The 56,096-nt window shown below is 72.5% G+C and carries 51 protein-coding genes (1 of these 51 running past the window's edge); 21 read left to right on the forward strand and 30 right to left on the reverse strand.

The features are described from left to right. Window positions 1–16 precede the first annotated feature (16 nt). The 5 genes from AAH991_RS04510 to AAH991_RS04530 all read right to left on the reverse strand — a co-directional run bounded on the left by AAH991_RS04510 (window position 17) and on the right by AAH991_RS04530 (window position 3,672). A complete protein-coding gene (locus tag AAH991_RS04510) occupies window positions 17–1,261 on the reverse strand; it encodes an AAA family ATPase (protein ID WP_346224458.1) in 1,245 nt (414 codons plus the stop codon). A 21-nt stretch (window positions 1,262–1,282) separates the two neighbouring features. After that, window positions 1,283–1,777 (reverse strand): MSMEG_6728 family protein, encoded by a 495-nt coding sequence (locus AAH991_RS04515; protein WP_346224459.1) that lies wholly within the window; start codon window positions 1,775–1,777, stop codon window positions 1,283–1,285. 71 nt (window positions 1,778–1,848) lie between these two features. Then, window positions 1,849–2,934, reverse strand: a complete 1,086-nt coding sequence (locus AAH991_RS04520) for a Zn-dependent alcohol dehydrogenase (protein WP_346224460.1) — start codon at window positions 2,932–2,934, stop codon at window positions 1,849–1,851. A 40-nt stretch (window positions 2,935–2,974) separates the two neighbouring features. After that, window positions 2,975–3,169, reverse strand: coding sequence for a ferredoxin (locus tag AAH991_RS04525; protein WP_346224461.1), 195 nt, complete (start codon window positions 3,167–3,169; stop codon window positions 2,975–2,977). Window positions 3,170–3,207: 38 nt separating this feature from the next. Then, entirely contained in the window at window positions 3,208–3,672 is a 465-nt protein-coding gene (locus tag AAH991_RS04530; protein ID WP_346224462.1) for a pyridoxamine 5'-phosphate oxidase family protein, read from the reverse strand. Between the two features lie 82 nt (window positions 3,673–3,754). Between AAH991_RS04530 and AAH991_RS04535 the strand changes: the two genes are divergently transcribed. Continuing rightward, entirely contained in the window at window positions 3,755–4,384 is a 630-nt protein-coding gene (locus AAH991_RS04535) for a class I SAM-dependent methyltransferase (protein WP_346224463.1), read from the forward strand. A 22-nt stretch (window positions 4,385–4,406) separates the two neighbouring features. On the opposite strand, the gene AAH991_RS04540 is transcribed toward AAH991_RS04535, so the two are convergent. After that, the gene (locus AAH991_RS04540) at window positions 4,407–4,814 is read right to left on the reverse strand and encodes a RidA family protein (protein ID WP_346224464.1); all 408 of its coding nucleotides are present in this window, start codon (window positions 4,812–4,814) and stop codon (window positions 4,407–4,409) included. Between the two features lie 99 nt (window positions 4,815–4,913). Here AAH991_RS04540 and AAH991_RS04545 point away from each other — a divergent pair, with 99 nt between their 5' ends. Further along, window positions 4,914–5,294 carry a winged helix-turn-helix transcriptional regulator gene (locus tag AAH991_RS04545; RefSeq protein WP_346224465.1) on the forward strand — a complete coding sequence of 127 codons (381 nt, stop codon included), beginning with the start codon at window positions 4,914–4,916 and terminating at the stop codon, window positions 5,292–5,294. 21 nt (window positions 5,295–5,315) lie between these two features. Here the strand turns inward: AAH991_RS04545 and AAH991_RS04550 are convergent, their stop codons facing one another. The 3 genes from AAH991_RS04550 to AAH991_RS04560 are packed head-to-tail and all read right to left on the reverse strand — an operon-like array spanning window position 5,316 to window position 8,360. After that, complete coding sequence (locus AAH991_RS04550) at window positions 5,316–6,377, reverse strand: prenyltransferase (protein ID WP_346224466.1); 1,062 nt, start codon at window positions 6,375–6,377, stop codon at window positions 5,316–5,318. Then, a complete protein-coding gene (locus tag AAH991_RS04555; RefSeq protein ID WP_346224467.1) occupies window positions 6,374–7,087 on the reverse strand; it encodes a class I SAM-dependent methyltransferase in 714 nt (237 codons plus the stop codon). Before AAH991_RS04555 ends, AAH991_RS04550 begins: the two co-directional genes overlap by 4 nt. Window positions 7,088–7,118: 31 nt before the next feature. Beyond that, window positions 7,119–8,360 carry a glycosyltransferase family 4 protein gene (locus AAH991_RS04560; protein WP_346224468.1) on the reverse strand — a complete coding sequence of 414 codons (1,242 nt, stop codon included), beginning with the start codon at window positions 8,358–8,360 and terminating at the stop codon, window positions 7,119–7,121. A 255-nt stretch (window positions 8,361–8,615) separates the two neighbouring features. On the opposite strand from AAH991_RS04560, the gene AAH991_RS04565 reads away from it, so the two are divergent. Next, a complete protein-coding gene (locus AAH991_RS04565; RefSeq protein WP_346224469.1) occupies window positions 8,616–9,641 on the forward strand; it encodes a GDP-mannose 4,6-dehydratase in 1,026 nt (341 codons plus the stop codon). A 216-nt stretch (window positions 9,642–9,857) separates the two neighbouring features. Here AAH991_RS04565 and AAH991_RS04570 read toward each other — a convergent pair whose 3' ends face one another. The 3 genes from AAH991_RS04570 to AAH991_RS04580 form a co-directional block, all read right to left on the reverse strand. Then, window positions 9,858–10,829 carry a type IV toxin-antitoxin system AbiEi family antitoxin gene (locus tag AAH991_RS04570; protein ID WP_346224470.1) on the reverse strand — a complete coding sequence of 324 codons (972 nt, stop codon included), beginning with the start codon at window positions 10,827–10,829 and terminating at the stop codon, window positions 9,858–9,860. Window positions 10,830–11,135: 306 nt separating this feature from the next. Then, a complete protein-coding gene (locus AAH991_RS04575) occupies window positions 11,136–12,338 on the reverse strand; it encodes a cytochrome P450 (protein ID WP_346224471.1) in 1,203 nt (400 codons plus the stop codon). Between the two features lie 173 nt (window positions 12,339–12,511). Beyond that, window positions 12,512–15,340, reverse strand: a complete 2,829-nt coding sequence (locus AAH991_RS04580; RefSeq protein ID WP_346224472.1) for an ATP-binding protein — start codon at window positions 15,338–15,340, stop codon at window positions 12,512–12,514. 429 nt (window positions 15,341–15,769) lie between these two features. On the opposite strand from AAH991_RS04580, the gene AAH991_RS04585 reads away from it, so the two are divergent. From AAH991_RS04585 to AAH991_RS04605, 5 genes are read left to right on the forward strand one after another with little or no spacing between them, the layout of a single operon-like run. Continuing rightward, complete coding sequence (locus AAH991_RS04585; RefSeq protein WP_346224473.1) at window positions 15,770–18,025, forward strand: TOMM precursor leader peptide-binding protein; 2,256 nt, start codon at window positions 15,770–15,772, stop codon at window positions 18,023–18,025. A gap of 16 nt (window positions 18,026–18,041) precedes the next feature. Beyond that, on the forward strand, window positions 18,042–19,571 hold the full coding sequence (locus AAH991_RS04590) for a SagB/ThcOx family dehydrogenase (protein ID WP_346224474.1): 1,530 nt from the start codon (window positions 18,042–18,044) through the stop codon (window positions 19,569–19,571). Further along, complete coding sequence (locus AAH991_RS04595; protein ID WP_346224475.1) at window positions 19,568–20,380, forward strand: biotin/lipoyl-containing protein; 813 nt, start codon at window positions 19,568–19,570, stop codon at window positions 20,378–20,380. Before AAH991_RS04590 ends, AAH991_RS04595 begins: the two co-directional genes overlap by 4 nt. A gap of 11 nt (window positions 20,381–20,391) precedes the next feature. After that, window positions 20,392–22,644, forward strand: coding sequence for an NHLP family bacteriocin export ABC transporter peptidase/permease/ATPase subunit (locus AAH991_RS04600; protein WP_346224476.1), 2,253 nt, complete (start codon window positions 20,392–20,394; stop codon window positions 22,642–22,644). Continuing rightward, window positions 22,641–25,616, forward strand: a complete 2,976-nt coding sequence (locus AAH991_RS04605) for an NHLP bacteriocin export ABC transporter permease/ATPase subunit (RefSeq protein WP_346224477.1) — start codon at window positions 22,641–22,643, stop codon at window positions 25,614–25,616. The genes AAH991_RS04600 and AAH991_RS04605 overlap by 4 nt, the downstream gene beginning before the upstream one ends. Window positions 25,617–25,727: 111 nt before the next feature. On the opposite strand, the gene AAH991_RS04610 is transcribed toward AAH991_RS04605, so the two are convergent. The 3 genes from AAH991_RS04610 to AAH991_RS04620 are packed head-to-tail and all read right to left on the reverse strand — an operon-like array spanning window position 25,728 to window position 27,999. Next, window positions 25,728–25,913, reverse strand: coding sequence for a hypothetical protein (locus AAH991_RS04610; RefSeq protein ID WP_346224478.1), 186 nt, complete (start codon window positions 25,911–25,913; stop codon window positions 25,728–25,730). Beyond that, on the reverse strand, window positions 25,910–26,752 hold the full coding sequence (locus tag AAH991_RS04615) for a class I SAM-dependent methyltransferase (protein WP_346224479.1): 843 nt from the start codon (window positions 26,750–26,752) through the stop codon (window positions 25,910–25,912). The genes AAH991_RS04610 and AAH991_RS04615 overlap by 4 nt, the downstream gene beginning before the upstream one ends. Then, window positions 26,749–27,999 (reverse strand): cytochrome P450, encoded by a 1,251-nt coding sequence (locus tag AAH991_RS04620; RefSeq protein WP_346224480.1) that lies wholly within the window; start codon window positions 27,997–27,999, stop codon window positions 26,749–26,751. The genes AAH991_RS04615 and AAH991_RS04620 overlap by 4 nt, the downstream gene beginning before the upstream one ends. A 299-nt stretch (window positions 28,000–28,298) precedes the next feature. Here AAH991_RS04620 and AAH991_RS04625 point away from each other — a divergent pair, with 299 nt between their 5' ends. From AAH991_RS04625 to AAH991_RS04635, 3 genes are read left to right on the forward strand one after another with little or no spacing between them, the layout of a single operon-like run. Further along, complete coding sequence (locus tag AAH991_RS04625) at window positions 28,299–28,691, forward strand: hypothetical protein (protein WP_346224481.1); 393 nt, start codon at window positions 28,299–28,301, stop codon at window positions 28,689–28,691. Between the two features lie 28 nt (window positions 28,692–28,719). Then, window positions 28,720–29,664 (forward strand): ABC transporter ATP-binding protein, encoded by a 945-nt coding sequence (locus AAH991_RS04630; protein ID WP_346224482.1) that lies wholly within the window; start codon window positions 28,720–28,722, stop codon window positions 29,662–29,664. Then, the gene (locus AAH991_RS04635) at window positions 29,664–30,521 is read left to right on the forward strand and encodes an ABC transporter permease (protein ID WP_346224483.1); all 858 of its coding nucleotides are present in this window, start codon (window positions 29,664–29,666) and stop codon (window positions 30,519–30,521) included. The genes AAH991_RS04630 and AAH991_RS04635 overlap by 1 nt, the downstream gene beginning before the upstream one ends. A 12-nt stretch (window positions 30,522–30,533) precedes the next feature. Here the strand turns inward: AAH991_RS04635 and AAH991_RS04640 are convergent, their stop codons facing one another. Further along, window positions 30,534–31,697 (reverse strand): cytochrome P450, encoded by a 1,164-nt coding sequence (locus tag AAH991_RS04640; RefSeq protein WP_346224484.1) that lies wholly within the window; start codon window positions 31,695–31,697, stop codon window positions 30,534–30,536. A 75-nt stretch (window positions 31,698–31,772) separates the two neighbouring features. Here AAH991_RS04640 and AAH991_RS04645 point away from each other — a divergent pair, with 75 nt between their 5' ends. The 4 genes from AAH991_RS04645 to AAH991_RS04660 are packed head-to-tail and all read left to right on the forward strand — an operon-like array spanning window position 31,773 to window position 35,425. Then, window positions 31,773–33,011, forward strand: a complete 1,239-nt coding sequence (locus AAH991_RS04645; protein WP_346224485.1) for a flavin monoamine oxidase family protein — start codon at window positions 31,773–31,775, stop codon at window positions 33,009–33,011. Next, on the forward strand, window positions 33,008–33,937 hold the full coding sequence (locus AAH991_RS04650; protein WP_346224486.1) for a Rieske 2Fe-2S domain-containing protein: 930 nt from the start codon (window positions 33,008–33,010) through the stop codon (window positions 33,935–33,937). Before AAH991_RS04645 ends, AAH991_RS04650 begins: the two co-directional genes overlap by 4 nt. Next, window positions 33,937–34,722, forward strand: a complete 786-nt coding sequence (locus tag AAH991_RS04655; RefSeq protein ID WP_346224487.1) for an alpha/beta fold hydrolase — start codon at window positions 33,937–33,939, stop codon at window positions 34,720–34,722. Before AAH991_RS04650 ends, AAH991_RS04655 begins: the two co-directional genes overlap by 1 nt. Then, window positions 34,709–35,425, forward strand: a complete 717-nt coding sequence (locus AAH991_RS04660) for a VOC family protein (protein ID WP_346224488.1) — start codon at window positions 34,709–34,711, stop codon at window positions 35,423–35,425. Before AAH991_RS04655 ends, AAH991_RS04660 begins: the two co-directional genes overlap by 14 nt. Here the strand turns inward: AAH991_RS04660 and AAH991_RS04665 are convergent. The 3 genes from AAH991_RS04665 to AAH991_RS04675 all read right to left on the reverse strand — a co-directional run bounded on the left by AAH991_RS04665 (window position 35,422) and on the right by AAH991_RS04675 (window position 37,404). Beyond that, window positions 35,422–35,592: a hypothetical protein gene (locus AAH991_RS04665; RefSeq protein ID WP_346224490.1), complete on the reverse strand. Its 171-nt coding sequence runs from the start codon at window positions 35,590–35,592 to the stop codon at window positions 35,422–35,424. The two genes, AAH991_RS04660 and AAH991_RS04665, sit on opposite strands and share 4 nt — an antisense overlap. A 126-nt stretch (window positions 35,593–35,718) precedes the next feature. Then, window positions 35,719–36,618 (reverse strand): hypothetical protein, encoded by a 900-nt coding sequence (locus AAH991_RS04670; RefSeq protein ID WP_346224491.1) that lies wholly within the window; start codon window positions 36,616–36,618, stop codon window positions 35,719–35,721. A gap of 129 nt (window positions 36,619–36,747) precedes the next feature. Beyond that, a complete protein-coding gene (locus AAH991_RS04675) occupies window positions 36,748–37,404 on the reverse strand; it encodes a TetR family transcriptional regulator (protein WP_346224492.1) in 657 nt (218 codons plus the stop codon). A gap of 209 nt (window positions 37,405–37,613) precedes the next feature. On the opposite strand from AAH991_RS04675, the gene AAH991_RS04680 reads away from it, so the two are divergent. Further along, the gene (locus tag AAH991_RS04680) at window positions 37,614–38,702 is read left to right on the forward strand and encodes an acyl-CoA dehydrogenase family protein (protein WP_346224493.1); all 1,089 of its coding nucleotides are present in this window, start codon (window positions 37,614–37,616) and stop codon (window positions 38,700–38,702) included. After that, entirely contained in the window at window positions 38,702–39,874 is a 1,173-nt protein-coding gene (locus tag AAH991_RS04685) for an acyl-CoA dehydrogenase family protein (RefSeq protein ID WP_346224494.1), read from the forward strand. The genes AAH991_RS04680 and AAH991_RS04685 overlap by 1 nt, the downstream gene beginning before the upstream one ends. 27 nt (window positions 39,875–39,901) lie before the next feature. Here the strand turns inward: AAH991_RS04685 and AAH991_RS04690 are convergent, their stop codons facing one another. Beyond that, entirely contained in the window at window positions 39,902–41,977 is a 2,076-nt protein-coding gene (locus AAH991_RS04690) for an RNA polymerase sigma factor (RefSeq protein WP_346224495.1), read from the reverse strand. 283 nt (window positions 41,978–42,260) lie between these two features. On the opposite strand from AAH991_RS04690, the gene AAH991_RS04695 reads away from it, so the two are divergent. The 4 genes from AAH991_RS04695 to AAH991_RS04710 are packed head-to-tail and all read left to right on the forward strand — an operon-like array spanning window position 42,261 to window position 45,612. After that, window positions 42,261–43,322 (forward strand): ABC transporter ATP-binding protein, encoded by a 1,062-nt coding sequence (locus tag AAH991_RS04695; RefSeq protein ID WP_346224496.1) that lies wholly within the window; start codon window positions 42,261–42,263, stop codon window positions 43,320–43,322. After that, window positions 43,319–43,993, forward strand: a complete 675-nt coding sequence (locus tag AAH991_RS04700; RefSeq protein ID WP_346224497.1) for an ABC transporter permease — start codon at window positions 43,319–43,321, stop codon at window positions 43,991–43,993. The genes AAH991_RS04695 and AAH991_RS04700 overlap by 4 nt, the downstream gene beginning before the upstream one ends. Next, complete coding sequence (locus AAH991_RS04705) at window positions 43,990–44,652, forward strand: ABC transporter permease (RefSeq protein ID WP_346224498.1); 663 nt, start codon at window positions 43,990–43,992, stop codon at window positions 44,650–44,652. The genes AAH991_RS04700 and AAH991_RS04705 overlap by 4 nt, the downstream gene beginning before the upstream one ends. A gap of 39 nt (window positions 44,653–44,691) precedes the next feature. Beyond that, a complete protein-coding gene (locus AAH991_RS04710) occupies window positions 44,692–45,612 on the forward strand; it encodes an ABC transporter substrate-binding protein (RefSeq protein WP_346224499.1) in 921 nt (306 codons plus the stop codon). 47 nt (window positions 45,613–45,659) lie between these two features. On the opposite strand, the gene AAH991_RS04715 is transcribed toward AAH991_RS04710, so the two are convergent. The 10 genes from AAH991_RS04715 to iolB form a co-directional block, all read right to left on the reverse strand. Next, window positions 45,660–46,796, reverse strand: a complete 1,137-nt coding sequence (locus tag AAH991_RS04715) for an SGNH/GDSL hydrolase family protein (RefSeq protein WP_346224500.1) — start codon at window positions 46,794–46,796, stop codon at window positions 45,660–45,662. Window positions 46,797–47,133: 337 nt separating this feature from the next. Continuing rightward, window positions 47,134–47,907, reverse strand: a complete 774-nt coding sequence (locus AAH991_RS04720) for a Cof-type HAD-IIB family hydrolase (RefSeq protein WP_346224501.1) — start codon at window positions 47,905–47,907, stop codon at window positions 47,134–47,136. Continuing rightward, a complete protein-coding gene (locus tag AAH991_RS04725) occupies window positions 47,904–48,728 on the reverse strand; it encodes an inositol monophosphatase family protein (protein WP_346224502.1) in 825 nt (274 codons plus the stop codon). The genes AAH991_RS04720 and AAH991_RS04725 overlap by 4 nt, the downstream gene beginning before the upstream one ends. Further along, the gene (locus AAH991_RS04730; protein WP_346224503.1) at window positions 48,719–49,483 is read right to left on the reverse strand and encodes an HAD family hydrolase; all 765 of its coding nucleotides are present in this window, start codon (window positions 49,481–49,483) and stop codon (window positions 48,719–48,721) included. Before AAH991_RS04730 ends, AAH991_RS04725 begins: the two co-directional genes overlap by 10 nt. After that, complete coding sequence (locus AAH991_RS04735; protein WP_346224504.1) at window positions 49,480–50,577, reverse strand: ABC transporter ATP-binding protein; 1,098 nt, start codon at window positions 50,575–50,577, stop codon at window positions 49,480–49,482. The genes AAH991_RS04730 and AAH991_RS04735 overlap by 4 nt, the downstream gene beginning before the upstream one ends. After that, window positions 50,578–52,404 carry an ABC transporter permease gene (locus AAH991_RS04740; RefSeq protein WP_346224505.1) on the reverse strand — a complete coding sequence of 609 codons (1,827 nt, stop codon included), beginning with the start codon at window positions 52,402–52,404 and terminating at the stop codon, window positions 50,578–50,580. It abuts the gene before it with no gap. Window positions 52,405–52,544: 140 nt separating this feature from the next. After that, window positions 52,545–53,204 carry a DUF47 domain-containing protein gene (locus tag AAH991_RS04745; protein WP_346224506.1) on the reverse strand — a complete coding sequence of 220 codons (660 nt, stop codon included), beginning with the start codon at window positions 53,202–53,204 and terminating at the stop codon, window positions 52,545–52,547. Continuing rightward, complete coding sequence (locus tag AAH991_RS04750) at window positions 53,201–54,181, reverse strand: inorganic phosphate transporter (protein ID WP_346224507.1); 981 nt, start codon at window positions 54,179–54,181, stop codon at window positions 53,201–53,203. The genes AAH991_RS04745 and AAH991_RS04750 overlap by 4 nt, the downstream gene beginning before the upstream one ends. After that, a complete protein-coding gene (gene iolD, locus AAH991_RS04755; RefSeq protein WP_346224508.1) occupies window positions 54,181–56,043 on the reverse strand; it encodes a 3D-(3,5/4)-trihydroxycyclohexane-1,2-dione acylhydrolase (decyclizing) in 1,863 nt (620 codons plus the stop codon). The genes AAH991_RS04750 and iolD overlap by 1 nt, the downstream gene beginning before the upstream one ends. Further along, window positions 56,040–56,096, reverse strand: the final stretch of a protein-coding gene (gene iolB, locus AAH991_RS04760; protein WP_346224509.1) for a 5-deoxy-glucuronate isomerase. It continues 756 nt past the right edge of the window; the window shows 57 of its 813 coding nt (coding positions 757–813); its start codon lies off the right edge, out of view — the gene reads right to left on this strand; its stop codon occupies window positions 56,040–56,042. The genes iolD and iolB overlap by 4 nt, the downstream gene beginning before the upstream one ends.

A 56,096-nucleotide genomic window follows, 5' to 3' on the forward strand; every position in this document is an offset into this window, starting at 1 on the left:
AGGCATGCCCTCACCCTCACGCCGCCATCACGTCGTCGGCGTTCCACGCGAGGCCGACGCCCTCCACGTCGGGCCGGATTCCGGACAGTGACACCACCGCGAGGCCGCCCGTCTCCGGGTCGAAGCCCGGCACCTGAGCGGCGTCGCGGCGCAACGCGGCCAGATCGTGTCCGTCGAACGGCGTGCCGAGCCACTTGACGGAGCCCGCGAACAGCACCCGCCGCGCCACCGGCGCCCGGTCCGCGCCGACCAGATCCACCTCCGGAGAGAACCGGCGGTTCCACCAGCCGCCGACGGCCTCCGCGTCCGGCCAGGGCAGTTCTCCCGCCGTGGCGGCCATGTCCAGGGCCTGTCTGATCACCGGTTCGACGGCCCGGCCGCGCAGACTCGCCCAGCGTCGCCGTACGAGCCGGAAGGCGAGGTCGGGGCGTCCGCGGCGGGAATGTTCGGCCGCGGCGCGCAGGACGCCCAGGTACATCCGCAGGTTGTGGTCCCGTATGCGGTACAGCGCCGGCTTGCCGGGCTGGACGGACAGCGGTTCGTCCATCGCCAGGACGCGCTTTTCGCCGGTGAGCCTGCGCAGGAGGGGGGAGAGCGACCCGGACTGCAGCGGGCCCTCGCGTCCGCCCGCCGTCGCGGCGATGGCGGCGTGGGTCCTGTCGCCGCCGCCGACCGCTTCCAGCACCCGGCGGGCCTGATCGGGCGAGGGGAACTCGGCGAGCAGGACGGATTCGGGCACGCCGAAGAGGGCGGACGCGGGGTCCTCGCACTCCTGCCGGATGAACTCCATCGGGGGAGTGCCGTGCGGCCAGGCGCGCAGGACCCCGGGCAGCCCTCCGCTGGCGAGGTACGCCTCGACGGCGTCACCTCCGGTCAGCCCGAGCGCCCCGGCGGTCTCCGCAGGATCGAGCGGGTCGAGCGCCATGGTGTCGGCGCGCCCGTAGAAGGGCCGGTCGTAGGCGGTCAGCCGCTCCATCGTGTGAAGGTCGCTGCCGAGGAGAAGCAGGAAAACGGGCTTGGTGGACAGGAACCTGTCCCAGGCTTTCTGCAGCGCGCCGTCGAACAGGTCGTCCTGTTCCGTCAGCCAGGGCATCTCGTCGACGACGACGATCGAGGGGGTCGCCGGGATCGCCGCGTGCAGCACGCGAAACGCCTCCGGCCAGCTTCCACTGGTGACGCCGACGACCTGCTCGGGATCGGCGGGCAGGCACGATTCCCTGAGTTCCGCGCAGAACTCCGCGACCGCCTCGACCGGCGGCAATCTACAGGTTCGCCGGGAACGCTAGGAGGTGCGGCGGGGCGGGAGCAGGGCGTTGACGCGGTCGGAGTCGGGCCAGACGTAGGGAAGGTCGTCGGGGTCGCCGGGGAACTTCGGGCCGTAGAAGTCCGGATCCTTGCGCAGCAGGGCAGATCGGTGACTGAGGTGGAGGGCGGGGTCGCCGAGCCATGGCGGCAGTTCGCCCGCCTCCGCGAGGGCCGCCTGGGTGCGGGGTGCCTCGATGCCCCGGCACTCGAGCAGCTCCCTGCTCATCGTCCCGGCGCAGGTGTCGGCGCGGCCCAGGTCACACCAGGCCGCGACGATCTCCAGGCCGTAGCGGACCAGGGCCTCCTCGTAGCCGGCCCACATGTGCGCCACCGGATGGTGCCGCCAGCCGTACCCCGGGATGGTCAGCGTACGCAGGACCTGCAGGGCCTCGACCCGCTGCTTGCCGAGGCGGAGCGGGTCGAGGACGCGGGCGGTGGCCGCGAAGTCCGGGTACGGCAGGAACGTCTGCATGACGCCGGTCTGGCTACCCGGGTCCGCCGGAGATATCCCCGCAGGCAGGGAGATCTCCGGCGAAGGAGGGATCAGTCGAACAGCACGATCTGCCGCAGCACCTCGCCACCGCGCAGGGCGGCGACGGCCTCGTTCAGGTCGCCGATCCTGATCCGGGAGCTGATCATGCTCTCCAGGTCGAGCTTGCCCGCCTTGTAGAGGTTCACGAAGCGCGGGAAGTCCCGGCGGACGTCGGCGTCGCCGTACAGCGAGCTGAGGATGTTCTTGCCCTCGAACAGCAGGGAGAAGGCGGTCAGCGGCACCTGGTCGTCCATGGCGCCCGCGCCGACGACGATGACGTCGCCGCCGCGCCGCGTCGCCTGCCAGGCCGTCATGATGGCGGCCGACTTGCCGACCACTTCGAAGCCGTGGTCGAAGCCCTGGCCGCCGGTCAGTGTGCTGATGGCGTCCATGAGCTGGTCGGGGGTGCAGGCGTGGGTGGCGCCCACCTTCTTCGCGAGCGCGTGCTTGGACTCCAGCGGGTCGATCGCGAGGATCGTGGTCGCGCCGGAGATGCGGGCGCCCTGGATCACCGACAGGCCGACGCCGCCGCAGCCGACGACCGCCACGGTCGCGCCGGGGCGCACCTTCGCGGTGTTGAGCACCGCGCCGACGCCCGTCGTGATGCCGCAGCCGATCAGCGCCGCCGCCTCGTACGGCACGTCCGAGTCCACCTTGATCGCGCCCTGCCAGGGCACGATGATCTCCTCGGCCCAGGTGCCGCACCCGGCCATGCCGAACGCCGGGGTCTCGCCGCCGAACCGGAAGCGGGGCTCGGCGAAGCTCTTCATCATGTACGTCATGCAGAGGTTCGGCTGGCCGACGGTGCAGCTCGGGCAGTCGCCGCAGGCGGGCGTCCAGTTGATGATGACGTGGTCGCCCGGCTGCACGGTGGTGACGCCGTCGCCCACCTCGACGACCTCGCCCGCACCCTCGTGGCCGGGAATGATCGGGAGCGGCTGCGGGAGCACCCCGGTGAGCACCGAGAGATCGGAGTGGCAGACACCGGTGGCCCTGACCCGCACCCGGACGTCACCCGGGCCCACCGGCGTCAGCGTGAAGTCGTCTCTGATGTCGAGCTTTTCGTCGCCGACCGCGTGCAGAAGCGCGCCGCGCATGGGGACCTCCTGGTCTTTCCGGGGGTGGAGTGCCGCGCGGTCAGTCGTCGTCGAGCGACAGCGCGGCCTTGGGACAGGACCGGACCGCGTGGCGGACCCGGTCGAGCAGTTCGGCGGGCGGCTCGGGCATCAGCACGTGGAGGTTGTCGTCGTCGTCGACCTCGAAGACCTCCGGCGCCAGGCCCATGCAGACGGCGTTGGCCTCGCACACGTCGTAATCGACCTTGATCTTCATGGCGCGTTCTCCTCCTGTGCGTCACGTCGCGCTGGAGTTCACACGTTATCGCCGAGCTTGCGGTGGTCCCAGGAGACGACGCGAACCGGCTTGACCACGTAGGCCACACGCTTGCGCGCGGTGTGCTCGACGTACTCCCGCATCCCGGGATCGTCGACGGGCCCTCCGGCCATGCGCCCGACGATGCCCAGCCCGGCCTCCAGGACGGCCGCGGGGTCGTCGACCAGCCGCGCCTTGCCGTAGACGAGCACGCCGCGCAGCTGCGCGTAGTCGTCCCCGGTCTCGATCAGGCAGCTCACCCGCGGGTCCCGCGCGATGTTGCGGGCCTTCTGCGACTTGGCGTACGTCCAGAACGTGACATCGCCGTCGTCGAGCCCGTAGAACATCGTGACCAGATGAGGCGTGCCGTCGGGGTTGACGGTGGCGAGCTGGAGCTTGCCGGCGGCCCGCAGGAGCTCGGCGATCTCTTCTTCGCTCATCGCGATGCGCGCACGCTGATTCACGAAGCAAAGTAGAACACGTTGCATCAGGGCGGACAAGGGGCTGTCCGAACATCATTCGGGTCGCCCGGGTAGGGTGCGGCTCATGCTGACTCCGATGCCCGACGACCTGCGCCGCGCCGCCGAGGAGGCGCGCGGTTTCATGCCGCCCGCCGAGGGCGAGGCGCTGTACGAGACCGCCTGCGCGTACGGCTCCCGCGGCCCGATCTGCGAGATCGGTACGTACTGCGGCAAGTCGGCGATCTACCTGGGCGCCGGGGCACGGCGGGCGGGCACGGTGGTCTTCACCGTGGACCACCACAGGGGATCGGAGGAGATCCAGCCGGGCTGGCCGCACCACGATCCCGAGCTGGTGGACCCGAGGACCGGGCGGATGGACTCGCTGCCGTTCTTCCGCGACACGATCGCCGCCGCCGGCCTGGAGGACGAGGTGATCGCGGTCGTGGGCGCCTCGGCGACGGTCGCCCGGCACTGGTCGACCCCGCTGGCCGTGCTGTTCATCGACGGCGCCCACTCGGAGGAGCCGGTGACGGCCGACTACGAGGGATGGGCGCCGCACGTGATGCGGGGCGGCGCGCTGGTCTTCCACGACATCTATCCCGACCCGGCCGAAGGCGGGCAGGCGCCGTACCGGGTCTACCTGCGCGCGCTGGAGTCGGGCGCCTTCCGCGAGGTGCGCGTGACCGGCTCCCTGCGCGTGCTGGAACGCCTCTGACGGCGTACGCGGCCGGGCGCGCTCACTCGATGACCGCGACGGCCTCGACCTCGACCAGATGCTCGGGTACGTCCAGCGCCGCGACGCCCAGCAGCGTGCCGGGCGGCACCGGGGTGACCCCCAGCTTTGCGGAGGCCCGGGCGACCCCCTCCAGGAACAGCGGCATCTTGGCGGGAGTCCAGTCGACGACGTAGACGGTCAGTTTCGCCACGTCGGCGAAGGAAGCGCCGGCCCCGGCCAGAGCGGTGGCGACGTTCAGATAACACTGCTCGACCTGTGCGGCGAGGTCGCCTTCGCCGATCGTCACCCCGTCGGCGTCCCAGGCGACCTGTCCGGCGACGAAGACCAGCTTCGACCCGGTCGCGACCGACACCTGCCGGTAGGCGTCGATCTCCGGCAGCCCTGCGGGGTTCAGCAGAGTGAGGGCCATGCTGCCCACCTCCTCGTTAGTCTCTTGTGGTTACTCAGGAACTGTAGGAGAGTGACCGCTGACAAGGAAGAACGCACTTTTCAGTGACAGGGGAACCTCATGGTGACCAAGCAGTTCAGCGGCTCGCCGGAGGATGCGGACCTCACGCGCGCGGACTCTCTGGCGCGGGAGATCTTCTCGGACATCGCCAACAAGTGGGCGTTGCTGATCATCGAGTCCATCGGTGATCGCACCCGGCGCTTCAGCGAGTTGCGCGACGAGATCGAGGGCATCAGCCACAAGATGCTCACCCAGAATCTGCGCATGCTGGAGCGCAACGGCCTGGTCGAGCGGACCGTGCACCCCACCGTGCCGCCGCGGGTCGACTACACCCTCACCGAGCCGGGCCGGGCGCTGCGACCGGTCGTCGACGGGATGTGCGACTGGACCCACCGGTACCTCGGTGACATCGAGGCATCCCGCGGCCGCTTCGACGGCTGAAAGCCGGGCGCGGCCGGCCGGTCAGGCGCGGGCGCGCTCGCAGCCGCACTCGCCGGTGCTGCGGGCCTGCCGGCCGCCGGCGTCGCGGAAGATCCCCGAGCCGGGGGTCGCGCGGGCGAGGGCGTCCGCGGCGAGGACCACCGCGGCGGCCGTGTAGCCCGACCGCTCGTTGGGGAAGTGCCGCTCGTTCACGAACTGCCAGCCGGTCCAGTAGGAACCGTCCGCGTGGCGCAGGTGCTGCATGTCGGCGAACACCGCCAGTGCGCGCTCCCGTAGCCCGGCGGCGTCGAGCGCGAGCACCAGTTCGCACGACTCCGCGCCGGTCACCCAGGGCTGGTCGGAGACGCAGCGCGCGCCGAGGCCGGGCACGACGAAGGTGTCCCACCCCAGGTCGAGGCGCCGGACCGCCGCCGTACCGCGTACGGCGCCGCCGAGCACGGGGTAGTACCAGTCCATCGAGAACCGGCTCTTGTCGGCGAACGCCTCCGGGTGGCCGGCGATCACGTGGCCGAGCTGGTCGGCGGCGAGCTCCCAGTCGGGCTGCGGGTCGCCCAGCCGCTCGGCGAGCAGCGCCCCGCACCGCAGGCCCTGGTGAATCGACGAGGACCCGGTGAGCAGGGCGTACTCCGCCGGGCGGCCCTCGGCGTCGCGCTGCCACAGCACCTCGCCGCGCGCGGTCTGCAGGCCGATCACGAAGTCGAGGGCCCGGGTCACCACCGGCCACATCGACCGGGCGAAGTCCTCGTCGCCGGTCACCAGCAGGTCGTGCCAGACCCCCACCGCGATGTACGCCGCGTGGTTGGACTCCCCGGCCGCCTCGGCGGGCTCGCCGTCGCGCACCTTCATCGGCCAGGAGCCGTCCGGGCGCTGGTGCCGCACGAGCCAGTCGTAGCCCTTGCGGGCTTCGGGGCGTAACCCGGCGACGGTCAGCGCCATCAGGCACTCGATGTGGTTCCACGCGTCGATGTGGCCCTCGGGCCAGGGCACGCCGCCCTGGTCGTCCTGGATGGCGGCGATGCTCTCGGCCGTACGGACGACCTGCTCGGCGGTGATGATCCCCGGAACGTCCGGCACCCGCCTCATGCCGGCTTCCGGACGTAGACCACCACGCTCTTGCCGATCAGGGGGTTGAGCACGGCCTCGGCCAGCCGGGTGGCGAGGGGGCGCTTCATGATGTCCCAGACGAGAAGCTCGTGGTAGGCCTTGGCCAGCGGGTGCTCGTCGTCGTTCACGCCGACGGCGCACTTGATCCACCAGTACGGCGAGTGCAGGCCGTGGGCGTAGTGGTGGCCGCCGACCTCGAGCCCGGAGGCCTTCAGCTTGGCCTGGAGCTCCGCCAACGTATAAATCCGGATATGTCCGCCAGGGGCCGTGTGGTAGTCCTCCGACAGGGCCCAGCAGATCCTCTCGGGCAGGAAGCTCGGCACCGTGATCGCGGCCCGGCCGCCCGGCTTCAGCACGCGGACGATCTCGCGCATCGCGGCCATGTCGTCGGGGATGTGCTCCAGCACCTCGGCGGCGATGACGCGGTCGAACGACGCGTCGGGGAACGGCATGTCGAGGGCGTCGCCGACCACGGTGTCGCCGGTCGCGCCCGCCGGCACCTCGCCCTCCTTGTCCATGGCCGCGAACATGGCCGCCACGCTCTCCATCTCGGCGGCGTCCATGTCGAAGGCGACCACGTCGGCGCCCCGGCGCAGCACCTCGAAGGCGTGCCGGCCACCACCGGCCCCGAGGTCGAGGACACGGTCGCCAGGTCCGACGGGCAGCCGGTTGAAGTCGACGGTCAGCACTCGCTGCCTGCCTTTCGTAAGTTCTGGGGAGTCACCGCGAGGGGGTGTGGGCGGCGATGGCCTCGTGGTAGGCCTCGACCGTGCGGCGGGCGACCACCGGCCACGCGTAGCGCTCCATGACGCGCTCGTAGCCGCGCCGGCCGAACTCGGCGCGCTCCTCGGGGGAGTCGAGCAGGCGGCGCAGCACGGCGGACAGCTCCTCGGGGTCGCCCGGCGTCACCTGCACGGCCGCGTCGCCGACCACCTCGGGCAGGGCGCCCGTACGCGAGGCGACCAGCGGCGTGCCGCACGCCATGTGCTCGACGGCCGGCAGCGAGAACCCCTCGTACAGCGAGGGGACCACCGCGACCTCGGAGGTGGCGATCAGCTCGGCCAGCTCCTCGTCGGGGATGCCGTGCACGAACCGCACGCGGTCGTGCAGCGACAGCTCGTTGACAAGCTGTTCGGTCGGTCCGCCCGGCGTCGGCCTGCTGACCACGGTGAGGTTCACGTCCCGCTCGGTGGCGAGCTTGGCGACCGCCCGCAGCAGGGTCGCCACGCCCTTCATGGGCGAGTCGGCGCTCGCGACGGCGACGATCGAGTTGTTTCGCTTGGGCAGTTCCGGCCGGGGGTGGAAGAACCGCGTGTCGACGCCGAGCGGGATCAGCCGCATGTTGGACTGCGGCACGTTGAAGTCGCGGTGGATGTCGGCGAGCGACGACTCGCTGACGGTCAGGATCGGGCTGAGCCGGGGCGCCACGATGCTCTGCATGCGCACGAAGCCGTACCAGCGGCGCATCGACAGCCGCTTCCAGCCCTTGGCGGCCTTCAGCTCGATCCGCCGGTCCACGCTGATCGGGTGGTGGATCGTGCCGACCACGGGGAGCAGCTTCTTGATGCCGAGCAGGCCGTAGCCCAGCGTCTGGTTGTCCTGGACGACGTCGAAGTCGCCCCGCCGCCTCTTCAGCTCGCGGTAGGCCCGCAGGCTGAACGTCAGCGGCTCGGGGAAGCCGGCCGTCCACATCGTGGCGACCTCGAGCGCGTCGATCCAGTCGCGGTATTCGTCGAGCTTCGGCGTGCGGAACGGGTCCTCGTCGCGGTAGAGGTCCAGGCTCGGCACCTTGTTGAGGATCACGCCGTCGTCCAGCTCCGGGTACGGCTGGCCCGAGAAGACCTCGACGTGGTGGCCCAGAGCGACGAGCTCGCGGCTGATGTGGCGCAGGTACACCCCCTGGCCGCCACAGGTGGGCTTGCTGCGGTAGGACAGCAGCGCGACTCGCAGCCTCTCCGCCAAGAGGCACCCCTTTCCAGCCGGTTTCCCGCCGTGCCCCCGTGGGGCTGCTGCCAGGAACACTACCATTTGACCTTAGATGGGGTAGGTGAGGTGGAAAGGGTCCTCGATCGACTTTCACCCCACCCGACCTGGGGTGTTAGCTTACTCGAACGAGATTCGGTGTAACACGTTCTAGTAGTGCATATGTAGGCACGGCCAGGCAGGGCGGTACATTCGCCTCTCATAGGCCAAGTTGGGCGCTACGAGGAGGATCCGTTGGCCAGGCGTGCGCTGATCACCGGCATCACCGGTCAGGACGGCTCCTATCTCGCGGAACACCTGCTGAGCGAGGGATACGAGGTCTGGGGCCTGGTCCGGGGGCAGGCCAACCCCCGCGTCCCGCGGGTGCGCCGGCTCCTGCAGGACGTGCGGCTGGTCCGCGGCGACCTGCTCGACCAGGGGTCGCTGATCTCTGCCGTGGAGAAGGTGCAGCCGGACGAGGTCTACAACCTGGGCGCCATCTCGTTCGTGCCGATGTCCTGGGAGCAGGCCGAGCTGACCGGCGAGGTGACCGGCATGGGCGTGCTGCGCGTGCTCGAGGCCATCCGCGTCTGCTCGGGGATCACCGCCTCGCGGGGCTCGGCGGCCGGGCAGATCCGCTTCTACCAGGCGTCGTCCTCGGAGATGTTCGGCCAGGTCAGGGAGACGCCGCAGACCGAGCGCACCCCCTTCCACCCCAGGTCGCCGTACGGGGTGGCCAAGGCGTACGGCCACTTCCTCACGCAGAACTACCGCGAGTCGTACGGGATGTTCGCGGTGTCGGGGATCCTGTTCAACCACGAGTCGCCCCGGCGCGGGGCCGAGTTCGTCACCCGCAAGGTCTCGCTCGGCGTCGCGCGGATCAAGCTCGGCATGGCCGCGGAACTGCGCCTGGGCAACCTGGAGGCGCGCCGCGACTGGGGCTTCGCCGGCGACTTCGTCCGCGCCATGCACATGATGCTGTCGGCGGCCGAGCCCGAGGACTACGTCATCGGCACCGGACGCACTCACTCGGTGCGCGAGCTGGTCGAGGCGGCGTTCGCCGCCGCCGATCTGGACTGGGAGCGGTACGTCGTCTGTGACGCGGCCCTGCATCGCCCGGCGGAGGTCGACCTGCTGTGCGCGGACCCGAAGAAGGCCCGCACGCAGCTCGGCTGGGAGCCGACGGTGTCGTTCGAGGAGCTCGTGGGGATGATGGTCGAGGCCGACCTGCGCCTGCTCGCCGACGGCGGCGACCCCGAGCAGGACTCCTCCTGGCCCTGACCCCCACCCCCGGGCCGTGATCTTGTAGTTTGTCGCACGCGGACGGGCTGACCTGGGCGTTCACCTTTCGTGATCATGTAATTTTCTGTGCGCTGTGCGGCCTGACCTGCACCGATGGCGATCGTGATCATGCACTGGTGGTGGGCATGGCTGTCCCCGCGCACGGTCCGGCCGTACGCGGAGACCGGCTCTCAGGTCACACGGGGATCAAGCGCCCTATGCCGCGTACCGCCGATAGCGCGCCTCCGGGCTGCCGAGCAGGCGAAGCTGACGCTGCAGGCGTACCGACTCTTCCGGAGTGGGCCGCCATCCGCTCTCCCACAGCCGCTCGGCCGCACGCTCGAGGAAGGTCGCGGGGCTGCCGAACAGCTCGTCCTTCCGGACGATCACCAGCCGCCACCCCAGGCGACGGATCTCCGCTCGTCTCCACTCGTCATGCGCCCTGTCCTGGGCGCGGCTGTGGTGGTCGTGGCCGTCGTACTCGATGCCAACCCGGTATCGCTCGATGCCCATGTCCAGATAAGCCACCCGTTTTCCCGGCAGCTCGACACGGACCTGAGAACGCGGCCGGGGCAGTCCGGCGTCGACGACGAGAACCCTGACCCAGCTCTCCGGCGGGCTCTGCGCACCCGCGTCGCCGAGGGCGATGACCTCACGCAGGCGTTTCGCGTTCCGCCGGCCGGCGAGCTCCGCCGCTCGCCCGCGCAGCCGCTCCTCGGCAATCCCGCGCGCGAGAAACTGATCGAGCGCCGCGACGGCCTCCAGCCGCGGCAGCCATCGGGCGCAGTCGAGCGCCGTACGCTCCTGAGTCGTCACCGTGACTCCGCCGACCGAGGTCACGTCGCCGGGAGGCAGCCGATCGCTCTGGCGTCCGACGACGTACGCTCTTCGCGGCGGCGTGCGGCCGCCTCTCGGTACGACGACCTCGACAGGCCACTCGTCCTGCCGTTTCCCGGGAGAGAGCACGTCGAGCCCCCATAGCCAGGCGGCCGTCCTGCGACAGGCGACGACGTCCCGGGACGTGATGCCAAGCGCGTGTGCGCGTACGGCGAGGGCGCGTGGGTCGGGGCCGGCGTAAAGACCGCCACGGGTGACCCGCCAGAACCTGCCGGTGGACACCAGCCGCGACAGATCGCTGCGGCTCAGGCCGTACGCGGAGGCGAGCGGGGACGAAAGATACTTCTCCATGGCTCAGATCGTGCGGCATCGCGTCGGCTCTCCTTCGCCCGTACGCCGCGTCCTGTGGATAACCCGGTGCATGATCCCGTACGGGATCGGCGCAGGTTACGGCAGGTGCAGGGAGCAACGTGCAAGATCATGGCGGCGGGAGGCGCAGGTCGGCGCGGTCGCGTGCGACAAAGTGCAAGATCACGAAGGGTGAAGTGGCACGTCAGAGGGCCCTTGTGCGGCAAACTGCAAGATCATGGCCGGTGAGGGTGCTGCTCACCGGCCATCTTTGCGACTTATTGCATGATCACGCGGGGGGGAGGGGGGTCAGGGGGTGAGGGCGACGGGCAGGGTCTTGATGCCGTTGATGAAGTAGGACCTCAGCCGCTTGGCCTCGCCGGTCTGCCGGATGCCGGGCAGGCGCTGGGCCAGCACCTCGAACAGCACCCGAAGCTCCAGCTTGGCCAGGTGGTTGCCGAGGCAGAAGTGCGCCCCGCCGCCGCCGAAGCCGATCTGGGGGTTGGGGTCGCGGCCGATGTCGAACTCGCCGGGCCGCTCGAACACCTCGGCGTCCCGGTTGGCCGACGCGTAGAAGACCACCACCTTGTCGCCCTCGGCGATCTTCCGGCCGCGGATCTCGGTGTCCGCGGTGGCCGTACGCCGGAACAGGTTGACCGGGGACACCCAGCGGACGATCTCGTCGGCGGCCGTCCTGGCGAGGGAGGGGTCGTCCACCAGGCGCTGCCACTGATCCGGGTGCTCGAAGAGGGTCAGCATGCCGCCGGAGGCCGCGTTCCTGGTGGTCTCGTTGCCCGCCACGATGAGCAGCAGGACGAACAGGTCGAACTCGTCCTCGGTCAGCGTCTGCCCGTCCTCGTCCGGCTGCAGCAGCCGGGTGACGATGTCGTCGCGGGGTTCCTGCCTGCGGGCCTCGGCCAGAGTGTGGGCGTAGGAGTAGACATCGAGGGCGGCGGCCTGCCCCTCCTCCGGGCTGGTGGCGTAGTCGGGGTCGTCGCTGCCGATCATGCGGTTGGACCACTCGAAGATCTTGTCCCGGTCCTCGACCGGCGCGCCGAGCAGCTCGCAGATCACGTACAGCGGGAGCGGCGCGGCGATGTCCCGCACGAAGTCGACCTCGGGCTTGCCCTGGACCTCGTCCATCAGCGCGTGGCAGATGTCGCGGATGTGATCCTCCAGCCGCCCGATCTGGCGCGGGGTGAAACCGCGGTTGACCAGTGAGCGGCGCCGGGTGTGGTCGGGCGGGTCCTGGTTGAGCATCATCAGGCGCTGGAGCTCGCGTTGCTCCTCGGGCATCTCGTCGAACAGGGCCAGCTTGCGGGCCGAGGAGAACAGATCGGAGTGGCGGGAGACGTGGACGACGTCCGCATGCTTGGTGATCGCCCAGAATCCGGGCCAGTCGTCCTGCCCCTCGTGCCAGTGGACGGGCGCGTTGTCCCTGAGCCAGTGGAGCTGTTCGTGCGGCACCCCGCTGTGCGCGTAACGGTCCTTGTCGACGAGGTTGATTTCCATGGCTCCACCTAATCGGGTTCGGCTGCCCTTGGTAAGAGGGATGATCGCCCTGTCGGCGCGGTACATGTGGTCGGCGCTCGCTCGATCCGACACCGATCTGAAACGTGTTCTATTACGCGCGCGACGGCCCGTCAAGCGACCCCGAGGTGACCGGCCGCTACCGCTCCGCCGTCCTATTCCTCCCGGCCGGGCAGGCGGCCGGTGCCGGTGGGGCGTTCGCGCAGCCGTTTGATGGTCTCCGCCAGCTCGGCCCGCGTGTGGATGCCCAGCTTGCGGTAGATGCGGGCGAGGTGGGTGTCCACGGTCCGCTTGCTGATGGACAGCTCCGTGGCGACCTGGAGGTTGCTCATGCCGCGCAGGACCAGGTCGGTGACCCGTATCTCCCCGGCGGTCAGGGGCGAGGGGCCACCGGGATGCCCGACGCGGGGCCGTCCGCCGGCCCCGGCGAGGTTGCGTTCGGCGAGCGCGGCGAGTCGCACGGCGCCGCGGCCGTCGGCGAGCGCGTAGGCCTCGCTGAGCGTGTCGTGGGCCCGGCGCGCATCTCCGGCGGCCTGCAGGGCGATGCCCATGCGCACCATCGCGCGCAGGCGCTCCACGCCGCCCTCGGGCCCGTCGAGCACGGTCAGCGCCTCGGTGAGCAGGTCGAGGCGGCGATCGCCCTCGGCGGTCGTGCTCATGGTGCTCAGCGCGCGGCCGATGCCGTAGGGGACGCCCCAGGCCCGGGCCAGCTCCAACTCCTCCTCGGCCAGGCGGCGGGCCGTCACGCGCTGGCCGAGCCGCATGTAGGCCAGCGCCGCCTGGCCGCGCCAGCCCCCGCAGGCGGGATTGACCACTCCGGCCGACAGCAGTTGCCGCCCTGCCTCCAGCAGGGCCCGCAGCCCTTCGCGTACGTCGCCCCTGGCGATCGAGACCCGGCCCTGGGCCTCCAGCAGTGCTCCGTGCAGGAAGGGGTGCACCGGCTCGCGCGCGGCGACCTCGTCGAACAGCGCGTGCGCGACGTCGAGTTCGTCGCGTTCGAGGAGCACGCGGGCCGCACAGGACACGGCGGCGGCGTGCAGTCCGAGAGCGTGCGACCCCCGGGCGAAGAGGATGGCCTCCCGCGCGTGCGCCAGCGACGCGCGCAGCTCCCCTCTCCGGTAGGCGACGTCCGACAGCAGCGTGACGGCGAGGGCCTGCCCGGTCATCGACGCGTGCGCCCGCGCGTCGGCGGCCACCTGCTCCGACCAGTACGCCGCCTCGTCCAGGCGGCCCGCCCAGAGCAGTGCGATGACCAGCGTCGGCGGGATCGGCCCGCCCCCGTCGAGGCAGCGCCGGGCCAGGGCCAGTGTGCGCTCGCGGTGCTTTCCCCTGGCCGCGCCGGACAGTGCGGCGGTGGCGAGGTAGTCCTGCGCTCCGGCGCTGGTGCCGGCGCCGAGGTGCCGCATCGCCGCGCGTGAGCCGTACGACTGGCCGGTGAGCAGTGCCTGCGAGCTGAGCCTCAGCAGCACCTCGCGGCGGTCGGGGAGCCGGCCGTCCGGGTCGTCGTCGAGGCCGCGGGCGATGTCGCAGAAGGCCGACGCGGCCTCCGGAGAGTTGAGCGTGAGCAGGGTGGTGGCGAAGGGCGCCAGGGACTCGGCCCGCTCGCCGTCGTCGGCGAGCGCGGTCACGGTGCGGAAGTGCCGGAGGCAGGCCGGGATGTCGAGGTGCACCTCCACGGCGCCCAGCTCGGCGGTCACCTGGAGGACGGTCCGGCCCTTGGCCGTGGCGAGTGCCCGGTGGAGGTAGCGGGTCGCGTCCTCCCAGGCGTTCTCGGAGACCGCCTCCCGCGCGGCCTCGCGCAGCACCGACACGGCCCACGGGTCGCCGGTGGGACTGGCCGACAGCAGGTGCCGCGCCGACCGTTGGGGCGGCGAGCCGAGGCGGTGCAGCAGCGAGGCCGCCCGCCGGTGCAACTCGTCGCGCGCGCGGGGATCCATCCGCGCGAGGATCGTCGACTGGACGAGGTCGTGTGTGAACCGCTGCGGCGGGCTGCCCTCCAGCAGGCCCGCCCCCGCGAGCGCCTGTCCCGCCTCCTCGGCCGCGACCGCGCCGTACCCGGCCAGCATCGCCGCCGTCTCCAGCCCGGCGTACGGCGCGATGACGGCCAGGCTCTGCAGGAGGGTGAGGAGGGATGGATACCTGCCGCCGAGCCATTCGAGGACGGTCTCCGACAGCGCGATCGCGCCGATGCGCTGCACCCTGGGCAGCTCCGAGCGTTCCGGCAGGACGTCGGCGGCGGCCAGCCGTGCCGCGGTCTCCAGCAGGAGCAGCGGGTTGCCCTTGGTGAGGCGGTGACAGGCGCTCACGATCTCGTCGTCCACGGGAGCGCCGAGCGCCGACCCGACGAGCGTGGCGGCGCAGTTGCGGCACAGCGCGGAGGGCCTCAGCGACCGCGCGTACGGCAGCGTCAGGATGTCGCGGATCGTCTCGCCGGCGTCGCGGTCGTTCGCGTCGCAGGTCAGGATCATCGCGATGGGCAGGCCGTCGAGCCGCCTGGCGATGTAGGAGCACCACTGCGCCGACTGAGGGTCGGCATGGTTGAGGTCGTCGACCGCGATGATGAGCGGCTGCCCCGCGGTCAGCGAGCGGGTGGCCCGGTAGAGATCGTCGAGCAGCGTGGCGGGCACGCCCGGTGCGCTCCCGTCGTACGGCACGGCCGTCATCGCCGGCGCGTGCACACCTCCGTCGAGGACGGCGGCGGGGGCGCCGAGATCGGCCCGTCCCGAGCCGCTCATCATCGGGTCGAACAACTGACGGACGATGCCGAACGCGAAGGAGCTCTCGTCGGCGTGACCCCGGGCGCTGAGGACCACCCCACCCGGCCTGCGTGCGAGCGCCGCGTGCAGCAGCCGGGTCTTCCCGATTCCCCGGGTGCCCTGAATCACCAGTACGGCCGGCCGCCCAGCGGAGAGCCCGGCCAGTACGTCGTCGACGACCTCTAGCTCCTTGTCACGGTGCAGTAGTACCGGCCGCCCTGAGGCCATCCCTACCCCCGGACCACATGCTTATTTTTCTCGACACACGGATCATGCCGGACAGGGTCGGCCTTCTGTCAATACGTGAAATCCGGCGGAGTAAACACACTATCGCCGACAAGTAGGGTTGATTTCCGTCATGATTTCCGGTCCGATGACTGGGGTGAATCGCCGTTCGTCGCCGGAACGCGTACGCCGACGGGGATTCGGGTGTCCGAATCTCCGCGACGGGCCGGCGGCCGATGTCGTCGGGGCCCGTGGGGCATACGTATTCCGCCGCGCGGCCGGTGCTACGCATCGTCGTACGCACCGGTCCGGATTTCGAGGTGTGCGGGCGATGCGTACGTATATATCCGTATGGCGATTACGTCTTTACTTCTTCCCGAATTCAATGGAATTCTCCGCTCATCGGCTAATCGCCCAGTGAATGGCGGGGGCATGGAACGGCCACGGCTCAAGGCGCACTTCAGCACCGAAGTCCTCGACGACGCGAAAGTCTTCCTTCTGGCGGAAGGCCAGCACTATCTCGTACGGGGCGCGGGCTCGGGCCGCGTCCTTCCCTATCTCGACGGCCGGCACACGGTGATGGACATCGTCCAGGCACTGGCCGGCGAACTGTCACCGGCCCAGGCGGTCCTCGCGATCCGGCGCTACGAGGCCGCCGGCCACCTGGTCGAGGGCCGGCCGGGCCTGACCGATCCGGTGCTCGCCTTCTGGGACGCGCAGGGCATCGACCCCGCGGCCGTCGTCACGGCCCTGGAGCAGACCTCCTTCCGCGTGTTCGCGGGCACGGGCGTCGACCCCGGACCGGTCGAGGCGCTGCTGCGTGAGCACGGGCTGCGCACGGACCCGCACGGCGACGGCATGGTCGTGGCGGTGGTCGACGACTACCTGGACCCGGGCCTGGAGGAGCTCAACGCCGAGTGCCTGGCGGCCGGGCGGCCCTGGGTGCTGGTCAGGCCGGCCGGCACCGTGGCCTGGCTCGGGCCGCTGTTCCGGCCGGGGGACACGGGCTGCTGGGCCTGCATGTCCCAGCGGCTCGCGGGCAACCGGCAGGTCGAGCGTTACCTGGCGGGCAAGCGGGGCGACGGGCGGCCGGGCCATCCGGTGCGCGAGGCCCTGCCCGGCGGCGTGGCCGCCGTGGGCGGGCTGCTCGCGGCCGAGCTCGTGCGGACCGTCGCCACCGGCGGACCCTCGACGCTGCAGGGCACGATGATCACGGTCGACCTGCGCACGCTCACCACCGCCGAGCACCAGCTGATCCGGCTGCCGCAGTGCCCGGTGTGCGGCGACCCCGCGCTGATCGGCGAGCGCGAGCCGAAGGTGGCGCTGGCCTCGCGGAGCGCCCGGCACGTTACCGACGGCGGCTACCGCGTCGAGCAGCCCTCGGCGACGTACGCCCGGCTCGAGCGGCACATCAGCCCCTATCTCGGCGCGGTCACCCGCCTGCGCCCGTGGGCCGACGAGGACAACGGCGTGACCTACAGCTTCACCGCGGGTCACAACTTCGCGATGCTCGGCGACAACATGGACCTGCTGCGCCGTAACCTGCGCGGGCAGAGCGGCGGCAAGGGCCGGACCGAGATCCAGGCCAAGGTCAGCGCGCTGTGCGAGGCGATCGAGCGCTACTCGGGCGTGTGGCGGGGCGAGGAGCCGGTGCTCAAGGCGGCCTACGCCGACATCGGAGACGGCCTCGCGGTCCACCCGGACGACCTGCTGCTGTTCTCGGACAAGCAGTACGGCGACCGGTCCGCCTGGAACAGCGACCCCTCGCACCGGCTGCACCTGGTGCCCGAGCGGTTCCGCACCGACCTGCCGCTGGACTGGTCGCGGGCCTGGTCGCTGACCGCCGACGAGGAGCGGCTGATCCCCGCCGGATACGCCTGGTACGGCCACCCCGACCTGGAACGCCACTTCTACTGCGTCGGCGACTCCAACGGCAGCGCCTCGGGCAACACCCTGGAGGAGGCGATCCTGCAGGGGTTCTGCGAGGTGGTGGAGCGGGACGCGGTCGCGCTGTGGTGGTACAACCGGGCCCGCAGGCCCGCCTTCGACCTCGACTCGCTCAACGAGCCGTACGTCGACACGTTGCGCGAGTTCTACGTCGGCATGGGCCGCAGCCTGTGGCTGCTCGACCTGACCACCGACCTCGGCGTGCCGGCCTTCGCCGGCGTCTCCCACCGGCTCGACCACCCGGTGCAGGACGTCATCGTGGGGTTCGGCGCCCACCTCGATCCCCGGATCGCCGCGCTGCGGACGCTGACCGAGGTCAACCAGTTCCTCCCCTCCGTACGCCGCAGGGACGAGAACGGCGAGACGATCTATCACGACGACGACATCGCCACGCTCCGCTGGTGGAAGGAGACCACCATCGAGAGCGACCCCTGGTTGCTGCCCGACCCCGAGCAGCGCCCCCGCACACTCGCGGACCACGTGGTGCCGCGGGACGCCGACCTCGCGGCCGACGTCGAGACCTGCGTCTCCCGCGCCGCCGCCTGCGGGCTGGAGATGATCGTGCTCGACCAGACCCGGCCGGACCTGGAGCTCAACGTGGCCCGGGTGCTGGTTCCCGGGATGCGCCACTTCTGGCGCCGGCTCGGCCCGGGCCGCCTGTACGACGTCCCGGTGGCCCTCGGCTGGCGGACGCAGCCGGCCACGGAGGAGGAACTCAACCCCACCAGCGTCTTCTTCTGACCCGATAGGGGGAGCGATGCACACCGTTCGGGTGCGGCTGCGCCGCGACGCCGGCCTGTCAGAACCGGGGGGGACGCCGGGGGCGGTCACCCTGGCCACGCCGTTCGGCCCGGCCGCGCTGCGGGGCCTGCCCGCGGGCGCGGTCGCCGCGCTGCGCGCGCTCGCGGACGGCGGCGCGAGCGAGGAGGAGCTGGCCGGGATCGTCACCGGGCACGACGGCGAGGGCGGGCTGCTGCGCTGGCACCTGCTGCTGCGCAAGCTGTCGGCCGGGGCGCTGCTGGAACGGGCCGTCCTCCTGGTGCCGCCCGGCGGGAAGGTGGTGCCGTCCGGCGGGGAGATGGTGCCGTCCGGCGGGGAGATGGTGCCGTCCGGCGATGAGCCGGTGGCCGTGCTGCGCCCCTACGGCGGAGGTCCCCTGCGCCCGGCCGCGCCGCTCGCCGCGGACGCCCGTGTGCGCCTGTCGAGGTTCGCCGTCGCGGCGCCGGAGGACGGCAGGCTCGTGGTGCGCGCACCCCGCAGTCCCCTCGGGGTCGAGCTCGCCCCGGCCGCCGCCCCGCTGCTCGGCCTGCTCGCGGACTGGACGACCCCGGCCGCGCTCGCCTGCCCAGGCCTGCCGGCCGAGACCACGGCGGCGGTCCTCGGACTGTTCGCCGATGCCGGGCTGCTGGTGCGGCCGACGCCGGAGGGGGAGGACCCCGAGCGCGGCGCCGCGCCGCTCGCCCAATGGTCGCCGGCCGACCTGTGGCTGCACACCCGCACCCGGGAACCACGCACGACCGGGCGTTACGGCGGCACCTATCCCCTGAAGGGCGTGTGGGATCCGCTGCCGGTGACGCCGCCCGCCTTCCCCGGTCCCCGGATCGCGCTGGAGCCTCCGGACCTGGACGCGATCGCGAAGACCGAGCCCGGTCTCACCGAGGTGCTGGAGGGCCGCCGCTCGATCCGCGAGCACGACGCCGCCGCCCCGATCACCCGGGACCGCCTGGGCGAGCTGCTCTACCGGACGATGCGCCAGCGGCGCACGTTCACCGGTGAGGACGGCCAGGAGCTGGCCGACCGGCCCTATCCGTCCGGAGGCGCCGTCCACGAGCTGGAGGTCTACCCCCTCGTCGTCTCCTGCGAGGGCCTGGAGCCCGGCCTGTGGCACTACGCCGCCGACGCGCACGCGCTGGAACGGGTGGCCGATCCCGGCCCGGCGACCCGGACCCTGCTCGACCGGGCCAGGTCGGCGGCCATGATGACCGAGGACCCGCAGATCCTGCTGATCATCACCGCCCGCTTCGGCCGGGTGATGTGGAAGTACGAGACCATCGCGTACTCGCTGATCCTCAAGCACGTCGGCGTGCTGTACCAGACCTTCTACCTGGTGGCCACGGCCATGGGCCTGGCGGTCTGCGGGCTCGGCGGCGGGGACGCGGCGGAGTTCGCCGCGGCCGGCGGCCTCGACCCGCACGCGGAGGGCAGCGTGGGCGAGCTCGTGCTCGGCAGCAGGCCGGGTGCCGCGGCGGGGACGCCGCCGGAGTGGCCGACGGGGGTGCCGTCGTGAAGTTCCGGTACAAGGCCCTGCAGCGCATGCGGGAGCCGGACGAGCTCGACTCCCCGACCCTGCTCGCCTCTCCGCGCGGCTGGATCGCCACGTTCGTCGTGCTGATCGTGGTCGTCGCCGCGGGGGCGTGGTCGTTCGTCGGCCGGTTGCCGGTCACCGTCACCGCCAAGGGGCTGCTGACCCGTCCGGCGGGCACCGCGGAGCTGCAGAGCCCCTACACCGGCACCGTGCGGACCATGATGGTGAGCCCCGGCCTGCGGGTGGTGCGCGGTCAGGCGGTCGCGGAGGTCCTGCGGGCCGACGGCACCGTGCGCACCGTGAGCAGCCCGTTCACCGGGGAGGTCGTCACCACGTCGGCGAGGGCGGGCGCGATGGTCCGCGAGGGCGACGGGCTGCTCGCGATGGAGCGGACCGACGATCCCCACGACCGCATGGTCGCGATGCTGTTCGTGCCCGGCGACCACGCGCTCGGCATCGCCCCCGGCCGTACGGTCGACCTCGCGGTCGCCGACGCCCCGCCCGGCGTGTTCGGGCTGCTGCGCGGCACGGTGACCTCGATCAGCCCCTATCCGCTGATGGCGGAGGGCGTCGCCGGCCTGGTCGGCGGGGACCTCGCGGCCCGCGGCTACGTCACCGCGCAGCCGCCCCGCCTGGTGATCGTCGACCTCCTCCCCGACGCGGCGACCCCCTCCGGCTACTCCTGGACGACCGAGACCGGTCCCCCGGCGAAGCTGCGGTCGCAGGTCACGGTGACGGGCACGGTCACGCTCAGCAGCCAGACCCCCTTCAACCTGCTCCTCGGACGCTGAGAAGGAGACGGATGAGCCAGGTCACGGCGCCCCGCGCCGACGCCCAGCCGCCCCGGGCCCCGCGCGGGCGCGCTCATCCCCGGAAGGGCGGCCGGCGCGGGAGCACGCCGACCGTCATCCAGATGGAGGCCGTCGAGTGCGGGGCGGCCGCCCTCGCCATGGTCCTCGGCCACTACGGCAAGTTCGTGCCGTTGGAGGAGCTGCGGGCCGCCTGCGCGGTGTCCCGCGACGGCGCGAAGGCGTCCAGTGTGATCGCCGCCGCCCGCAAGTACGGGCTGGAGGCCAAGGGCTTCCAGATGGAGCTGGACGACCTGCGTGACGTCGTGAAACCGGCGATCATCTTCTGGGCGTTCCAGCACTTCATGGTCGTCGAGGGCATCCGTACCCGCTTCGGCAGGCAGGCGGTGGCGGTCAACGACCCCGCGAGCGGTCCCCGCCTGCTCGACTGGGACGAGTTCGACTCGGGCTTCACCGGCATCGTGCTGACCTTCGAGCCCGGGCCCGGGTTCCGGCCCGGCGGCCGCCCCACCCGGGTGGCCGAGGCGCTGCTGTCGCGTCGCCTGCCCTCCGGCCGGGCGCTGCCGCTGGTGCTGCTGGCGAGCCTGCTGCTGGTCGTGCCCGGGATCATCACGCCGGCGTTCAGCCGGGTGTTCATCGACCACATCCTCACCGGCCGCAGTCCCGGCTTCATCCTGCCGCTGCTGCTGGCGATGTCGATGACCGCCCTGGCGATGTTCGTGCTGACCTCGGTCCAGCGGCACTACCTGCTGCGCATGGAGATACGGATGGGGCTGGTCAGCTCCGCCCGTTTCTTCCGGCATCTGCTGCGCCTGCCGGTGGAGTTCTTCCTGCAACGCAGGCCCGCCGAGGTCGCCAGGCGGGTGTCGGCCAACGACACGGTCGCCGAGATCCTGTCCAGGGATCTGGCGGTCACCGTCGTCAACCTCGTCCTGGTGCTCTTCTACGCGGTCGTCCTGATCCGGTACGACCTGCTGCTCGGCCTCATCGGCGTGGGCATGGCGCTGCTCAACATCGTGGTCCTGCGGCAGGTGTCGAGGGCGAGGACCGACGCGGTGGCCGCCCTGCGGGCCGACCTCGGCAACCTCACCTCGGCCACCTTCAACACGCTGCAACTCGTGGAGACCGTCAAGGCCACCGGCGCCGAGCCCGGCGCGTTCCAGAGATGGGCGGGGTTCCTGGCCAAGGCCGTGACCGCCCGGCAGCGGCTGGGCGTGCCCAGCGCGGTCATCACGGTCGTGCCACCGCTGCTCGCCGGGGTCAACAGCGGGCTCATCCTGCTCGTCGGCGGTCTGCGGGTGGTGGACGGGGCGGTCAGCGTCGGCCTGCTGGTGGCCTTCCAGAGCCTGCTCGGCTCGCTGTCGCGGCCGGTCACCCAGCTCACCAACCTCGGCGGGCGCCTCCAGGACATCTCGGCCGACATCACGCGCCTGTACGACGTGGAACGCCACCCCCGCTCGCCCGTCTTCGACCGCGAGGACAGACCCCTGGGCAGCCGCCTCGACGGGTCGATCACCTTCGAGGAGGTGACGTTCGGCTACAACCCGCTGGCCAAGCCGGTGATCAAGCAGGTGTCGTTCGCGGTGGTGCCCGGCCGCCGGGTGGCGATCGTGGGGAGCTCGGGGAGCGGCAAGTCGACGATCGGCAAGCTCGCGGCGGGGCTGTACGGGCCGGCGTCGGGCCGGGTGCTGCTCGACGGGCGCGACCGCCAGGAGATCTCGCGGACCGAGCTGGCGGCCTCGATCGCGTACGTGGACCAGGACATCTCGCTGTTCGAGGGCACGGTGCGCGACAACCTCACGCTGTGGAGCGACGACGTCTCCGACGAGGTCGTCACCGCCGCGCTGCACGACGCGGCGATCTTCGACGTCATCTCCGCACGCCCCGGCGGGCTCAACAGCCGGGTGCGCGAGGGCGGGCGCAACTTCAGCGGCGGCCAGCGTCAGCGGATGGAGCTGGCCAGGGCGCTGGCCGCGCAGCCGACCCTGCTCGTCCTCGACGAGGCCACCAGCGCGCTGGACCCGGAGACCGAGCGGGTGATCGCCGACAACCTGCGCCGCCGGGGATGCGCCTGCCTGATCATCGCTCATCGGTTGTCGACCGTACGGGACGCCGACGAGATCCTCGTGCTGCACGAGGGCGAGGTGGTGGAGCGCGGCACACACGAGGACCTGGTGCGTCTCGGCGGGCACTACGCGCGGTTGATCGAGAACGCCCGGGCGGGCGGCGAGGGAGCGGACCAATGAGCGTCTCGACCGTGGCGGAGTCCCCGGCGTTCTCGGCGTTCTTCACCGACGCGGCCACGCCCGTCGACTACTCGGCCGACCGGCTGCTCGTGCTCGCCGACCTGCGCGAGGTGCTGCTGGTCGAGCGCGGCGCGGTCGACCTGTTCGCCGTACGCCTGGAGAACGGCAGGCCGGTCGGCAGGTGGAACTACCTGTGCCGGGTGCGGCAGGGCTCGTTGATGCTCGGCTCGCCCCGGGGACCCAGGCACAGCATCGTCGGGCGGCCGGTGCTCGGCACCCGCGTGTCGCGCCTGCCGCTGGCCCGGCTGGAGGGCCTGTCGGCCCGGCGCGTCCACGGCCCGTCCCAGTCGGGCAAGGTGGTCCGCGCCCTGTCCACCCGCGACTACGGCCTGGCGGTGCGCGAGTTCGTGCGGGGCCTGGATGCCGGGCTGGTGGCGCTCGCCGCGTCGATGCGCGACACGTTGCCGCCGCGCGACTTCGTCCCGCTGGTGCCGCACGAGCCCGTCGTCGTCCGCGAGGGCGAGGCCGTCCGTTCGGTCGACGGCGTCCAGTGGATCACCGTCGAGGACGGCGTGGTCGAGATGCCCGAGGGCGTCGCCGGCCAGCTCAGCGCGGGCGCCGAGGTCTGCGTCACCGAGCGGGACTGGCTGATGGCGCTCGGCCCGGCCCGGCTGCGCGCCCGGTCGACCCTCGACCTGCTCGGCGAGGGCGCGCTGTGGCACCGGTGGGTCGAGCACACCACCCGCTTCCTCTACATGATCGACCGGCGGGTCGAACGCCGGAACTCCGCCGAGCTGAAGGCGCTGACGAGCCGGGCCGAGCGCGGCGGGGACGTGCTGCGATCCACCGCCCGCGGCTTCGACACGCTGGTGCGCGACACCGAGGCGCGGGTCCGCCTCGCCGACGTGGCGGGGGATTCGCCCGCACTGGCCGCCGCGCGCCTGGTGGCCTCGCACGCCGGGTTCTCGGTGACGGCGCCCCCGCAGGGAGGGGCGCACGGCGGCCGGATCGACCCGCTTCAGGCCATCGCGCTCGCCTCCGGCGTGCGCACCCGCAGGATCCGGCTGGACGACCGCTGGTGGCGGCGGGACATCGGGCCGATGGTGGGCTACCGCGCCTCAGACGGGGCGCCGCTGGCGCTGCTGCCCATCGGGTCGCGCTACGTCATGGCCGCGCCGGGGGAGGATCGCGTCACCCCGGTCACGGCGGCGGTGTCCGGCACCCTGACCCGGCACGCCGACGTGCTGTACGAGCCGCTGCCGCCCACCGTCACCGGGGTGGGCGGGCTGCTGCGGTTCGGGCTCGCCAAGAACCGCAAGGACCTGTGGACGCTGCTCAGCCTGGGCACGCTGGTCGCCATCATCGGCCTGCTGGTGCCCGCCATGACCGGCCTCGTGCTCGGCACGTACGTGGCCAGGGCCGAGCGCGAGATGATCGTGCAGGGCGCGCTGCTGGTGATCGCGGGCTCGCTCGTGGCGGCCTCGCTGTCGGTGGTGCAGAACTTCGCCGCGCTGCGCATCGAGGGCAGGTCGTCGGCCCGCCTGCAGGCGGGCGCGTGGATGCGGCTGCTGTCGCTGCCGGCGACGTTCTTCACCAACTTCTCCACCGCCGAGCTGGGCACCACGGTCCTCGGCGTCAGCGCGGTGCAGGAGACGCTGTCCGGCGTCATGACGACGGCGGCCCTCGGCCTGTTCGCGGGCCTGGCCAACCTCGTGCTCGTGTACTTCTACGACGTGGGGCTGGCGCTGATCGCGACGGCGCTCGTGCTGGCCGGAGTGCTCGTGTGCGCGGTCGCCGGTGGTCTCGAGGTGCGCCTGCAGCGCAGGCTCTACACCCACGAGCAGCGGCTGTCGTCACGGGTCTTCCAGCTTCTGACGGCGGTGCCGAAGCTGCGGGTGGCGGCGGCCGAGGACCGGGCCTTCGGGGTCTGGTCGTCGGAGTTCCTCAGAGCGCGCAGCGTCGGCGTGTCCGCCCGCCGGGTGCAGAACTTCGTCACGACCTTCAACGCCGGTTTCCCGCTGGTCGCCTCGGTCGTCGTCTTCGCCGTGGTGGCCGGGCCGATGCTCGGGCAGGTGCCGGTTCCCGCGTTCCTGGCGTTCTTCGCCGCGTTCAACCTGCTGCTGGCCTCGGTGCTGCAGTTCACCGGCGCGGCGATCACCGCGATGAACGTGGTGCCCATGCTGGAGCGGCTGCGGCCGATCCTGGCGGCCGAGCCGGAGGAGCACACGGGCAAGGCCGATCCGGGCGAGTTGTCGGGCCGGATCGAGCTGTCGCGGGTGTCGTTCCGGTACGGCGAGGACGGGCCGCTCGTCCTGGACGAGGTGGACGTGTCGATCGAGCCCGGTGAGTTCGTCGCGATCGTCGGCCCGACCGGCAGCGGCAAGTCGACGATCCTGCGGCTGCTGCTGGGCTTCGAGTCGCCGAGCTCCGGGACGGTGCTGTACGACGGCCAGGACCTGCACGAGCTGGACATCGGCGCGGTGCGCCGCCAGTGCGGGGTGGTCCTGCAGAACAGCGCGCTGCTGGCCGGCGACATCAAGACCAACATCATCGGCAGCACCGACCACACGATCGACGACGCGTGGGACGCCGCCGGCATGGCGGGCATCGCCGACGACATCGCGAGCATGCCGATGGGCATGCACACGGTGTTGTCGGAGGGCACGAACACGCTGTCGGGCGGGCAGAGGCAGCGCATCATGATCGCGCGTGCGCTCGTCTCGCACCCCCGCATCGTGCTGTTCGACGAGGCGACCAGCGCGCTGGACAACCCCACCCAGAAGGTGGTCACGGAGAGCACCCGCCAGCTCAACGCCACCCGGATCGTGATCGCCCACCGGCTCTCGACGATCAGGGACGCCGACAGGATCGTGGTGCTCGACCGCGGGCGCGTCGTCCAGCAGGGCAGGTACGACGAGCTGCTGGAGGACGCCGGCGGGTTGTTCGCCCGGCTGGCCCGCCGGCAGATCTGACGATCGCCAGACGTGCGCGCCGCCGGCGGACCCGAGGTCCGCCGGCGGTGTCCGTGTGTCCAGAAGCGGGGCCCAGAAGCGGGGCCCAGTAGCGAGGCTCAGTAGCGAGGCTCAGTAGCGGGGCTTGCGGCTCATCGCGATGGCGACGACGAGGAACACCACGCCGAGCCCGCCGTACACGAAGGCGTGGGTGGTGGCGGGCGGCTTCACGCTGGCGTTGGCGACGGCCAGCCCGAGGCCCACGAGGGCGCTGATGTAGCAGAAGATCGCCAGGAAGATCTTCCAGAAGGGGCTCATGACGTACTCCGTTCGGATTCGGCCGGACCACCCGGTGCGGTTCCGGCGACGACGAGGCCGAGCAGCATGACCCAGGCGTCGGGGTCGGCGCGGAAACGCCGCCACCGGTCGGCCGCCAGGGCGAGCTCGGGCAGGGACAGGGCCCCGGAGGCGACCAGCGGCGCCAGCCGTTCCGGCCCCATGTGGGGGGCGAACGCCTCGGTGGGGCGGTCGTCGTTGGTGGTGGCGAACGGCCGCAGCACCACCTCGCGGAAGCCCGCGCGGCGCAGGATCCGGGTGAGCTTGCGGCCGATCAGCCGGTCGCCTCCGGCCTGGCGCTGCGCCCCGGCCATGCGGCCGTGGACGCCGGCCAGTTCCGGGTACATCGGGTCGGCCAGGCCCCACAGCATGCTGTCCACCTCGATCACGACCAGCCGCCCGCCCGGCCGCAGCACCCGCAGGGCCTCGGCCACCACCGCCGCGGGGTCGGCCACGTGCTGCAGGACGTACCGCAGCAGGACGGTGCCCACGACGCCGTCCGCCAGCGGCAGCCGTACGGCGTCGCAGCCCATCAGGGGGACCCGGGCGTCCGCCGCGTGCGCCAGCAGCGCGGTGTCGATGTCGGCGGCCACGATGGGCAGGTCCGGCAGCGCGGCCCGCAGCCGCCGCGTGATCGCGCCGGAGCCCGCCCCCAGCTCCAGCAGCGGCGCCGGGACGCCGACGTCGCGCAGGACCCGCAGCTCCTCGTCGAAGGAGAGCTCCGCCTGGGCCTCCAGCCGCGCCAGCTCGCCGGACAGGCCCCCGGCGGTCGTCGTGGCCGGGTCGTAGGAGCCGGCGCTCACCCCGCTCGCCCCGCTCATCTGGGCCTCGGAACCATCAGCATGCCGTGCCGGGGGCGCAGCGTGACGAGGGCCTCGGGCTCGACGGGGAAGCCGGGGACGAGCTCCGGGCGCACGTCGCGCAGCAGTACGGCGAGCACGAGAGTGGCCTCGACCATCGCGAAGTGGCGGCCCACGCACACCCGGGGGCCGCCGCCGAAGGGGAGGTACTGGTGCCCCGCGTGGGTGTGCTCGGCCGTGAACCGGTCCGGTGCGTACGTCTCCGGGTCGTGCCAGTACCGCGGATCCCGATGGAGTACGTACGGGCTGACGCACACGAGAGTGCCGGGCGGTATCGGGTAGCCGCCGACGACGTCGGCCTCGACCGAGCGCCGGGAGATGAGCCACACGGGCGGGTACAACCGCATGGCCTCCTTGATCGCCCGCTGGCAGGCCCCCAGCCGGGGCAGGTCGGCCGCGGTGGCGGTCCGGTCCTCGCCCAGCACCTCGTCCACCTCCCCGCGCACCGCCCGCGCGGCGTCGGGATGACGGTCGAGGAGATAGAGCGTCCAGGTCAGCGCCTTGGCCGTGGTCTCGTGCCCGGCCATGACGATCGTCAGCACCTGGTCGCGCAGGTCGGTCGCGGTCATCGCGTGCCCCGAGGCCAGCATCGCGCCGAGCAGGTCGTCGCCTTCCTGGCCGGTGGCCCGCCGGGCGGCCACGATCGCCCGCGTGACACCGTCGAGGAACGCCTTCGCCCGGCGGAACCCCTCCCTGCCGCCGCCCTCGGACGCGGGGTCGAAGTGGCCGATGAAGCGGTTGACCTCGTCCACCGCCCGTCCGAAGCCGTCCCCGACGCCCGCGATGTCGGCGCCGAGCATGGCCCGTGCGAGGACGGTGAGCGTGAGGGCGGTCAGGTCGTGGTCGACCCGGACCGCCGTGCCCTCCTCGCCGGCCCGTCGCCACCGCTCGGTCAGGGCGGCCGCGGCGTCGGTCATGATCTGGTCGAACCGCTCGACCTCGGTCGGGCGGAAGGCCGGGGCGATCATCTTGCGCTGCCGGGCCCACTCCTCGCCGCCGCTGGTCAGCAGGCCGTTGCCGAGCAGAGGACGCAGCATGTCGTCGTCGGGCGTGCGGTCCTTGGTGTAGTTGGCGCCGTTGTCCTTCAGCACGTGCCGGGCCAGGTCGGGCCGATGCAGCATGTAGACCGGCCCGGTCTCCGTCTCGTGCCTGGTCACGTCGCCGTAGGCGGCCATCTCGGTGACGAAGCGCAGCGGGGCCTCCCGCATCGCGCGCAGACTCTGGGCGCCCTGCGGCCCCGGCGGCAGGGATACGTATCGATTGTGCGTACCGGCCATGCCCACCCCCAGTTTTCAGTAATACGTATTCTCCGGGGAATTGCGCATGCGATTCACGGCCAATACGTACCGGGTGATATTTCCTGATCGGAGCATAGTCTCCGTCGTGCACGGCCTCAATACTTATGTCCCGGCGCGGAAATTAAGTCTGTCCCGGACTTCCCGGCCGTGTAAGACTTCATTTCGAAAGCGGCGGGACACATCGCCGCGAAAAAGCCGGGAGGCTGGTTATGTCTTTGGACCCGAGGCAGCGCGCGGAATTCGTGAACGCGTACACCCGCGTTCTGATCACGGCGTGGTCGAGTGAGGAATACTCGGCGCGGCTGGACTCCGACCCCCGCTCGGCGCTGGCCGAGTCCGGTCTGGAGCTGCCCGCGGGAGCCGAGGTCGTGCTCGTCCGCAACATCCCCGAGGGCCACCACGACAGCAACATCGACGTACAGGTCGCGCTGTGGGAGCGGGGCCTCGAGACGGGCCGCTTCGAGCTGCACATCCCCGAGACGCCGCAGGTCGACATGGCCGAGCTGAACGAGGGCGACCTCGACTCCATCGCGGCCGGCGTCTCCTCGCCCGACTCGATCGACATCAACTGCTGCTGCTGCCCCTGCTGCTGCTGCACCTGACATCACGACCCACTCGGAGGGCCAGGCCATGTCCACGGTCGCCGACCAGGCGAATCCCGTCCACGTGCGCTCCCTGCGCAAGCGGTACGGTCCGGTGAACGCGGTCGAGGAGGTGGACCTCGACGTGCGGAGCGGCGAGGTGTTCGCCCTCCTCGGGCCGAACGGCGCCGGTAAGACCACCACGGTGGAGATCCTGGTGGGCGTTCGCCGGCGGACCTCCGGCGACGTGCGCGTCCTCGGCCGCGACCCGGCCGAGGACGCGCCCGAGTGGCGCGCCCGGATCGGCGTCGTCCCCCAGACGACGGGGGCGTACACCGACCTGACCGTACGCGAGGTGGTCGAGCACTTCGCGTCGTTCTATCCCGCGCCACTGCCGGTGGCCGAGGTGATCGACATGGTCGGCCTCGGCAAGCAGGCGCGCAAGCAGGCGCAGACGCTGTCCGGCGGCCAGGCGCGGCGGCTCGACGTCGCGGTCGGCGTCGTCGGAGACCCCGATCTGATCTTCCTGGACGAGCCGACGACGGGGCTCGACCCCGTGGCCCGCCGGGAGGCGTGGGACCTCGTCCGGTATTTCACCGGCCGGGGCAAGACCACCGTGCTGACCACCCACTACCTGGACGAGGTCGAGGCGCTGGCGCAGCGCGCGGCCGTCATCGTCAACGGGCGGGTCGTCGAGTCGGGCCCGGTGACGGAGCTGGGCGGCCGGCGCGCGACGCCCGCGGCGGTGAGCTTCGCCAGGACGGACGGGCTCCGCGCGGGCCTGCCCGCGCTGCCGGACGACGCCGTGGTGGAGGAGGCGGAGGGCCTGGTCGTCGTGCGTACGCACCACCCCACCGAGGCCATGGCCGCGCTGCTGCCCTGGGCGGCCGCCTCCGGCGTACGCGAACTGCCGGACCTGCGCATCCACCGGCCGTCGCTGGAGGAGATCTACCTGGACCTCATCCGGAGCAACCAGGAAGGCGGTGTCGTGTGATGAGCGCTCCCAACGCGGCCCTCACTCAAGAAGGCGGCGCGGTGGTGCTCGATCCCGTCCGCTCCGCGGTGTGGCGGGCGGCCGTCTCGCGGTCGTCGGTCGAGCTCAAGTCGTTCTTCCGCAACCGGCAGTCGCTGGTCTTCACCCTGCTGCTGCCCGTCGTGCTGCTGGTCGTGCTCGGCTCCATCTTCTCGGGGACCGTGCCCGGCACCCACACCGACTTCAAGCAGATGTTCATCGCGGGCATCATCGCCTGCGGCGTGATGAGCGTCAGCTTCAACGGGCTGGCCATCAGCATCGCGATCGAGCGCGACACCGGGATGATCCGCAGGCTGGCCTCCAGCCCGATGCCGAAGTCCGCCTACTTCATCGGCAAGGTGGCGAGGGTGGCCGTGACCGGCACCCTGGAGACGCTGCTGCTGCTGGCCGTCGGCGTGCTGGCGTTCGGGCTGCCGCTGCCCTCGACCGCCGCCCGCTGGGAGACGCTCGTTTGGGTGCTGCTGCTCGGGGCCGTGGCCTGCACGCTGCTGGCCGTGGCCTTCAGCTCGCTCATCCCCAACGCCCGATCGGCGTCGGCCATCGTCACGCTGCCGTTCCTGGTGTTGCAGTTCATCTCGGGGGTGTTCTTCCCCTACAGCCAGCTGCCGTCGTGGATGCAGACGGTGGCGGCGCTGTTCCCGCTCAAGTGGATGACCCAGGGGCTGCGCTCGGTGTTCCTGCCGGGCGACTTCGCCCGCGTCGAGCCCGCGGGCGTGTGGGAGCTCGACCGCGTCGCGCTGGTGCTGGCCGCGTGGTGCCTGGCCGGGCTCGCGCTGAGCTTCCTGACCTTCCGCTGGCGTGGGCCGAACGTCCGCTGACCACCCCTCCGATCAGGAGAGCCGGATCCGGAACTCGCCCAGCCGCCGCGGCACGAGCGCGGGCGCCCAGGCCGGCGGGTCTCCGTCCGCGCGGATCGCGGGGAAGCGCTCGGCCAGGCCGCGCAGCAGCAGCGCGCCGGCCTGCCGGACGAGGGGCGCGCCCAGACAGAAATGGGTGCCGGCGCCGAAGGCGAGGTGGGGATTGGGAGACCGGGTCAGCACCAGGTCGCCGGGGCGGTCGAAGACGTCCGGGTCGCGGTTGGCCGCAGCGACCACCGCGAGCACCCGCGCCCCGGCGGGGATCACCGCGTCCCCGAAGGACACCTCGGCGGTCGTCACCCTCGCCGTGAAGGGAATCGGGGCCTCCAGCCGCAGCAGCTCGTCGACCGCCGTACGGGCCAGGTCGTCGCCGCCGTCGCGCAGGGCGGCCAGCGCCTCGGGACGGGGCAGCAGCCAGAACAGCGCGTTGCCCACCATCTCGGCCAGCGGACGCCAGCCGCCGACGACGGCCAGCGAGAGGATGCCCAGCATCTCCGGCCGGGTCAGCCGCTCGTCCGCGGCCAGCCGCGCGATCGACCCGCCGGGCCCGCGCGCCACGTGCGCGTCGAGGAACCGGGTCAGCTCACCCATGGCCGCGCGGCCCTCCCGCGCTGCCTGGGGGCCCGCCAGCGGGTCGAGGTTGACCGAGGCCCGCCGCGCCAGGTCCGCGAAGGCCGCCTCGTCCTCGCGCGGCAGCAGCAGCGTCCGGGCCAGCACGCCGGTCGCGAACGGCTCGCCGAGATCCCGGGTGACCTCGGCCGCGCCCGCGAGCCCGTCGAGCAGGCCGTCGACGACGGCGGCGATGTCGCCGGCGAGCTCGCGCACCGCGGCGGGTCCGAGCAGGGCCGTGCCGGGAGCGCGCAGCCGGTTGTGGTCAGGGGGGTCGGTGGTCAGCATCGAGGCGGGCAGGTCGTCGTCCCGCACCCGCTCGCGCTGGCCCAGGGCCGCCGAGAACCGGGGATCCTTCAGCGCGCCCGCGCAGTGCTCGTGGGCCGTCAGCAGCCACATCCGGGACGTCACGTCGAAGTGGACCGGGTCGTTGGCCCGCAGCCAGTCGTACGCGGGGTACGGGTCGGACCTGCCCACCGGCGAGAACGGATGGGCCAGACCGGCGGGAAGCCGGCGGAGAGCTGTCATCGGCGGTCCCTCGGGGCTGAGGACACAAGATCACGGCATCGCCACGCTACTACAGGGCGGCCGTCATCGGGATCAATGCGAACAACTGCTGACCGAACGGGCATACGGGAGGCCGCGATGCGGGTCGATGTAGTGGTCGTCGGCGCGGGGGTGAGCGGGCTGACCGCGGCGCGCCGGTTGCGCGACGCCGGGCTGGCCGTCGCGGTGGTCGAGGCCAGGGACCGCGTCGGCGGACGGGTGCGCACGCACCGGCCGGGCGACGGCGAGCCTACTCTCGAGCTCGGCGCCCAGGTGGTCCACGGCGCCCGCAATCCGGCCTGGGACGTGCTGGAATCGGACGCGGCCGAGCCGGTCGGCCCGGGCCGGGCGCTCGTCGCGACGGCGGGCCGGGTGGTGCCGCTGGGCGTGCTCGCCCGGCTGGGCGACCCGCCGTGGGCCGTGGAGCAGAGCCTGCTGGAGGGCCCGCCGGACGGGCAGGGGGAGGACGCGCCCGCGGCAGGCCGGCTCACCCGCGGCGACCAGGCCGAGTGGCTGCGGCAGAACTGGGCGGCCGACCCGGAGTCGCTCAGCACGGCGGGCATGGCGGCGGGACGCCGCGCCGACGACGTCGGCGAGGGCCGCTTCGCCGTCCGCGGGGGATTCGACCGGCTGCCCGGCGCACTGGCCCGCGGGCTCGACGTGCACTGCGCAAGCCCGGTCAGGAGCATCACCTGGTCGCGCGGCCGGGTTGAGGCCCGTCTCGACGAAGGCGCGGTGACGGCCGCGGCGGCCGTGGTGACCGTGCCTCCGCCCGTCGTCGCCGGTGGGGCTCTCGCGATCGCGGACCTGCCGGCCCGCAAGCGTGCGGCGGCCGAGTCGCTGCGGCTCGGCGACGCGTGGTGCGGAGTGCTTACGCTCTCCCGGCCCGCCCCGGAGTCGGCCGTCGTGTTCGACGCCGAGGGCGGCCTGGGATTCGTGACCTCCACCGCAGGCAGCACACGGGTCCTGGTGGTGGCCAAGGCCGGGGCCGCCGCGCGGGTACGCGAAGCGGCGCGCGAGGGACCGCCCCCGCTGGGCCGGGTGCTGCCCTGGGCCGGGGACACCCGGCCCGAGCACCTCGAGGCGGCCGACTGGGGCGCGGACGCCTGGGCGACGGGGGCGTTCACCTATCCCCGCGTCGGCGCTCTGTGGGCGCGGGCGGCGTGGGCGGAACCGGTGGGCGACACGGTGTTCTTCGCGGGCGAGGCCACGGCGGCCGGCGTCCCGATGGTGCAGGCGGCGATGGCCAGTGGAAGGCGCGCGGCCGGAGAGGTCCTGGAGGCGGTAGGGCGATGAGCGTTGCGGTGCACACGGGCTGGTATCTACTGGCGTTCGAGGAGGAGCTGGCCGAGGGGCTGACGCCCCTGCGGCTCGGCGGGCGCAGGCTGCTCGCCGTACGGGACGGGTCGGGTGTCCGCGTGTTCGACGGGCTGTGCCCGCACCGGGGGGCCGCGCTCGGCCACGGCGGCAAGCTGGACGGCGACTGCGTCATCTGCCCCTTCCACGGCAAGCGGGTGGCGCTCGGGGACACGGCCAGGCGCTGGTCGGTCGCGGAGTACGCCGTCGAGCGGGCGGGCGCGGCGGTGTTCGTGCGGCTGTCCGCGGACGACGACCGGGGCTTCCAGCGGACGATCAAAGAGGTGGCGGACGGCAACCTGGTCGTCGGCGCGGTGATCCAGCCGGTGGCGGTCCCCTCGGAGTACGTGGTGGAGAACGCCTTCGACGCGGAGCACTTCCACCAGGTCCACCTCGTGCCACGTGTGATCGGCATGCGCGTCGAGCCCGGCCTCGACGGCGAGCTGGCGATCGAGGGGGAGTTCCGCACCAAGGCCCCGCCGTGGGAGCGGGAGCGCCGTCTCGACTTCGCCTCCCGGTTCTACGCCCGGGCCTTCAGCCCCAGCCTCGTGGTGACGGAGCTGGGCACCGCGGACGCGCCGTACACGATCATCACGGGCGCCGTGCCGACCCCCGAGGGCTGCGTCGGCCGGGTCGCCATCGCGCTGCCGCCGGAGCGGGCCGGGGCGCTCGACGCGCTGGTCCACGGCGCGCGGTACGCCTTCGAGCAGGACCGCGTCGTCTGGGACCATCTCGATCCCGGCGCGCCGCAGCGGTACGACGCCGGCGACCGGCCCGTGCTGGCCTTCCGCCGGTTCTGCGCCACCTTCGGCACCGTTCCGCCTCCCGGAGCCCCGGCCACGACCGGGGCGGGGGGAGCGGCGTGATGCGGGTGCACGCGAGCGGCGGCGGCCCGGCCGTGCTGTGGATCCACGGCTACACGATGGACTCCTCCACCTGGCACGACCTGTGGGCGCTGCTGCCCGGCAGGCGGCACGTCGGCGTCGACCTGCCCGGCCACGGCGGGTCCGGCCCGATGCCGCCGGGGACGACGCTGCCGGGCCTGGCCGCCGAGCTCGCGGCCGTCGCGCGGGCGGAGGGGGCGCGCGACGTCGTCGCCCTGTCCTTCGGGTCGCTGGCCGGGATCCAGCTCGCCATCGACGCGCCCGACGTCGTACGACGTCTCGTGGTCGGTGCGCCCACCATCGCGGGCGCCCCCAGCGAGCCGGGGACGGCACCGCGCTACCGCGAACTGATGGCCCTGCGGCGGGCAGGCGCCGACGGCGCCGCCCTGGCGGACGTGTGGATGTCCTCGCCGCCCGACATCTTCCGGGGCACCCAGGCGCATCCCCGGCTGCGGGCGAGCCTGCGGTCGGTCATCGCCAGGCACGGCTGGGACGAGCTGCGGACGGGCGCGATGGCGGCCTTCCACCGGCACACGCACAGCGACCGGGCGCTCGGCGCGATCCGGGCCGACACGCTGGTCCTCGTCGGCGACGCCGAGATGCCGACGTTCGCGGCCAACGCCGAGCGGCTGGGCGCGGTCGTGCCCCGGTGCCGGGTGGCGCGGATGGCCGAGGCGGGCCACCTGTGCATGATCGAGCGCCCGGAGGCCGCCGCGCGGCTCATCCGGCCCCACCTGGAAAGGAGCCGCGACGGTGCCGAGGCGTGAGACGTACGCGCAGGGCGCGCCCTGCTGGGTGGACTACATGGCGGCCGACCCCGAGGGCGCGCGCGACTTCTACGCGGGCCTGTTCCGCTGGACGTTCGACGAGCCCGAGGAGTACGGCTACCGCCTGGCGCGGCGGGACGGGGAGGTCGTCGGCGGGTTCGGCCGGGTGCCGCAGGGGCGGGGGATGACGGCCGCCTGGAACACCTACCTGGCGGCGAAGGATGCCGAGGCGGTGGCCGGGCGGGTGGCGGCCCTGGGCGGCACCGTGGTGTTCGGACCGCTCGGCGCCGGCGCGAACGGGCGGTTCCTGTTCGCGGTCGACCCGGCGGGCGCGTCGGTCGGTTTCTGGCAGGGGCACTGGGCGGAGGGCATCGTGCTTGTCGACGAGTCCGGCGCGACCTGCGGCCACGAGCTGTGGGCGGCCGACCCCGCCGCCGCCCGCGTCTTCTACGCCGGGCTCTTCGGCGAGGAGACGCCGCCCGGGCGGGAGGTGCGCGGGATGCCGCGGGGAGCGTCCCCGCAGTGGGTGTCCTACTTCCTCGTGGACGACGTGCCCTCGGCGGCCTCCGCCGCCGAACGGGCGGGCGGCAGCGTGGCCGGGCGGGGGCACGACGGCCGCGAGGCGGTGCTGCGCGACCCCTGGGGCGCGCTGTTCGGCGTCAGGGACGGCCGGTCCGGCTCAGGGACGGTCACCTCCGCCTAAGGACGGCCGGCCCCGCTCCGCGGACGGAACCAGATGAAGAACGCGGCCACGAGGAGCGCCCCCACGACCACGACGACCGCGCCCACGGTCTTGTCGATCATCAGTGACACGACGACCGCGATCGCGTACACCAGCGGCACGATGAGGCGGATGTTGCGCAGTCCCATGACGTCTCCCCGAGAAAAAGAATTCGGCGAACGCATCATCGGGCATTTCCGGTGGGCCGTCCAGCGTGATTCCGGTTATTACGCATCCGGACCGCGGGGACGTACGTATGCGTATTTCCGCCGCCGTCAGATATGCAGGCCGGGCCGCAGCACGAGCAGATAGAACGCGACCACGGCGGCATAGGCGAGAAACGCCCACACGGGCAGCCGCCAGCCCGTTTCCGTCCTCTTCCGCCGTTCGTACGGCCGGCCCGCATTGGGCGTCATGAATCCGACCAGCGCCATTCCCGGCCCCCAGCAGCCGAGGATGCCGTAGAAGACCACCTCGGGGTCGCCGCCGAGGGCGGCGGGCACCAGCAGCGCCAGGCCCAGGAAGTAGGGGATCCACAGGCGGGTAACGGCCGCCTTCCGGGCGCGCGGGGTGTCCAGCGGCACGCTCGCGGGCAGCGAGTCGAGGTACATCCGGCTGAGCGGCCGGGTGACCAGATAGAGCAGAGCCATCCCGGCGGCGGCGACGAGGAACTGGACGGCGACGGGCACGTGGTAGAGGCGGGCCACGACGCCGGTGTCGCCCGGTGCGAGCAACGGCGTGACCACCAGGTAGCCCAGGAACGCGGCGACGCCGGTCATCGCCAGCCACATCAGCAGCAGCCGGGGATAGGAGGGCCCGCGGCGGCGGTACAGCGCCCAGCAGACGAGGCCGGTGACGAGGCTGCCGACCGGGCCCGCGGCGGCCACCAGCGCCTCCTGCGCCCGTTCCGCCGAGGGCACGTGCAACTCGACGAACTGACCGATGGCAGGATGGAACCCCAGTGCGCGGGCGGCCAGTGCGTGCGACCCTTCGTGCAGGAACACCTCGACCAGCTGCGCCGTGGCGTACGACAGGGCGAGCGGCCCCCAGGCGGCGCGGAGGGATGCGGTGCGCGATGCGGTGGCGTCCCGCCGGGCCGCCGGGATCTCGGGGGTGCGCGTCACCCTGCCATGGAAGCAGAACCCGGGCACCCGGTCCAGGCGCTTTCCCGCCATTGGAATATCATTCCAATAAGGCTGGAACCTGTTCTAGTGACATGTTCGTCTGACTCCGCCGTCTTACCTGCGGTTATCCACGTCGTGTCATCGGGCGGATGCGAAGTCCAACCGGCCGGTAAAGGGAAACTAGAAACCCGCCAGGAGTCGCTCGGCGGCGATCTCGATCCGGTGCTGGATCTGTTCGTAGGTGCGCCGCCCGCGCAGCATCTCCAGCAACTCCTGCACCCAGACGCCCGCCAGGGAGCCGGTGAGCGCGAGCTGGTCGTCCGCGGGGATGTCCACCGTGCGGCCGTCGGTGGCGACGCGGAGCAGCAGGCTCGCCATCCGGTCGCCGAACGGCGCCTCCACCTCGGCCATGATGAGGGAGCGGATGAGCGCGTCGGCGAGCTCCGGCTCGCGCATCAGGCCCCGAGTGGCCCGCATCAGCACGTCGACGGCGCGGCCGGCCGGGTGCGCGGCGGTCGGCGGACGCCTTTCCATGCTGGATTCCAGTAGGTCGATCTCCTCGCCGACCACCGCCACGACCAGGTCCATCTTCGAGGGGAAGTAGCGGTAGAGCGTTCCCAGGGCGACGCCGGCGCGCTCGGCGACCGTGCGCATCTGCATCGCCTCGACGCCTCCGCGGGAGGCGAGGGCGGCCGCGGCCTGGACGATGCGCCGGCGCCGTTGGTGCTGGCTCCGGGTGCGGACCCCGGGAGTCGCCGGGGCCGGATGGCCGCCCACGCCGGAGGTGCCTTCGGGGAGCGGTGGCGGAGCGTCGGCGAGTGCATGCGAAGTGCGCATAGGAACACGTTATCTGATTTCCGCTCCTTCCGGATGGTTACTCGCCAGTCACAAAAAGCGCTGACGGGTATATGACCGTTGTGTTTCCCTCGCGTGTCGCCGCCGGTTCCCCGGCTGCCCTATGGACAGATATTAGAATCCGTTCTAGTTTCCGGTTTGGGGTGGTGTCTCGCCCCGCAGGCACATCCGTGGAACACGCGGGAGGTCCGGTGGACTTCGATCTCGACGAGACCCATGCGGAGTTGCGCGCGCTGGCCGCGTCGGTGCTGGACCGGGAGGCGGACCAGGCCAGGCTCGAGGCGCACGAGCGCGGCGGCCGGCCGTACGACGCGGGGGCGTGGAAGGCGCTGGCGCAGGCGGGCCTGCTCGGCGCGTGCCTGCCGCCCGAGGCGGGGGGAGCCGGGCTCGGCCCGCTCGCGGCGGCGGTGATCCTGCGGGAGTCGGGAGCCCGCGTCGCGCCGGTCCCCGCGCTGCCCGGCCTGATCGCCGCGCTGACCGTCGCCGGGCATGGTTCCGACGCCCAGCGGCGGGCGCTCGCGCCGTTCGCCGAGGGGGAGGAGGCGCTGACCGTCGCCTTCCGCGCGGCGGGGGCGGGCCCGGGCGACCCGCCGGCGGTGATCGCCGAGGAGGGAAGGCTCACCGGACGGCCCGGGATCGTCCCGTACGCCGCCGAGGCGTCGGCCATCCTCGTGCCCGCCCGGTCCGGCGGCGGCTTCGGGCTGTATCTGGTCCGGCCCGGGGACGCGCGACTGCTGCCGGTCACGTCGCCGGCCGGGGAGCCCGTGGCCGCGGTCGTCCTGGAGGACACGCCGGGCGAGAGGGTGGGGGAGACGGGCGAGGCGGCGGATGCGGCGGGCGGCGCGGCCGTCGCCGCGTTGCGGCTGAACACCCTGGCGGCCGTGACCGCGACCGCCTCCGGAGTCCTGGCCGGCGCGCTCGCGCTCACCAAGGGCCACATCGCCACGCGCAGGCAGTTCGGCCGGGTGCTCGCCGAGTTCCAGGCCGTGACCATGCAGATCGCCGACGTCTACATCGCCTCACGCGCGCTCGACGTGGCGATGTGGACGGGAGTGTGGCGGCTGACCGAGGGGCTGCCCGCGGAGCGGGACCTGGCCGTCGCCGCCCGCAACGCCGCCGGGGGCGCCGTGCGGGCGCTCTACACCTGCCAGCACCTGCACGGCGGCATCGGCCTCGATTTGACCTATCCGCTGCACCGCTACTTCGGCCTGGGCACGCACCTCGCCCACCTGCTGGGCGGGGAGCAGGCCCAGCTCGACCTGATCGGAGCCCTGGTCTGATGTTCATCGACCTGACGGCGGAGCAGCGGCGGCTCCGCGACGAGCTGCGGGACTACTTCGCGACCTGCCTGACCGGCGAGCAGCGCGCCGAGATCGCCCGGGACCCGTTCGGCGAGGCGTACATGGCGCACTGCCGCAGGCTGGGCCGTGACGGCAAGCTCGGCCTGGGGTGGCCCGAGGAGTACGGCGGGGGCGGCTACGGCCCGGTCGAGCAGCAGATCTTCGCCAACGAGGTGACCCGGGCCGAGGTGCCCTATCCGTTGATCACGCTGCAGACGGTCGGTCCGACGATCATGCAGTACGGCACGGACGCCCAGAAGGAGTTCTTCCTGCCGCGCATCCTGGCCGGAGAGTGCCACTTCGCCGTCGGCTACAGCGAGCCGGAGGCGGGCACCGACCTGGCCTCGCTGCGGACGACGGCGGTGCCGGACGGCGACCACTACGTGGTGAACGGGCAGAAGGTGTTCACCTCGGGCGCGCACCACGCCGACTACGTCTGGCTGGCCGCGCGCACCGATCCGGCGGCCAAGAAGCACCGCGGCATCACCATGATGATCGTCGACTGCGCGGACCCCGGGTTCTCCTGGACGCCGATCATCACGATGGACGGCCGTCACCACACCAACGCGACGTACTACTCGGACGTACGCGTCCCGCTCGACATGGTCGTCGGCGAGGTGAACAAGGGCTGGGACCTGATCGTCAGCCAGCTCAACCACGAGCGCGTGACGCTCGGACCGGCCGGCAACATCGGGCACACCCTCGACCGTTTCACCCGCTGGGCGAAGACCGGCCGGGGCCGCGACGGCGCGCCGCTGTGGGAGCACCCCGGCGTACGGCGGGCCGTCGCCGAGGTGTACGTCTACTTCCGCACGAACGAGCTGCTGAACTGGCAGGTCGCGGCATCGATGGACCTCGGCTGGCTGGGCGCGCCCGACGCGTCGGCCACCAAGATCTACGCCTCCGAGCGGATGCAGGAGGTCGGCCGCATCGTCGGCGACACGCTGGCCCGCTTCGGCGACCCGTACGACGAGGAGACCGGGGACCTGGCCGAACGGGTGGACCGGGGCGTCAAGGGCGCGCTCGTGCTCACCTTCGGCGGCGGGGTCAACGAGGTGCAGCGCGAGCTGATCGCGATGCTCGGCCTCGGCCTGCCCAAGCCTCCCCGCTGACGCGTTCCCCCTTCGGGCGAGTGACGATCACTGCACGAAGTAGAAGACGGCCAGCGCGATGACCAGGCAGATCAGGATGCCGATGACCTCCCACAGCCAGTCGTAGTGCCGGTCGCCCTTGGCGCGCCGGCCCTTGCTCGCGCCGCTGCCGTCGCCGGACGGCTTGCCGGCGTGCCTGCGGCCCGTACGCCGGGGGGCGGGGGGCAGCGGAGCGGAGACCGCCGCGGCGACCGGGTGGACCAGGATGTCCGCCTCCGTCCCGAACGTGTGGGCGGCGCGCTCGTCGTCCCGCTCCGACGGCGGCTCGTCCGGGACCTCGAAAGCCGGCGGGAAGGCCGGCGGGAACACCGGGGCCTCCTCGGCGGCAGGAGCCGGGCCGACCGGTCCCGGCTGCGCGGGGGCCTCGGCGGGCGCGGTGAACTCGGCAGCCGCATCGGCCTCGACAGGCGCAACAGGCTTTACAGGCGCCTGGGGCTCGGCAGGTGCGGTGGGCTCGGCAGGCGCAACGGGCTCTGCCTGCCGGGGCGTGCCGGCGGTCTCGGCCGTGCGGAACGCGTCGAAGGGCTCGGCGAAGCGGAGCGTGTCGAACAACGCGTCGAGCGGGTCCGCCGGGCGGACTGCGGCGGTGCCGCCGAAGGCGTCGAACTGCTCCGCCGGACCCGGCGTCTGTCCGAAGGCATCGAAAGGTTCCGCCGGACGCGGCGTGTTTCCGAGAGCGTCGAACGGTTCCGCCGGACGCGGCGCGGATCCAGGAGCGTCGAACGGCTCCCCGGGGCGCGGCACGGCGCCGAAGGCGTCGAACGGTTCCGCCGGACGCGGCGCGCTGCCGAAGGCGTCGAACGGCTCCGCGGGGCGAAGTGGTGTGTCAGCGGTGGGGAAGGGGTCCGCGGGGCGGGGCGAGGCGCCGAAGGCCTCGAACGGGTCCGCGCGATGGGGAGTCTCGGGGACGCCGAAGGGGTCGGGCGGGTCCGCGCGGCGCGGGGCCTCGGAGACGCCGAACGGGTCGGACGGGCCGGCCTGACGGAAGGCGTCGAACGTGTCCGCAGCGGTGTCCGCGGCAGCCGGAGCGGACGGGGTGGCAGACGGGGTGGCAGGAGGCGCGGCGGGCGGTGTGGCGGGCGGTGTGGCCGGCGGTGTGGCGGACGCGGTCCGGGCGGGCTCCTGCGCGGACCCCTGCGGCTCCACGGGTGCGGCCAGGGCCGCCTGCCGCTCCGCCGGCGAGGGCCGGCCGGGGCGTCTCCTGCGCAGACGCCCCTCGCCCAGCGAGTTGAGCAGCGCGCCACGCAACCGGGGCATGGGCTCGGTCGTCGCCTCGTGCTTGGCCTTACGCCGGGAGCCCTGCGGCTGCGCGATGGCGTCGGTCTTGACCACGCACGTGTTGGTGACCTGGTCGGGATCGCTCAGCGGCAGCGGCCAGGTCGGCGTGGTCGGCCACAGCCTCTTGGTGACCAGCCCGGAGGACTGTTCCGGACCCGCCGCGGCACTGCCCGGCTCCTCGTACGGCAGCGCCGTCAGCACCCGGTCGCGCACGGACGCGGCCGGCCGGTGCCAGGGGAGCCGGGCCAGCACGTCGCCGACGGGGGAGACGCCGATGGCGTCGTAGACCTCCGCGACCGACGCGGGCACGAACGGCGCCGACCTGGCGGCGGTGACCGCAGTCTCCAGGGTCTGGGCGAAGCGGCGCGTCGCCGCCGCGATCAGCTCCTCCGCGGTGTCGACCGCGACGTCGAGAACGAGTGACAGCTCGGGCGCGGTGAGGCCGCACACCTCCGACAGCAGCAGGACCTCGCGCTGGTGCGGCCGGATGTCCCGGAAGACCCGCTCGATCAACGCGGTGGCGGGATCGGCGACCGAGTCGACCGCCGGCAGCGCGTAACTCACGTCCCGGCGATAGATCTCCCGGCGTGCCAGCGCGTACAACGCGGCGCGCGAGGGCGGCTCGGCGGTCGGAGCGGTGGTGAAGACGGCCACCACGGCGTCGGCGGCCGACGTGGTCTGGCCGAGCTGGTCGTGGCAGTACGCGAACAACCCCGTGGCGTGACGCTCGTAGAGCTCGGCGATCAGCTCGCTTCTGGAGCGCTGACCGGTGAGCGGTGGAGTCACGACCGGCTCCTCTGAGTTTCGTGCTGGTCCGTATCGGAGGGACGCGGCGGGGGGATGGGAGAGGCGTGAGAGTAATCATGCCAACACATCGCCGCGCCACGCATCAGGAGATGCCCTATTGATAGATATCTAGGCCCGGATATCGGAGGTTCCCGCCGTAGGCTGGCCGCCGGGTGTTCTGTCCGGAACGGGTGGCGTTTGATATCCGGGGGGCGCACGGGGAAGAGCGAGTGGGCCTCCTGATGTTGGGTTGATCGCACACTCTTTCGAAGGGCGAGATGGCGTGATCACGTTCGAAGGCGTCACCAAGCGCTACCGGGACGGAACGGTGGCCGTAGACGACCTCAGCCTGGAGGTGCCCACGGGTGCGATCACCGTGTTCGTGGGCCCCTCCGGCTGCGGCAAGACCACGTCGCTGCGGATGATCAACCGCATGATCGACGCCACCTCCGGCCGCATCGCCCTGGACGGCCGGGACGTGCGCGAGATCGACCCGCCCACGCTCAGGCGCGGCATCGGGTACGTGATCCAGCAGGCGGGTCTCTTCCCGCACCGGAAGATCGTGGACAACGTGGCGACCGTGCCGTACCTGCTGGGCTGGAGCAAACAGAAGGCGCGCGCCCGGGCGATGGAGTTGCTGGAGCTGGTCGGCCTCGACCCGGGACTGGCCGGCCGATACCCCTTCCAGCTCTCCGGCGGCCAGCAGCAGCGGGTCGGCGTGGCCCGGGCGCTCGCGGCCGATCCCCCGGTGCTGCTCATGGACGAGCCGTTCAGCGCCGTCGACCCGATCGTGCGGGCCAGCCTGCAGGACGAGTTGCTGCGGCTGCAGTCGGAGCTGCGCAAGACGATCGTGTTCGTCACCCACGACATCGACGAGGCGGTCAAGCTCGGCGACACCGTGGCCGTCCTGCGCGTCGGCGGGCGGCTGGCCCAGATGGCCGGCCCGGCCACGCTGCTCACCGAGCCGGCCGACGACTTCGTCCGCGAGTTCCTCGGCCGCGACCGCGGCATCCGGCGGCTGTCGTTCATCTCGGCCAAGGAGGTGCGGCTGAGTCAGGCGCCGTCCGATCTGGCGACCGACGAGTCCGGCAGGCCGCTCGGCTGGCGGACCGCCGACGGGCTCGCGGCGTACGGGACCTTCGACCCGGAGACCGACTCGCTGCGGGCGGCGCTCGACGCGGCCCTGCTGTCGGCGAACGGCGTCGCCGTCGCCGTGGACGAGGAGGGCCGCGTGCGCGGTGTGGCGGGGCGTGACGCGATCGACGAACTGCTCGCCGAGTACGCGCCGTCCCCGCCGTCCCCGCCGGCCGCGGACGCCGGGCCGGCCGAGGAGGCGCCCGCGTGACTCAGGAGCCTCTGGTCCGGTGGGACTGGATCGCGCGCAACTGGGCCAACGGAGGCCCCACCGCGATCAGCGCCCTGCTGGAGAACCACGTCGTGATGGCCTTCCTGCCCGTGCTGTTCGGGCTGGTCGTGGCCCTGCCGCTGGGCCTGGCCTGCGTACGGTGGCGCTGGCTGTACCAGCCGACGGCCGCGCTGATGAACGTCACCTACTCGCTGCCGTCCCTCGTGCTGTTCTCGATCTTCCTGTCGGTCACCGGGCTCACCAGGTCGACCGTCGTCATCCCGCTGACGTTCTTCGCGCTCGCGGTCCTGATCCCCGCAGTCGTGGACGGCCTGGCCTCGGTGCCCGACCCCGTACGGCAGTCGGCGGTGGCGATGGGGTTCCGGCCCGCGCGCCGGCTGCTCCGGGTCGAGCTGCCGGTCGCCGTGCCGGTGGTCCTGGCCGGGCTGCGGGTCGCCACCGTGTCCAGCATCAGCCTGGTCAGCGTGGGCGCGCTGATCGGCCAGGGCGGGCTGGGCAACCTGTTCATCGACGGCTGGCAGCGGCAGTTCTACACGCCCATCGTGGTCGGGATCGTGCTCATCGTCCTGCTCGCCGTGCTCGCCGACGGGCTGCTCGTGCTCGCCCAGCGGCTGCTGACCCCCTGGTCCCGGGCGAGGAGGGCGGCGTGAACTTCCTGGCCGACTTCTTCGGCGACGCGTCGCGCTGGTCCGGGCCCGACGGCATCCCCGTCCGGCTGCTGGAGCACCTGGAGTTCTCGGCGGCGGCCTTCCTCGTCGCGGCGCTGATCGCCGTGCCGCTCGGCATGCTCATCGGACACACGGGCCGCGGCGCGCTGGTCGTCGTGGTCGCGGCGAACGCCGCCCGGGCGTTGCCGACGCTCGGGCTGCTCGTGCTCGTGGTGCTGCTGGCGGGCGTGGGGACCGTGCTGCCGGTGCTGATCCCGCTGATCGTGCTGGCGATCCCGCCCATCCTGGTGAACACGTACGAGGGCGTGCGGGGGGTGGACGCCGACCTGCGCGACGCCGCGTACGGCATGGGCCTGCGCGGGCGGCAGGTGCTGTTCCGGACGCTGACCCCGGTCGCGCTGCCGCTGATCCTGCTGGGCCTGCGCCTGGCGGCCATCCAGGTCGTCTCGACCGCCACCGTCGCGGCGTTCGTCGGCCTGGGCGGGCTCGGCCGCTTCATCATCGACGGCCTGGCGACCAAGACCTATGCGAGCGTCATCGGGGGAGCGGTCCTGGTGGCCGCCCTCGCCCTGGCCGTCCAGTTCGCCTTCCTCCTCCTGGACCGGGTGGTCGTCTCGCCCGGAGTCCGCCAGGTCCGCTAATCTCCCTATTATCCCCTGAGAATGAAGGGTTTATCTGGCATGAGGCGTATCTTCGGCGTCGCGGCGGTCGCGCTGACCGCGGCGCTCACGTTATCGGCCTGCGGGGGCTCCGACCCGCTGTCCAGCACGGCGACCGCCGCTCCAACGGCCTCCGGCTCGGGCGGCGCCGCCCCCGTGAAGGTCGTCGTCGGCTCCTTCGACTTCCCCGAGAGCGTCCTGCTCGCCTCGATGTACGCCCAGGCCCTCCAGGCCAAGGGGGTCACCGTGGAGGAGAAGCCGAACATCGGCAGCCGCGAGGTGGTCTACGACCAGGTCAAGAGCGGCGGGTTGACCGTGCTGCCCGAGTACGTCGGGTCGCTGCTGGCCTTCGTCGACAAGTCGAGCACGGCCAAGACCAAGGACGAGATCGTCGCCGGTCTCAAGGCCAAGCTGCCGCCTGAGCTGGAGCTGCTGGAGCCGGCCGCGGCCGAGGACAACAACTCCCTCACCGTCACCAAGGCCACGGCCGACAAGTACAAGCTGACGACCATCGAGGACCTCGCCAAGGTGGCCAAGGACTTCGTGGTCGGCGGGCCGCCGGAGTTCAAGCAGCGGCAGGAGGAGAACTTCAAGAGCGTCTACGGCCTGGAGTTCAAGCAGTGGAAGCCCACCGGGGCGACCACCGCCGACGCGATCAAGAGCGGCACGGTCCAGGTGGGCAACGTGTTCACCACCGACCCCAAGATCGTGCTGAACGACCTCGTGCCGCTGCAGGACAACAAGAACGCCTTCGGCTCCGAGAACATCACGCCCCTCGTCTTCAAGGCCGGGGTGGACGACACCGTGACCTCCACGCTCAACGCGGTCTCCGCCAAGCTGGACACCCAGACGCTGGTCGGCCTCATGAAGCGGATCGCCGTCGACAAGGACGACCCGCCCGTGGTCGCCAAGGACTGGCTCACCCAGAACGGCCTGGTGTGACCTGAGCCGGGGGCCCGGGATGCCGCATCCCGGGCCCCCGGCCGCGTTCACCACCTGAGCGGAAGCGTGGCGATGAAGTCGTCGAGCCGCCGGGAGATGATCTGGTGGTCGTGGGCCGAGGGGTGCCAGTCGCAGCCGCCGTAGTCCAGGTCCGTATTGTCGTAGTACCAGTAGCGGACCCGGTCGTCGCCCCGCTCGTTGCGGTCCTGGACGATCTGCCGCGCCGCGTCCGCGAACGCCGTGGTGTTGGACATGTAGGTGGCGCTGACCACGATGATCGCGCGCTTGCCGTACCGGGCGCGCAGCTTGTCGATGAAGCCGTGGTAGGCGGCCGTGTAGGCGGCGACCAGGGATTCCGGCGTCCACGGCTCGCCCGGGTTGATCGCGGTGGAGAAGTCGTTGATGCCGAGGCCGATCATGATCAGTTGCGGGTGCCAGGTGCCCGGGTTCTTCCACACGTCTCCGGGCACGCCGATGAGGGCGCGGTCGTAGTAGGTGCGGTAGTCGGTGCCGGGCTCGATCCCGTTGTAGTTGCGCACCATGCCGCGGCCGGAGAAGGCGTTGATCTGGTAGTCGGCGCCGAGGCCGCGGGCGGTGAGGGCGCCGAAGCTGACGTCGGCGTTGGTGTTCCTGTCAACCTGGCCCGGGGCGGGGCAGTCGCGGGTGGCGGACATGTTGCCGTAGCCGGCGGTGTAGGAGTCGCCGATGAACTCGATCTGCCGGCGGCGATCGGCCGGTCCGGGCAGGATGGCGCCGCCGGGGACCGCGACGAATCCGTCGAACCGGCCGGCGGACCACGGGCTCTCCGTGCGCTTGACGAGCCGCACGCCGTGTACGCCGTGACTCAGGTTCCTGACCCAGTAGGTGGTGCGGCCGGGGGTCACCAGCGTGGCGACCGTGACGCCGTCGACCTGGACGTCGTAGTCGTTGACCGCGTCGTCGATCGCGATCCCGACCCCGGTGCCGCGGAAGCGGCCCTCGAAGTAGACGCCCGGCCAGCTGTACCGCACCGAGCCGCCGGCCACCTCGACCCGGCCGGCGGTGTGCGTCTTCGCCGGCACGGCCGGCGCCGGTTTCGGCGCCGCCGTCGCCCCGGGCGCGGTGGCCGCGTCGGCGGCCCCCGGTAACAGCGTGGCGGTCACCGCCAGCGCGGCCAGCGCCGCTTTCACCTGTGTGTGTCGCACGGTCTCTCCTTCTGCCTGCCGGTGAAGGGGCCGCGGGCCTTCTCGTCCGGCCGGGCGCCGAGCAACCGGCGATGAACGTTTCAGGGGCGCGAGTACGGCGGCGGCGTGCCGGAGGAGGCCGCGGCGCGGCGGCACGACCGGCCGCGGAGCCGTGGATCTTCGGCCGGGGCACGGATGACGTGGGGGTCAACGCCCGCCCTTCGCAGGTGATCCGACGAGGTCGGCGGCGAGTCCGCGAACGCTGCCGGGCCGGCGCCGAATGCAGAGTGATCGCCCCCACCCCGATCGTCAAGACCGCGCTCGCCGGCCCACCGGTTCACCGCTCGGCGCGCCTCGGTCAGCCGGAGAGGGCGAGCTCCACCACTTGGGCGACGGCGCCGTCGGCGCAGGCGCCGACCACGACGTCCGCGGCGGCCCGGACGTCCGGGTGGCCGTCGCCGACCGCGACCCCGAGCCCGGCCGCCGCGATCATGTCGATGTCGTTGGGGTTGTCCCCGACCGCGGCGATCTGCTCCAGCGGCACTCCCCGGGAGGCGGCGAGCGCGCGCAGCGCCGAGCCCTTGGTCGCGTCCTCCGGCAGCACCTCCAGGTAGGTGGCCTCGGATCGGACCGTCACGGTGCCGGGGATCGTCAGCTCGGGGAGCGGGTCGCCGATCAGCATGCACTTGGTGATCTCACCGGCGGGCAGGGCCTTCCAGTCACCCGGGTCGCGCAGGGCGATGCCGTCGCGCCGGGCGTAGTCCCGCAACTGCGGCACGTCGTGCACGGCCAGGGCCTCTCCGCCGCAGAACGCCACCGGATACACGCCCTCCGGGAGGTCGCCGAACATCTCCAGCAGCGTCCGCCACGCGCCCGGCGGCAGGTGGCGGGAGCGCAGCACCGCTCCCGTGCCGAGGTCCACCGTACGGGCGCCGTTGTAGAGGATCGCCGCCCCGTCGAGCCCCAGCTCGTCGTAGAACGGCCGGGCCGACAGCTCCATCCGCCCGGTCGCGATGACCACCTCCCCGCCCGCGGCGAGGAAGCGGCGCAGCGCGTCCCTGCTGGCGGGCACCATGGCGAGGTCGCGTCCCACGAGCGTGCCGTCCAGGTCGGTCACGATCCAGCGGATCACGAAGCCGCTCCCGTGGTGACCGCGGCCGCGATGTCCGGGAAGACCTCGGCCATCACCGACCCGGCGAGGTCGAACCCGCCGACGCAGGCGACGTAGCCGCCGGGGGTGAAGACGCTGCCGGACAACGGGAGGAACACCCCGCCCGCCCGCTCGACCAGGAGCGACCCGGCCGCGACGTCCCAGGCGTTGATGTTCGTGCCGTGCGCGATGTCGGACCAGCCCGCGGCGACGTGCGCGAGCTTCAGCGCGGCGCTGCCGGGACGGCGGGTGGTGGCGAAGGCGTGCTGGACGCGGGCGAACCGGCGCAGCGCCTCCTCGCCTTCCGTCGTGAGGTCGCGCGGGGTGGGATAGCTCGACAGGAGCACGGCCTCCCGGTCGGTGCGGGCCCCGGAGCTGCGCAGCGGCACGCCGTTGCAGAAGGCCCCGCCGAGCGAGGCGGAGTACTCGTCGTCACGCACCGGGTCGTAGACGACGCCCGCCACCACCTCGTCGCCCACGGCGGCGGCGATCGAGGTGCAGAAGAACGGCAGCCCGGCCGCGAAGTTCGCGGTGCCGTCGATGGGGTCGACGTACCAGCGGACCTCGCCCTCGCCGCGCACGCCGCCCTCCTCGCCGACCACCACGCTTCCGGGGCACAGGCGGTCGATGACCTCCCGGATGCGTGCCTCGGCCGCCTTGTCGTGCTCGGTCACCGGGTCGTGGAAGTCGCGCTTGGTGGTGATCTCGGGCCGGGAGCGGAAGGCGTGGCGGAGCATGTCGCCGACCGATCTGGCCGCCCTGACCGCGATGGCGGCCAGCTCACGTGAGGTGTTCAGGTCCATGTCTCCTCCAGAAGGGTCAGCAGGCCGCGCGGGTCCTCCACGGTCGCCTGGGGGCTCTGGCGCACGCGATAGGGGATCTTGTCGGTGCTGCCGGAGACCATCAGGACGGTCGCCCCGACTCCGGCGCGGGCGCCGCACACCACGTCGCGGTCGTAGTTGTCGCCGACGTACCAGACCTGGGCGGGGTCGGCGCCCAGGGCCCGGCAGGCGATCCAGATCATCTCGGGGTTGGGCTTGCGCACGCCGACCTCGTCGCTGTAGACCTGCACGGCCACCTGGCGGTCGAGCCCGGCCGTCGTCATGAAGTCGCGATGGACGGCGCCGCACAGGGCGTTGCTGACGACCGCCGGAGTGACGCCGTGCGCCCAGCAGGCGGCCAGCAGCTCCTCCATCCCCGGCCGGATCTTGCGCCCGCTGCGCAGCTCGCCCATCCGGCGGCACATAGGGGTCGCCTCGGCGGTCACCAGGGCGCGGGCCTGCTCGGGCCAGTCGCCCCCGACGTAGTCGGCCCAGAATTCGCGATGCGTCATCTCCTCGGGCGCGAAGCGCCGGGAGGTGGAGTCCTTCCAGTACGTGTCGGCGCGCGCGCCCGCCCGGATGTCGGTCTCGACCTCCTCCGCCGTGAGCCCGTGGAAGCCGGCGCGCACGAGCATGCCGTGTACCTCGGCGGCCAGTTCGGCCGCCCAGGACGGGCGGCGGGTGGTCTCCACGATCACGCCGCCGAAGTCCAGCAGCAGCGCCACGGGCCTGATCACGCCACCGCCCCCATTCCGTCCCAGGCGGCCAGCCGCGCGCCGTCCGCGCCGAACAGGTGCATCCGCTCGGTCCAGCAGGTCACCACGTCGCCGGGGGCCGCCTCGACCGGGGCGTAGGACACGGCGTACAGCTCGGTGCCGAGCACGCGCAGCCGTACGGTCCAGGACGACCCGGCGGGCAGCACGGCCTCGACGACGGCCTCCTCGCACCAGGTGGCGCCGGGCGGCCGTCCCAGGCGCAGCGCCTCGGGCCGGATGCCGACGGCGGTGGGGGAACCGTCCGGCAGGCGGGACTCGGCGAAGCGCAGCAGCGACCCGGCCAGGCCCGCGGGGGACGGCCCGATGTCGACGATCGCCATGGGCGGGCTGCCGACGAACTCGGCGACGAAGCGGTTGGCGGGCCGGTCGTACATGTCCATCGGCGCGGCCACCTGCTGCAGCTCGCCCTCGTTCATCACCGCGACATCGGTGGCCATGGTGAGGGCCTCCAGCTGGTCGTGGGTGACGAAGACGATCGTCGCGCCCGACTCCTCGTGGATGCGCTTGAGCTCGGCCCGCATCTCGAGGCGCAGGCGGGCGTCGAGGTTCGACAAGGGCTCGTCGAGCAGCAGCACCGACGGGTTGACGGCGAGCATGCGGGCGAGCGCGACGCGCTGCTGCTGGCCGCCGGACAACTGGGAGGGGTAGCGATCCATGGCGGCGTCGACGTGCACCATCTTGAGGGCGGCCTCGGCCCTGGCCCTGCGCTCGGGGGCGGGCACCTTGCGCATGCGCAGGCCGAACTCCACGTTGTCGCGCACGGACAGGTGGGGCCACAGCGCGTAGTTCTGGAAGACCAGGCCCATGCCGCGCTTCTCCGGCGGGACGTACAGGCCGCGCTCGACCGAGTCGAGCACGCGGTCACCGACGGCGATGGTGCCGGCCGTGGGCTGCTCCAGACCGGCGATCATGCGCAGGGTCGTGGTCTTGCCGCAGCCGGAGGGCCCGAGCAGGCACATGAACGCGCCGTCGGGGACGATGAGGTCGAGGTTCTTCACGGCGTGCTCGCCGCCGCCATAGCTCTTGGCGACTCCGGTCAGCGTGATCGCTGGCATCTATCCTCCTAAGCCGGACGCCAGGCTGCTCTTGGTCAGCCGCTGGGTCAGGTACGTCATGGTGAAGGAGACCAACGCGATGACCAGGACGACCGCGTTGGCGAGTTGGGTGTATCCGTAGTCCACGAGGCCGATCGACAGTGTCGTGAGCAGTTCGGTGCCGGTCGTGGTGAGCATGACCACGATGCTGAGCTCCTTGAGCCCGGAGATGAACGGCAGCACGATCCCGGTCACGAGCGCGCCCTTCTGGATCGGGAAGATGATCCGCCGCATCCGCTGGAACCAGGGCGCCCCGGCGATCTGCGCGGCCTCCTCCGGCTCGCGGCCGAGCTGGGTCATCGCCGCGATGCCCGAACGCGAGCTGTACGGCAGGTGGGTCACCGCCATCACCAGGATCAGCAGGAACGTCGTGCCGTACAACGCGGGGATCGGGCCGCGGGCCACGGCGAACAGCGACAGCGACGCGGCGGCGAACGCGATGCCGGGCACGAGGTAGGGCAGGAAGGAGACCTGGCGGAGGAAGAAGGCGACGCGCGGCGCCGTCCCGCGCACGACGACGTATCCCACCAGCAGTCCGGCGACGGCGCAGATCACCGAGGCCAGGCCGACGATGCGCAGGGAGTTCCACGCCGCCGCCCACAGCTCGGAGCCGCGGAAGACGCCGTGCGGGAACCCGACCGCCCCGGGCAGCCGCTCGGCGAACCAGTAGTCGAGGGTGAGGGTCGACAGGTCCAGCGGCGTACGGGTGACCGTGGACAGCAGCAGCGTGAGCACCGGGACCAGCACGCTCACCGCGAAGACCACCAGGCCGAGCGCGAACGCCGGCCAGCGCAGGCGGCGCAGGTCGCTCAGCCGGTCCATGCCGCCCTTGCCGCCGACGGTGACGAAGCGGCGGTGCTCGCGGGTCATCCGGGTGTCGGCGAGCACGATCAGCACCCCGACGATCACGATGACCGTGGCGAGCACCGAGGCGACGCCGGTGCTGCGGTCGCGGATCGACTGGAACAGCCCCGTCGACAGCACCCGGAAGTCGGCGGGCAGCCCCAGCACGTACGGCGTGCCGAACGTGCCGAGCACCCGGCCGACCACGAGCAGCACGGCCGACGACAGCGCGGGGAGCATGAGCGGGATCACGATGCGGCGCACGACCGTGCGCTGCGGCGCGCCCAGGATGCGCGCCGAGTCGACGAGCTGCGCGTCGATGCGCCGCAGCGCGTTGCCGACCAGGAGCAGCACGAACGGGTAGTAGTGCAGCCCGAGGGTGACGATGATCGGCAGCGCGCCGTACGCCAGCCAGTCGGGTGTGCGCACGCCCTGCGCCTGGAGGAACCCGACCTGGCCGCCGGCGCGCTCGTTCTTGAACAGAGTCAGCCACGCCAGGGAGAAGGTCCACGACGGCAGCATGTACGGGATCACCAGCGCGCCCGCCAGCCACTTGCGCCCCGGCACGTTGGTGCGGGTCACCAGCCACGCCATCCCGCCGCCGAGGACGAGGGCGAACAGCACGGTGCCCAGCGCCACCATCAGCGTGTTGAGCAGTGGCTGCCAGAACAGCAGCCCGCTGATCTGGGAGCGGAAGACCCGCCAGAGGTAGTAGCCGGTCCACTCGCCGACCGCCTGCCCGGCGTGCGCGTCGTCGCCGTACTGCAGGCGGAAGGCGTCGGACAGCACGGCGACCAGCGGCGCCACGACGAGGTAGCCGAGCACGACGACGAGGATCAGCCCGAGCGCGGCGGTCGGGTCGTGGCGCAGGACGCGCAGCCGATACAGCAGCCTGCGCGATCTGGGTGGTCGTTGCGGCGTCTCCGCCTTGGTCACAACAGCCATGGGGGGTTACTTCCTTCGAGGTCGGGGACCGCCGGGGTGCGGGGCCCCGCTTTCTGCGTCGCGGGGACGTCGGGAAGGGGCGGGGAATCGGGTGTGCGGGCCGGGGACGCGGAAACGGGTTCCGCCGGGTGGGACGCGGCTCAGTGGCTGCGTTTGAGCATGGCGTCGGCGAGCGCGTCGGCGGCTTCACCGAGCCGCCGGCCCACCGCGTCGAGGCGGGCCAGCAACTCGCGCTCGCGCAGCGTCTCCATCCGCAGCGGGCCGCTGAAGAGTTCGGCGAGCCGGGCCTGGCAGAGCTGTCGCAGACGGTTGCAGCACTTGCGGGTGGCGAGCACGGCGACGGTCACCGAGCCGGGGTCGTCGAGCATCTTCAGCACGGCGGCGTCCAGCTCGGCCAGGCCGTCGGTGACCGCCTGCAGCGGCTCGACCGCGAAGCCGAGGTCCTCCGGCCCGAACAGGTCGGTCTCGCGTACGTAGTCGCGCAGGTGGTCGAGGACGTCGTCGATGGACCGGGAGAGCCGGAACAGGTCCTCTCTGTCGATCGGGGTGGCGAGCACCCGGAGCAGGGTCTCCACGAGCTCGGCCCGGGCCGCGTCCCCCTCGTGCTCCACCTCGGCCATCCGGGCCCGCGCGGCCGGCCGGTCCGTCTCGCCGGTGGCCGTGGCGCGGGCGAGCCCGGCGCCGTCCCGCGCGACGGCGATCTGCCCGCGGACCAGGTCGACCACGCGCCGTGCCGACCGCCCCCGCAGGTCGTCCCAGGCGCGCGCGAACCGGCGGCCGCGCCCGCGTGCGCCGGTCACGCCAGCCTGAGCGTCAGCCCCGCGAGGCAGCCCAGCACCAGCGACGACGGCAGTGTGACCAGCCACGCCGTTCCCATGTTCACCACTGCCTGCCATCGCACCCTCCGTGCTCCTTCGCTCGCCGCCACGCCGACGACGCCGGCCGTTATGGACTGGGTCATGCTCACCGGGCTGCCGAGGGCCGAGCTGCCGAGCACGGCGCCGGTTGCCGCCGTCTCCGCCGAGACGACGTGCAGCGGCCGGGTGATGACCAGGCCGCGGCCGAGCCGGGCGCCTACCCGGGGGAGGCCCGCCAGCGCCCCGGCGAGGAAGAGCGCCGCGAGGACCGCCATCCACACCGGCGGGACGTCGACAGGGCCGACCCCGCCGAGTCCGCCGCGGCCCACGCCGATCGCCACGCTCGCGACCGCGATCATCTTCTGGCCGTCGTTCACCGCGTACGCCAGGCACTGGGCCGCGTACGCCAGCAGGTGGGCGGCGCCCACGAGCCGGGACATCCGCTGGTAGGACGGCACCCGGCGGGACGCCGTCCCGAGCAGGTAGCCGAGGACCAGCCCGGCCAGCGGCGCTCCGGCCCCGACCGCCAGGACGGCTGCCACCCCCCGCCACGCCACCGGCAGCCCCGCGCCGAGCCCGGCGCCGGTGATACCGCCGATCACGGCGAGCGTGAGGCTCGTGGGCAGGCCGCGGCCGGTCAGGACCGCGACCACCGTCACGGCCACCGCCACTCCGGCCAGAAAGGCCGCCGCCCCCTGCCCGGTGTCCAGCCCGGCCAGCCGTTCGGTGAACGTCCGCGCGACCGTGACGCCCAGCACGTACGGCCCGGCGAACAGGGCCGCGGTGAGCAGGACGGCGGCCGTCCAGCCCGGTGAGCGGGGGAAGCGCAGCCCGAGCCCGATCAGGGTCGCCCCGTCGTTGGCCCCGCTGATCAACGTGAAGAGCACGGCCGCCGCGGCGAACGCGAGCGTCCACCCCATCAGAGGTAGGGCCGCTGGTCACGCTTGGCCTCGTCGTAGCGTTCGCGCGCGGCGCGCGCCTCGGCGAGCCCGGACACCTCGGCCACCGGCACGTCCCACCACGCCTCGGCGCCCGGCGCGGGGCCGGGGACCGTCTCGACGTAGACCACGGTCGTACGGGGGGACGCGACGGCCTTGGCGAGCGCGCCCCGCAGGGTCTGCGGATCGGCCGCCGTGAGCACGTCGGCGCCGAGGCTGGCCGCGTTGGCGGCGAGGTCCACCGGCAGCCGCTCTCCGTCGAGCCGCCCGTCAGGGCCGCGCCTCCGGTAGGCGGTGCCGAGCCGCAGCGCGCCGACCGACTCGCTCAGCGCGCCGATCGAGGCGAAGCCCTGGTTGTCCACCAGCACGATGACGAGCTTGACGCCCTCCTGCACGGCGGTGGCGATCTCCTGGGACATCATCAGGTAGGACCCGTCACCGACCAGCACGAACACCTCGCGCTCCGGGGCGGCGAGCTTCACCCCCAGGCCCCCGGCGATCTCGTAGCCCATGCAGGAGTAGCCGTACTCGACGTGATACTGCCCGGGGCCGGAGGCGCGCCAGAGCCGGTGCAGGTCGCCCGGCATCGACCCGGCCGCGTTGACCACCACGCCGCCCGCGGCGACCTCGTTGAGGACGCCCAGCACCACCGGCTGGGTCAGCTCGGTCCCGCCGTAGAACCGGTCGGTCTCGGCCTGCCACGTGGCGGCCAGCTCGGTCGCCCGGCTCGTCCAGCCGGGGTCGGCCCGCCAGTCCACGCGGTCAAGAGCCGTGTCCAGTGACTTCAGCGCCTCGCGGGCGTCGGCGACGAGCATCTCGGCGGCGTGCTTGGCCGCGTCGAACGCCGCCACGTTGACGTTCAGGAACCGGGCCTGCGCGAACAGCGTCCGGGAGGCGGTGGTGAAGTCGGTGTACCTGGTCCCGATCCCGATGACCAGGTCGGCCTCGCGGGCCAGCGCGTCGGCGGCCGGGGTCCCGGTGTGCCCGATCGCGCCCACCGCGCACGGATGGTCGTACGGCAACGCGCCCTTGCCTGCCTGGGTCTCGGCCACCGGCACGCCGTGCCGTTCGGCGAATCGGGCCAGCTCGGCGCAGGCGCCGCTGTACTTGACCCCGCCCCCGGCGACGATCAGCGGGCGGCGCGAGCCGCGCAGCAGCTCGGCGGCCCTGGCCAGGGCGGCGGGTTCGGGGACCGGCCGGGCCACGTGCCAGACCCTGCGCGCGAACAGCTCCTCGGGCCAGTCGTACGCCTCGGCCTGCACGTCCTGTGGCAGCGCCAGCGTCACCGCGCCGGTCTCGGCGGGGTCGGTGAGCACCCGCATGGCCCCGAGCAGCGCCGCCGGCAGCTGCTCGGGCCGGTTGACCCGGTCCCAGAAACGGCTGACGGGCTTGAGGCAGTCGTTGACGCTGACGTCGTACGACCGGGGGTCCTCCAGCTCCTGCAGCACCGGCGAGGCGACCCGGGTGGCGAACAGGTCGCCGGGCAGCAGCAGCACCGGCAGCCGGTTGATCGTGGCCAGAGCGGCCCCGGTGACCATGTTGGTCGCGCCCGGCCCGATCGAGCTGGTGCAGGCGAGCGTGGACAGCCGATCGGACTGCCGGGCGTAGCCGACGGCCGTGTGCACCATCGCCTGCTCGTTGCGGGCCAGGTAGTAGGGCAGCGGGTCGTGGATGCCCGCGCCCTGCTCGGCCAGGGCCTGGCCGACGCCGGCGACGTTGCCGTGCCCGAAGATGCCTGCGCACCCCGCGATAAGCCGGTGCTCCACGCCGTCACGCTCGGTCCACTGCCGCGAGAGGAAGCGCACCAGCGCCTGCGCCACCGTAAGCCTCGTCGTGTTCCTCATGACGCACCTCCCAGCCGGGGATCGACGGGCTGATCGGCCCACGAGTCGCGGAT

Origin of the sequence: Microbispora sp. ZYX-F-249, assembly GCF_039649665.1 — a bacterium.
Lineage (GTDB): Bacteria > Actinomycetota > Actinomycetes > Streptosporangiales > Streptosporangiaceae > Microbispora > Microbispora maris.

What these genes read in the sequence shown, in the direction of transcription:
- AAH991_RS04585 (WP_346224473.1), top strand. Translation starts at nt 15,770, where the DNA reads ATGGAACGGCCACGGCTCAAGGCGCACTTCAGCACCGAAGTCCTCGAC.
- AAH991_RS04550 (WP_346224466.1), bottom strand. Translation starts at nt 6,377, where the DNA reads ATGAGGCGGGTGCCGGACGTTCCGGGGATCATCACCGCCGAGCAGGTC.
- AAH991_RS04675 (WP_346224492.1), bottom strand. Translation starts at nt 37,404, where the DNA reads ATGCGCACTTCGCATGCACTCGCCGACGCTCCGCCACCGCTCCCCGAA.
- AAH991_RS04725 (WP_346224502.1), bottom strand. Translation starts at nt 48,728, where the DNA reads ATGGACCTGAACACCTCACGTGAGCTGGCCGCCATCGCGGTCAGGGCG.
- AAH991_RS04545 (WP_346224465.1), top strand. Translation starts at nt 4,914, where the DNA reads ATGGTGACCAAGCAGTTCAGCGGCTCGCCGGAGGATGCGGACCTCACG.
- AAH991_RS04615 (WP_346224479.1), bottom strand. Translation starts at nt 26,752, where the DNA reads ATGAGCGGGGCGAGCGGGGTGAGCGCCGGCTCCTACGACCCGGCCACG.
- AAH991_RS04580 (WP_346224472.1), bottom strand. Translation starts at nt 15,340, where the DNA reads ATGGCCTCAGGGCGGCCGGTACTACTGCACCGTGACAAGGAGCTAGAG.
- AAH991_RS04520 (WP_346224460.1), bottom strand. Translation starts at nt 2,934, where the DNA reads ATGCGCGGCGCGCTTCTGCACGCGGTCGGCGACGAAAAGCTCGACATC.
- AAH991_RS04590 (WP_346224474.1), top strand. Translation starts at nt 18,042, where the DNA reads ATGCACACCGTTCGGGTGCGGCTGCGCCGCGACGCCGGCCTGTCAGAA.
- AAH991_RS04540 (WP_346224464.1), bottom strand. Translation starts at nt 4,814, where the DNA reads ATGGCCCTCACTCTGCTGAACCCCGCAGGGCTGCCGGAGATCGACGCC.
- AAH991_RS04570 (WP_346224470.1), bottom strand. Translation starts at nt 10,829, where the DNA reads ATGGAGAAGTATCTTTCGTCCCCGCTCGCCTCCGCGTACGGCCTGAGC.
- AAH991_RS04750 (WP_346224507.1), bottom strand. Translation starts at nt 54,181, where the DNA reads ATGGGGTGGACGCTCGCGTTCGCCGCGGCGGCCGTGCTCTTCACGTTG.
- AAH991_RS04635 (WP_346224483.1), top strand. Translation starts at nt 29,664, where the DNA reads ATGAGCGCTCCCAACGCGGCCCTCACTCAAGAAGGCGGCGCGGTGGTG.
- AAH991_RS04535 (WP_346224463.1), top strand. Translation starts at nt 3,755, where the DNA reads ATGCTGACTCCGATGCCCGACGACCTGCGCCGCGCCGCCGAGGAGGCG.
- AAH991_RS04620 (WP_346224480.1), bottom strand. Translation starts at nt 27,999, where the DNA reads ATGCGGGAGGCCCCGCTGCGCTTCGTCACCGAGATGGCCGCCTACGGC.
- AAH991_RS04525 (WP_346224461.1), bottom strand. Translation starts at nt 3,169, where the DNA reads ATGAAGATCAAGGTCGATTACGACGTGTGCGAGGCCAACGCCGTCTGC.
- AAH991_RS04610 (WP_346224478.1), bottom strand. Translation starts at nt 25,913, where the DNA reads ATGAGCCCCTTCTGGAAGATCTTCCTGGCGATCTTCTGCTACATCAGC.
- AAH991_RS04645 (WP_346224485.1), top strand. Translation starts at nt 31,773, where the DNA reads ATGCGAACAACTGCTGACCGAACGGGCATACGGGAGGCCGCGATGCGG.
- AAH991_RS04665 (WP_346224490.1), bottom strand. Translation starts at nt 35,592, where the DNA reads ATGGGACTGCGCAACATCCGCCTCATCGTGCCGCTGGTGTACGCGATC.
- AAH991_RS04605 (WP_346224477.1), top strand. Translation starts at nt 22,641, where the DNA reads ATGAGCGTCTCGACCGTGGCGGAGTCCCCGGCGTTCTCGGCGTTCTTC.
- AAH991_RS04670 (WP_346224491.1), bottom strand. Translation starts at nt 36,618, where the DNA reads ATGGCGGGAAAGCGCCTGGACCGGGTGCCCGGGTTCTGCTTCCATGGC.
- AAH991_RS04735 (WP_346224504.1), bottom strand. Translation starts at nt 50,577, where the DNA reads ATGCCAGCGATCACGCTGACCGGAGTCGCCAAGAGCTATGGCGGCGGC.
- AAH991_RS04740 (WP_346224505.1), bottom strand. Translation starts at nt 52,404, where the DNA reads ATGGCTGTTGTGACCAAGGCGGAGACGCCGCAACGACCACCCAGATCG.
- iolD (WP_346224508.1), bottom strand. Translation starts at nt 56,043, where the DNA reads ATGAGGAACACGACGAGGCTTACGGTGGCGCAGGCGCTGGTGCGCTTC.
- AAH991_RS04575 (WP_346224471.1), bottom strand. Translation starts at nt 12,338, where the DNA reads ATGGAAATCAACCTCGTCGACAAGGACCGTTACGCGCACAGCGGGGTG.
- AAH991_RS04655 (WP_346224487.1), top strand. Translation starts at nt 33,937, where the DNA reads ATGCGGGTGCACGCGAGCGGCGGCGGCCCGGCCGTGCTGTGGATCCAC.
- AAH991_RS04630 (WP_346224482.1), top strand. Translation starts at nt 28,720, where the DNA reads ATGTCCACGGTCGCCGACCAGGCGAATCCCGTCCACGTGCGCTCCCTG.
- AAH991_RS04650 (WP_346224486.1), top strand. Translation starts at nt 33,008, where the DNA reads ATGAGCGTTGCGGTGCACACGGGCTGGTATCTACTGGCGTTCGAGGAG.
- AAH991_RS04515 (WP_346224459.1), bottom strand. Translation starts at nt 1,777, where the DNA reads ATGCAGACGTTCCTGCCGTACCCGGACTTCGCGGCCACCGCCCGCGTC.
- AAH991_RS04685 (WP_346224494.1), top strand. Translation starts at nt 38,702, where the DNA reads ATGTTCATCGACCTGACGGCGGAGCAGCGGCGGCTCCGCGACGAGCTG.
- AAH991_RS04600 (WP_346224476.1), top strand. Translation starts at nt 20,392, where the DNA reads ATGAGCCAGGTCACGGCGCCCCGCGCCGACGCCCAGCCGCCCCGGGCC.
- AAH991_RS04640 (WP_346224484.1), bottom strand. Translation starts at nt 31,697, where the DNA reads ATGACAGCTCTCCGCCGGCTTCCCGCCGGTCTGGCCCATCCGTTCTCG.
- AAH991_RS04625 (WP_346224481.1), top strand. Translation starts at nt 28,299, where the DNA reads ATGTCTTTGGACCCGAGGCAGCGCGCGGAATTCGTGAACGCGTACACC.
- AAH991_RS04710 (WP_346224499.1), top strand. Translation starts at nt 44,692, where the DNA reads ATGAGGCGTATCTTCGGCGTCGCGGCGGTCGCGCTGACCGCGGCGCTC.